At 40.8% G+C, this 40921-nt stretch carries 29 protein-coding genes, 1 tRNA gene, 1 pseudogene and 1 CRISPR repeat array; of the genes and pseudogenes, 13 read left to right on the top strand and 18 right to left on the bottom strand.

Annotated features, from left to right (window positions below; translation table 11 throughout):
* Positions 1-2 precede the first annotated feature (2 nt).
* The 7 genes from ACIY14_RS08510 to ACIY14_RS08480 form a co-directional block, all read right to left on the bottom strand.
* A tRNA-Glu gene (locus ACIY14_RS08510) sits at positions 3-74 on the bottom strand.
* 116 nt (positions 75-190) lie between these two features.
* On the bottom strand, positions 191-625 hold the full coding sequence (locus tag ACIY14_RS08505) for a cytidine deaminase family protein (protein ID WP_409002262.1): 435 nt from the start codon (positions 623-625) through the stop codon (positions 191-193).
* Between the two features lie 12 nt (positions 626-637).
* Positions 638-2098, bottom strand: coding sequence for a glutamate--tRNA ligase (gene gltX, locus ACIY14_RS08500; protein WP_409002261.1), 1461 nt, complete (start codon positions 2096-2098; stop codon positions 638-640).
* A 127-nt stretch (positions 2099-2225) separates the two neighbouring features.
* Positions 2226-3575, bottom strand: coding sequence for a glucose-6-phosphate isomerase (locus ACIY14_RS08495; protein WP_409002260.1), 1350 nt, complete (start codon positions 3573-3575; stop codon positions 2226-2228).
* 170 nt (positions 3576-3745) lie between these two features.
* Positions 3746-4435 carry a gamma-glutamyl-gamma-aminobutyrate hydrolase family protein gene (locus ACIY14_RS08490; protein ID WP_409002259.1) on the bottom strand — a complete coding sequence of 230 codons (690 nt, stop codon included), beginning with the start codon at positions 4433-4435 and terminating at the stop codon, positions 3746-3748.
* Between the two features lie 139 nt (positions 4436-4574).
* Positions 4575-6341 carry an ABC transporter ATP-binding protein gene (locus ACIY14_RS08485; protein ID WP_409002258.1) on the bottom strand — a complete coding sequence of 589 codons (1767 nt, stop codon included), beginning with the start codon at positions 6339-6341 and terminating at the stop codon, positions 4575-4577.
* A gap of 1 nt (position 6342) precedes the next feature.
* Positions 6343-8049 carry an ABC transporter ATP-binding protein gene (locus tag ACIY14_RS08480; RefSeq protein WP_409002257.1) on the bottom strand — a complete coding sequence of 569 codons (1707 nt, stop codon included), beginning with the start codon at positions 8047-8049 and terminating at the stop codon, positions 6343-6345.
* Between the two features lie 206 nt (positions 8050-8255).
* Here ACIY14_RS08480 and ACIY14_RS08475 point away from each other — a divergent pair, with 206 nt between their 5' ends.
* The 6 genes from ACIY14_RS08475 to csn2 all read left to right on the top strand — a co-directional run bounded on the left by ACIY14_RS08475 (position 8256) and on the right by csn2 (position 16687).
* On the top strand, positions 8256-9272 hold the full coding sequence (locus tag ACIY14_RS08475) for an NAD(P)H-dependent glycerol-3-phosphate dehydrogenase (protein WP_409002256.1): 1017 nt from the start codon (positions 8256-8258) through the stop codon (positions 9270-9272).
* Positions 9273-9294: 22 nt separating this feature from the next.
* A complete protein-coding gene (gene galU / locus ACIY14_RS08470; protein ID WP_247917362.1) occupies positions 9295-10194 on the top strand; it encodes a UTP--glucose-1-phosphate uridylyltransferase GalU in 900 nt (299 codons plus the stop codon).
* A gap of 371 nt (positions 10195-10565) precedes the next feature.
* A complete protein-coding gene (gene cas9 / locus ACIY14_RS08465; protein ID WP_409002255.1) occupies positions 10566-14828 on the top strand; it encodes a type II CRISPR RNA-guided endonuclease Cas9 in 4263 nt (1420 codons plus the stop codon).
* A complete protein-coding gene (cas1, locus tag ACIY14_RS08460; protein ID WP_409002254.1) occupies positions 14828-15694 on the top strand; it encodes a type II CRISPR-associated endonuclease Cas1 in 867 nt (288 codons plus the stop codon). Before cas9 ends, cas1 begins: the two co-directional genes overlap by 1 nt.
* Positions 15691-16035: a CRISPR-associated endonuclease Cas2 gene (gene cas2 / locus ACIY14_RS08455; RefSeq protein ID WP_409002253.1), complete on the top strand. Its 345-nt coding sequence runs from the start codon at positions 15691-15693 to the stop codon at positions 16033-16035. The genes cas1 and cas2 overlap by 4 nt, the downstream gene beginning before the upstream one ends.
* Complete coding sequence (gene csn2, locus ACIY14_RS08450; protein ID WP_409002252.1) at positions 16025-16687, top strand: type II-A CRISPR-associated protein Csn2; 663 nt, start codon at positions 16025-16027, stop codon at positions 16685-16687. The genes cas2 and csn2 overlap by 11 nt, the downstream gene beginning before the upstream one ends.
* Before the next feature lie 90 nt (positions 16688-16777).
* Positions 16778-18793: a CRISPR direct-repeat array (repeat unit 36 nt; unit sequence GTTTTAGAGCTGTGTTGTTTCGAATGGTTCCAAAAC).
* Between the two features lie 167 nt (positions 18794-18960).
* Here csn2 and ACIY14_RS08445 read toward each other — a convergent pair.
* The 6 genes from ACIY14_RS08445 to pbp1b all read right to left on the bottom strand — a co-directional run bounded on the left by ACIY14_RS08445 (position 18961) and on the right by pbp1b (position 25659).
* Positions 18961-19638 carry a rhomboid family intramembrane serine protease gene (locus ACIY14_RS08445; RefSeq protein WP_409002251.1) on the bottom strand — a complete coding sequence of 226 codons (678 nt, stop codon included), beginning with the start codon at positions 19636-19638 and terminating at the stop codon, positions 18961-18963.
* A complete protein-coding gene (locus ACIY14_RS08440; protein ID WP_409002250.1) occupies positions 19622-20161 on the bottom strand; it encodes a 5-formyltetrahydrofolate cyclo-ligase in 540 nt (179 codons plus the stop codon). Before ACIY14_RS08440 ends, ACIY14_RS08445 begins: the two co-directional genes overlap by 17 nt.
* 11 nt (positions 20162-20172) lie before the next feature.
* A complete protein-coding gene (locus ACIY14_RS08435) occupies positions 20173-21303 on the bottom strand; it encodes an N-acetyldiaminopimelate deacetylase (RefSeq protein ID WP_409002249.1) in 1131 nt (376 codons plus the stop codon).
* 67 nt (positions 21304-21370) lie between these two features.
* Positions 21371-22069 carry a 2,3,4,5-tetrahydropyridine-2,6-dicarboxylate N-acetyltransferase gene (gene dapD / locus ACIY14_RS08430; protein WP_409002248.1) on the bottom strand — a complete coding sequence of 233 codons (699 nt, stop codon included), beginning with the start codon at positions 22067-22069 and terminating at the stop codon, positions 21371-21373.
* Positions 22070-22147: 78 nt separating this feature from the next.
* Positions 22148-23065 carry a DMT family transporter gene (locus ACIY14_RS08425; protein WP_409002247.1) on the bottom strand — a complete coding sequence of 306 codons (918 nt, stop codon included), beginning with the start codon at positions 23063-23065 and terminating at the stop codon, positions 22148-22150.
* A 77-nt stretch (positions 23066-23142) separates the two neighbouring features.
* Entirely contained in the window at positions 23143-25659 is a 2517-nt protein-coding gene (gene pbp1b, locus ACIY14_RS08420; RefSeq protein WP_409002246.1) for a penicillin-binding protein PBP1B, read from the bottom strand.
* Positions 25660-25799: 140 nt separating this feature from the next.
* On the opposite strand from pbp1b, the gene tyrS reads away from it, so the two are divergent.
* Entirely contained in the window at positions 25800-27056 is a 1257-nt protein-coding gene (gene tyrS / locus ACIY14_RS08415; RefSeq protein ID WP_409002245.1) for a tyrosine--tRNA ligase, read from the top strand.
* A gap of 77 nt (positions 27057-27133) precedes the next feature.
* Here the strand turns inward: tyrS and ACIY14_RS08410 are convergent.
* Positions 27134-29198, bottom strand: a pseudogene (locus tag ACIY14_RS08410) (heavy metal translocating P-type ATPase).
* A gap of 1 nt (position 29199) precedes the next feature.
* A complete protein-coding gene (locus tag ACIY14_RS08405) occupies positions 29200-29478 on the bottom strand; it encodes a DUF6110 family protein (RefSeq protein WP_000910909.1) in 279 nt (92 codons plus the stop codon).
* A 151-nt stretch (positions 29479-29629) separates the two neighbouring features.
* On the opposite strand from ACIY14_RS08405, the gene ACIY14_RS08400 reads away from it, so the two are divergent.
* Positions 29630-30478 carry a putative RNA methyltransferase gene (locus tag ACIY14_RS08400; RefSeq protein ID WP_070534834.1) on the top strand — a complete coding sequence of 283 codons (849 nt, stop codon included), beginning with the start codon at positions 29630-29632 and terminating at the stop codon, positions 30476-30478.
* A gap of 110 nt (positions 30479-30588) precedes the next feature.
* Here the strand turns inward: ACIY14_RS08400 and ACIY14_RS08395 are convergent, their stop codons facing one another.
* From ACIY14_RS08395 to malQ, 3 genes are all read right to left on the bottom strand, one after another.
* Positions 30589-30795 (bottom strand): hypothetical protein, encoded by a 207-nt coding sequence (locus ACIY14_RS08395; RefSeq protein ID WP_009013759.1) that lies wholly within the window; start codon positions 30793-30795, stop codon positions 30589-30591.
* A gap of 253 nt (positions 30796-31048) precedes the next feature.
* Positions 31049-33307, bottom strand: coding sequence for a glycogen/starch/alpha-glucan family phosphorylase (glgP, locus tag ACIY14_RS08390; RefSeq protein WP_409002244.1), 2259 nt, complete (start codon positions 33305-33307; stop codon positions 31049-31051).
* A gap of 24 nt (positions 33308-33331) precedes the next feature.
* Complete coding sequence (gene malQ / locus ACIY14_RS08385) at positions 33332-34849, bottom strand: 4-alpha-glucanotransferase (RefSeq protein ID WP_409002243.1); 1518 nt, start codon at positions 34847-34849, stop codon at positions 33332-33334.
* Between the two features lie 474 nt (positions 34850-35323).
* Between malQ and ACIY14_RS08380 the strand changes: the two genes are divergently transcribed.
* From ACIY14_RS08380 to ACIY14_RS08360, 5 genes are all read left to right on the top strand, one after another.
* Entirely contained in the window at positions 35324-36592 is a 1269-nt protein-coding gene (locus tag ACIY14_RS08380) for an extracellular solute-binding protein (RefSeq protein WP_409002242.1), read from the top strand.
* Between the two features lie 124 nt (positions 36593-36716).
* Positions 36717-38009 carry a sugar ABC transporter permease gene (locus ACIY14_RS08375; RefSeq protein WP_223330432.1) on the top strand — a complete coding sequence of 431 codons (1293 nt, stop codon included), beginning with the start codon at positions 36717-36719 and terminating at the stop codon, positions 38007-38009.
* 1 nt (position 38010) lies between these two features.
* Positions 38011-38853, top strand: a complete 843-nt coding sequence (locus ACIY14_RS08370; protein WP_195217014.1) for a sugar ABC transporter permease — start codon at positions 38011-38013, stop codon at positions 38851-38853.
* A 181-nt stretch (positions 38854-39034) separates the two neighbouring features.
* Positions 39035-39835 (top strand): DUF1189 domain-containing protein, encoded by an 801-nt coding sequence (locus ACIY14_RS08365; protein WP_084874251.1) that lies wholly within the window; start codon positions 39035-39037, stop codon positions 39833-39835.
* Between the two features lie 9 nt (positions 39836-39844).
* Positions 39845-40831 (top strand): LacI family DNA-binding transcriptional regulator, encoded by a 987-nt coding sequence (locus ACIY14_RS08360; protein ID WP_001145418.1) that lies wholly within the window; start codon positions 39845-39847, stop codon positions 40829-40831.
* Positions 40832-40921 lie beyond the last annotated feature (90 nt).

Genomic DNA, 40921 nt, shown 5'->3' with positions numbered 1-40921 from the left:
CATAGTCCGTACGGGATTCGAACCCGTGTTACCGCCGTGAAAAGGCGGTGTCTTAACCCCTTGACCAACGGACCTTGAGCTTTTCAACTCTTTCTATTATACCTACTTTTCCTACTTTGTCAAGAACTTTTTTCCTCTTTATCGAAATTCTGAAAAAATATTGGAAAAGAGCCAGTAAAACTGACTCCTTCTATTTATCTCGCCAATTAGTCGCACGTTCCTCTCCCCACCAGTATGGGATCAACTCGACAGCTTTGATTGTTTTTCTTGTTTTGTAGTCCATCATGAACTCTGCTTCTTTATTTTCAGCATTCAGTTCTAAGAGGAATTCTCTGCATGCACCACAGGGCATACCGGATCCTCCGCCATAGGGTGGCTTATCTCGAAAGGCGAGGATTTTCTTAACTTTAGTTTGTCCTGAAAATTGATACATATTGAAGAGAGCTGCTCGTTCTGCACAGAGATGAAAAACGCCACAAGTGCCCTCCATACAAAATCCTGTGAAGATTTGACCATCTTCTGCTTCTACCGCAGCAACGACATGGTTAGCATAAACAAAGTCAGAAACTTCGTGGGGATTGTATAAGGTCCGTGCTTCTTCATACATCTTTTCCCAGATATCCATCTGCAGTCCTTCTTATTTAGAAATCTCTTTCAGCATGTTTTCAATATGCTGGATTGATTTTTCACGTCCGAGTAAGAAAATGGTATCTGGCAATTCTGGTCCATGCATTTCACCTGATACAGCAATTCGAATAGGCATGAAGAGATTTTTCCCTTTAATACCTGTTTCTTTTTGAACTGCTTTGATTTGTGGGAAGATGTTTTCTGTCACAAATTCTTCATCTGTCATTGCTTCTAGTTTCGCTTTGAAGGCTTCTAGAACAACCGGAACGGTTTCTCCTGCCATAACCTCGCGCTCAGCATTTGTCAACTCTGGGAAATCTGCAAAGAAAAGATCTGTCAACGGAACAATTTCGTCCACTGACTTCATTTGTGGCTTGTAGAGTTCAACCAATTTCTCAGCCTTGTCGGTCAAGCGTCCTGCTTCTTCCAAGAATGGTTTGGCCATAGCAAAGATAGTGGCAAAATCTGCTCTCTTGATGTAGTCGTTGCTCATCCAGTCTAGTTTCTTCTGATCGAAGGCTGCTGGTGACTTGCTGAGACGATTTTCATCAAAGAGCTTAATCAATTCCTCACGTGAGAAAATTTCATCTTCGCCACCTGGGTTCCAACCAAGAAGAGCGATAAAGTTAAAAACTGCTTCTGGCAAATAGCCTTTTTTACGGTAGTCTTCGATAAACTGAAGAGTGTTGGTGTCGCGTTTAGACAATTTTTTACCCGTTTCAGAGTTGATGATCAAAGTCATGTGACCGAACTCTGGAGCTTCCCAACCAAGAGCCTCATAAACCATAAGCTGTTTTGGGGTGTTGGCAATGTGGTCATCTCCACGGATAACATGAGAAATTTGCATATCGTGATCATCAATCACAACAGCAAAATTGTAAGTTGGGTAACCGTCTTTCTTTTGAATAACCCAGTCACCACCGATATTGCCACCTTCAAACTCGATATCACCTTTGACTATATCGTGCCATTTGTAGATACCAGACTCATTGACAGCCAAACGGACAGTTGGGATGATACCAGCTGCTTCACGTTCTGCAATGTAAGCCGCCTTTTCTTCTTCGCTCATGCCAAGATATTCATTGATGTAGCGTGGTGTTTCGCCAGCTGCTTCTTGGCGTTCGCGCTCAGCTGCCAACTCTTCTTCTGTAACGTAAGATTTGTAGGCTTTTCCTTCAGCTAGCAATTGGTCGATGTATTTTTGATAGAGTTCCAAACGCTCTGATTGGCGATAGTTTTCATGAGTTTCTGGACTTTCATCCCAATCCATTCCTAACCAACGAAGATTTTCAAGCTGTGAACGTTCTCCATCCTCAACATGGCGTTTACGGTCAGTATCTTCGATACGAATGATAAAAGTTCCACCATGATGGCGTGCGTAAAGGTAGTTAAACAATGCTGTACGGGCATTTCCGATGTGTAGTAGTCCGGTCGGACTTGGTGCGTAGCGTACGCGGATATCTTTTGACATAGTTTCTCCTATAAAGTCTCTAGGCGTCTGCCTTTGTGCTTTCTATATTATATCACAAGTCTCGCCTGAGTCCAATTTCTACGGATAAAGAGAGTAAAAAGAGTGGTCAGGCCACTCTTTTCTTTTATTATAGACGTGCGTTAAGCTCTTTACTCAATTCTTCAAATCCTGGTTTTCCAAGAAGGGCAAACATGTTGCGTTTGTATGCTTCAACACCTGGTTGGTCAAATGGGTTGATGGCATTCAAGTAACCTGAAAGGGCGATAGCCAATTCGAAGAAGTAGATAGTGTAACCAAGAGTGAAAGCGTCTTGCTCTGGAAGAGTCACGTACATGTTTGGTACATCACCATCTGTGTGGGCAAGAAGAACACCGTCAGTTGCTTTTTTGTTTACAAAGTCAACGTCTTTTCCTTGAAGGTAACCAAGTCCGTCAAGGTCTTCTTCCAAGCTAGGGATAATCACGTTCTTACGAGGTTTGTCAACACGGACAACTGTTTCAAACATGATACGAGTTCCTTCTTGGATAAATTGACCAAGTGAGTGCAAGTCAGTTGAGAAGTTGGCTGAAGTTGGGTAGATACCTTTTTGGTCTTTTCCTTCTGATTCACCAGCCAATTGTTTCCACCATTCTGAGAAGTATTGAAGTGATGGCTCGTAGTTTACCAAGATCTCAGTTGCATAGCCTTTACGGTAAAGAATGTTACGAACTGCTGCGTATTGGTAAGCTTCGTTTTCAGAGATTTTATCTGAAGTGTAGTCTTTGCGAGCTGCGTTAGCACCTTCCATAAGGGCTTTAATGTCAGCTCCTGATGCAGCGATTGGAAGCAAACCAACAGCTGTCAATACTGAGAAGCGTCCACCGATGTCATCTGGAACAACAAATGTTTCCCAACCGTTAGCATCTGCTTCAACCTTAACAGCACCTTTTTGGCGGTCAGTTGTTGCATAGATACGTTTGTTGGCTTCTTCTTGTCCGTATTTCTTAACCAAGAGTTCTTTGAAGACACGGAAAGCGATAGCTGGTTCAGTTGTTGTACCTGATTTAGAAATCACGTTTACTGAGAAGTCTTTGTCAGCTACGTACTCTACCAAGTCAGCAAGGTAAGTAGATGAGATTGAGTTTCCTGCGTAAAGGATTTGTGGAGCTTTGCGTTCTTCTTTTGTTTGCAAGTTTGCAAAGTGGTGGTTCAAGAAGTCGATCGCTGCTTTAGCACCAAGGTAAGATCCACCGATACCGATAACAACCAAAATATCGCTGTCTGATTTGATTTGCTCAGCAGCTTTCAAGATGCGGTCAAATTCTTCGCGGTCGTAGTTTTCAGGAAGGTCCAACCATCCCAAGAAGTCGCTACCAGCACCAGTTCCTTTACGGATCAATTCATCTGCTGCTGTTACTTGTGATTGCATGTACTCCACTTCATGCGGTGCAACAAATTTGTCTAAAACTTTTGAATAATCAAATTTAATATGTGACATGTTATTCCTCCAATATTTCTTCTTTTCTATCATAACGCTTACCTTCGTTTTTTTCAAGTTTTTTTGTCGAATTTCTCCAATTTTTATCAGAATTCAAACGTTTGCGTAAAAACCCCGCATTCCAAAAATTTTGAAATAATAAAAGAAAGAACGACTAGATGTTCCAGTCGTTACAGTTCATTCAATAAATACTCAAATAATTCTAAATTACCGTCTTCTTCATTAACCAGAAACTCTGGATGCCACTGTAAACCGATAATGCGATGTCCGTCAATAGACTCAATCGCTTCGATGGTCTGGTCTCTTGGATCAATAGCTGTCACACGGAAATTAGGCGCCAGGTCTTTGATACTTTGACGATGGACTGAGTTGACCTGGCTTTCTTTGCCGAACAACTTAGCCACCACGCTTCCTTCCACTGTCTCAATAGAATGAGATGTTCCAAAAGGCAAGCCTTGCCAGTGACCCTCAATTTCTTGGTGGAGGGTGCCGCCAAAAGCAACATTGACAAGCTGAACACCACGACAGATTGCCATAATTGGTTTATTCTGACGGAGCGCTTCTTTCAAGAGAGCTAGTTCAAACTCATCGCGTACAAGGTTATAATCATCGCTCTCAATGGTCTTTTTCTCCCCATAAAACTGGGGATGGACGTTTTGCCCACCTGTCAAGATGAGTTTGTCAATCATTTCTACATAATCGCGAACAATGGACTCATCCCCTACAGGAATCACTAAAGGGAGACCGCCGACTTGACGAATGCTCTCTGCAAATTTACAGGATACAGATGAGTGAATGTTTTTCCCTTCTGCATCTACAGGACATAGGTTTGCAGCAACTCCTACAACCGTTCTAGCCATGATGTGTCTCCTTTCGATTTTCTTGCGACAGTCTTATCTTATCACTCCAATCCTTTCCTGTCTAATATGTTTTTTTAAAGACCGTGATAAGTATTTTTTATGGACAAGAAAAAGCTGCCCAACGAGGACAACTTCTTTTTTATTCGAAGACAAATTGATTATGATACAGTTCCGAGTAGAAACCGCCGAGTTTGAGCAACTCGTGATGATTTCCACGTTCAATGACCTCTCCATCTTTGAGGACAATAATCTGATCAGCATTGAGGATGGTCTTCAAACGGTGGGCAATGACAAAACTGGTTCGACCTGCTACAACCGCCTCCATTGCATGTTGAATCTTGCTTTCTGTTACGGTATCGACATTGGAAGTCGCTTCGTCTAAGATTAGGACTTGAGGATCTGTCATCAAGGTCCGAGCGATGGAAATCAATTGTTTCTGCCCAGTCGAGAAGATATTTTGCTCATCATCAATAAGGGTATCATACTTATCAGGCAAGCTTTCGATGTAGTCATGAATATGAGTTGCCTTGGCAGCTGCTTCGACCATTTCCTGACTGGCATCTGGCACACCAAAGCGGATATTGTCCCGAATTGTTCCACTAAACAAGACCGAATCCTGCAAGACAATCCCGACCTTGCTCCGCAGACTGTCCAAGTCGTAGTCACGGATGTCTTTCCCATCAAAGGAAATGCTACCTGCATCCACATCGTAGAAACGATTAATGAGGTTCATGATGGTTGTTTTCCCCGAACCAGTCGGACCGACAACTGCTATCATCTGCCCTTTAGGGGCTGAAATGCTAACATCTTTTAAAATCGGCTTGTCTGGCGCATAAGAGAAATCAATATGGCTGATCTCAACACCTTCTCTCAATTCCGTAAAGGCAGGGGCATTTTGCGGACGGATTTCTTCTTCTGCATCGAACATTTCTTGAATACGATCCGCCCCAGTAAAGGCCAACTGGAGGCTACCCCAACTCGCAGCTACCTGGATAATCGGCTGGTAGTACTGCTGAGAAAATTGGGTAAACATGACAATCAAACCTAGGGCTGTCGTTGTTTCGATACTTGGATCCTTCAGCAAGACAGCCGAACCTGCAAAAATGACGATAGCCGTATTGACTAAACTCATCCCATTCATAACTGGAAAGAGGATGCCTGAGAACATTCTCCCTTTAAAGGTTGCCTTGCGCACGCGCTCATTTTGCTCCACAAAGCCTGCTACGATGTCATCCTGAATCCCTTGTACGATAACAGCTTTCTGCCCAGAAATACTCTCGTCCATGTAGGCGTTGAGTTTCCCAACCTCTTTTTGCTGGAGATTGGTGTACTTGCGGGCCATTTTCACGATGAAGACCAACATGAGAAAGGCTACTGGGGTGCTAGCTACTGTTATCAGGGCTAGTGTCACATTTCTTGAAAACATGACAAAGATCAAACCGATGTAAAGAGCAATATTGCTCATGACCTGAACTAGACTTTCATTGAAGGCTTGAAGAATGTTGTCCAAGTCACTAGTGAAGCGAGAGAGGATATCGCCATCCTGATGGCGGTCAAAGAAAGAAACCGTCAAACGAGAAAGTTTGCCAAAGAGGCCCTTACGCATCTCATTTGTTGACTCAGCAATCACACGGGTCATAAAGGTCATGTAAATCAAACTGGATACTACTAAGGCGAGGACAACCAGAGCTAGATTCAGCATCAGAGCTGATAAACTCTGCCAGGCTAGTTCGGAAGTCCCATTTTGATAAGCCAGAACCAGATTAGCGAGCTCCGTGACTGCTTGGCCTGAAAAAACAGGAAAGAGGGCTTGGGCAATCGTCGCAACTGCAACCATCAGAATCACAATGACAAAGGAGAACTTGTAAACTTTAAAATAATTCCAGAAAAATCGAACGGTTTTCATTTTATTCCTCCTTTCCCTTTTGTGTTTCGTAGATTTCGCGGTAGACGGCATTGTTAGCTACCAAGTCTGCATGCCGTCCTTCTCCAATCAAAAGCCCTTGATCCAAGACCAAAATCTTATCCGCATGGACGACTGAACTGATCTTTTGAGCGATGATAATGGTTGTTGTCCCTTTCAGATCTTTATTCAAAGCTTCCTGCACGAGTCTTTCTGACTTGGCATCCAAGGCTGAAGTCGAATCGTCAAAAATCAGGATACGGGGATTGCTGACAATCCCACGGGCAATCGACATCCGTTGCTTTTGTCCACCAGAAAAGTTGGTGCCACGTTCTTCGACCTGACTCTCAAATTTGTTTTCCATGCGTCCGATAAATTCACTGGCTTGGGCAATCCGTGCTGCACGTTCCATTTCTGACAAGCTGGCATTGCCTTTTCCTTGACGCAGATTGTCTGCAATGGTTCCACTAAAGAGTATAGCACGTTGCAAGACGATGGAAACTGTTTTACGCAAGGTTCCCTCGCTGACGTCTCGAATATCCTTGCCACCAATCTTGATAGATCCCTCCTGTGGATCAAAAAGTCGTGGAATTAACTGAGCTAGAGTGGACTTCCCTGCTCCAGTCGCCCCAACCACACCGACCATCTGACCAGGCGCAATTTCAAAGGTTACATTCTTCAGCATAGGCTCATCATCATTAGGATAGGTGAAGGTCACATTTTCAAAAGAGAGACTTCCTTCTAACTCTTCGTCTGGGAGATCTTTAAAGGTCATCGCTGGCTCAGTATCTAGAATTTCACGGATACGACGCAAGGAAATCATGGCACGGCTGACAGAATTTCCTAAAAATCCAACCATGATGATGGTAAAGATAATCTGGCTGAGATAATTGATAAAGGAAGCAATCGAGCCCACTACAGACGGATCTGACTGAGCCATTCCGGCCACCAGCCAGATAGAGAGAAAGACAGCCCCATAGCCGACTAGCATCATAACAGGTTCTATAACCGAGAAGGCATAACCGATATAAAGGTTTTGACCGAGAAGTTCATCAGAAACCTCGGTAAATTTGGTAAACTGTGCTTTTTCTTGTACAAAGGATTTGACTACACGTACACCACGTAGATTTTCTTTTGCAATAGCATTAATCCGTTCAAGAAGGGTTTGAAACTTGGCAAATCGTGGTCCCATCATTCCCATCATAATGGCAGTTAGTGCAAAGATTAGGAGCACCATGAGGACAATTACCCACCAAAGTGATGGAAGAGTGTGAACCGCCAAGATAAAGGAACCGATAAAGAGAAGAGGGAGACGGAAAAGAATTTGAAAAGCCATCATCACCACGTTCTGAATTTGGTTGATATCATTGGTCATACGGACGACAAGGTTGCCGGCATTAAACTGCTCGATATTAGCATAAGAAAAAGTCTGGATCTTGCGAAAGGCGTCTTCCCGAAGATCCGAAGACACCCCTTGAGCAATATAAGCCGCAAGTGTCACATTGACCCCACCTGCAACCAGACCGACTAGGGCTACTCCTATCAACCAGACACCAATGCTATAGATAGCCTCATGTTGGCCTGCCAACAAAGCCTCTAACACCTCTTGCAAATAGCGCGGTTGCAAGAGAGAACTCGCAACCATCAAGCCTGTCATCACTAGGGATGCCAAGGCCTGCCATTTATAGGTTTTTAATTTTTTAATGAGCATATTTCCTCCTAATAAAATAGATAAAGGGAGCGACATCCTGCGTCAGCTCCTTCTCATTCGTTCATATTGATGCTATTCTAGCAAAAAAGAGGAATCTTGTCAAAGAAGTCTCCTTATTACAAATTAGTGCGCTTTCATATACAGGTGATGCATGAAAAGGCTTTTTATGGTAAAATGAAAGGAAGAACTCTTACAAGGAGGAAAAGATGAAGAAACAAACCATCGCTGTCTTGGGTCCTGGTTCTTGGGGGACCGCCCTTTCGCAGGTCCTAAACGACAATGGACACGAGGTTCGAATTTGGGGAAATATTTCTGACCAGATCGATGAAATCAATAACCAACATACAAACAAACGCTATTTCAAAGATATCCTACTCGACGAAAAGATCAAAGCCTATCATGACTTGGAAGAAACACTAAAGGATGTGGATGCTGTTTTATTTGTGGTCCCAACAAAAGTAACGAGACTGGTTGCCCAACAAGTAGCAAAGGTGCTTGATCACAAGGTTATCATCATGCATGCCTCCAAAGGATTGGAACCAGATAGCCACAAACGTCTATCAACCATTCTTGAAGAGGAAATCCCAGCTGACCTTCGCAGTGATATCGTCGTTGTTTCAGGACCGAGCCATGCTGAGGAAACTATTGTACGGGATATTACCTTGATTACAGCAGCCTCTAAAGACCTCGAAACTGCTCAGTACGTCCAAAATCTCTTTAGCAATCACTACTTCCGCCTCTATACAAATACGGACGTTATCGGGGTTGAAACCGCTGGTGCTCTTAAAAACATCATCGCAGTTGGTGCTGGTGCATTACATGGACTAGGGTTTGGCGACAATGCCAAGGCGGCTATCATTGCACGTGGCTTGGCAGAAATCACCCGTCTAGGTGTTGCTCTCGGAGCTAATCCTCTGACTTATAGCGGTCTTTCTGGAGTTGGGGATTTGATTGTAACGGGAACATCTGTCCACTCTCGTAACTGGAGGGCCGGTAATGCTCTCGGTCGTGGAGAATCCCTCGCAGACATTGAGGCTAATATGGGCATGGTCATTGAAGGCATTTCAACAACTCGAGCAGCTTACGAACTGGCTCAGGAATTGGGTGTCTACATGCCGATCACACAGGCTATTTACCGAGTTATCTACGAAGGTGTCAATATCAAAGAAGCAATCACTGACATCATGAGCAATGAATTTAAAGCAGAAAACGAATGGTCATAGACCTTTATAGAAAGGAACATTTATGAAACAACAAGTCAGAAAAGCAGTCATCCCTGCCGCTGGATTGGGAACTCGTTTCCTCCCAGCAACCAAGGCCTTGGCCAAGGAAATGTTGCCAATCGTAGACAAGCCAACTATCCAGTTTATCGTTGAAGAAGCCCTCAAATCTGGTATCGAAGACATTTTGGTTGTTACTGGTAAGTCAAAACGTTCCATTGAGGACCACTTCGACTCAAACTTCGAATTGGAATACAACCTCAAAGAAAAAGGGAAAACAGATCTTTTAAAGCTAGTTGATGAAACAACTGGCATGCGCCTACATTTTATCCGCCAAACTCATCCACGTGGTCTCGGCGATGCCGTTTTGCAAGCCAAGGCTTTCGTTGGAAATGAACCCTTTATCGTTATGCTTGGTGATGACTTGATGGATATCACCAACGAAAAGGCTGTTCCGCTCACCAAACAACTCATGGATGACTACGAGCGTACCCACGCGTCTACTATCGCTGTTATGCCAGTCCCTCATGACGAAGTATCTGCTTACGGGGTTATTGCTCCGCAAGGCGAAGGAAAAGACGGCCTTTACAGCGTTGAAACCTTCGTTGAAAAACCAGCGCCAGAGGACGCTCCTAGCGACCTTGCTATCATCGGACGCTACCTCCTCACGCCTGAAATTTTCCAAATCCTCGAGAACCAAGCTCCAGGTGCAGGAAATGAAATTCAGCTGACAGATGCAATCGACACCCTCAATAAAACACAACGTGTATTTGCTCGTGAGTTCAAAGGGGCTCGTTACGATGTTGGAGACAAGTTTGGCTTTATGAAAACATCCATCGACTACGCTCTCAAACACCCACAAGTCAAAGACGACTTGAAAGACTACCTCATCCAACTCGGAAAAGAGTTAGCTGAGGGGGAATAGAAGAACAGTTCATATAAAAAAAGAACTAGGATAGTTAATTATCCCAGTTCTTTTTATTTTGTATTTCTATCATCTCAAACATATAAACCAACAAAAGGAAATCGTATTTCTCAGTTAACCTACTTACAAGCCCCATCGAATTGATCTCGAATTTTATGAAAGCGCTACAATATTATTTGTTTTTTTATAAAAATAGGAGTACAATGAGTTAGTATAATAAAATAAAAAGCACCGAATCGGTGCGCATTACTGATTATGGATAACCATATTTTAACTCAAAAGAAAAATCTTTTGGCTGTGTTGTTTCGAATAGTTCCAACACAGATATTATATAAAAAATAAAATCGAAAATCAAGACAAGGAGTAGTTTTATGGCAAAATTTAATAAGAATTATTCAATCGGCTTAGATATAGGTGTATCATCCGTCGGTTATGCCGTTATAACTGAAGATTATCGAGTACCTGCTTTTAGATTTAAAGTTTTAGGTAATACAGAAAAAGAAAAAATAAAGAAGAATTTAATCGGATCTACCACCTTTGTACCCGCTCAATCAGCTCAAGGAACTCGGGTATTTCGTGTCAATCGCCGCAGAATTGATAGAAGAAATCATCGAATTGCCTATTTACGGGATATTTTTCAAAAAGAAATTGAAAAAGTTGATAAAAATTTTTATCGTAGATTAGACGAAAGTTTTAGGGTACTTGGTGATAAAAGTGAGGACCTACAGATAAAACAGCCATTTTTTGGTGATAAAGAACTAGAGACTGCCTATCACAAGAAATACCCTACGATTTACCATTTACGAAAACACTTAGCTGATGCAGATAAAAACTCTCCTGTAGCCGATATTCGCGAAGTTTACATGGCCTTATCACATATTTTAAAGTATAGGGGGCATTTTTTAACGTTAGATAAGATTAATCCTAATAATATCAATATGCAAAACTCTTGGATTGATTTCATTGAATCTTGTCAAGAAGTTTTCGATTTGGAAGTCTCTGAAGAATCTAAAACCATAGCAAATATATTTAAGTCAAGTAATAATAGACAAGATAAAGTTAAAGGTATACTATCCTATTTTCCAAAAGAGCTTGAAAATAAGGATAAAAGTATTTTTAAACAACTATTACAGCTATTATTTGGTTTAAAAACGAAATTCAAAGATTGTTTTGAATTAGAGGAAGAACCGGACCTTAATTTCTCCAAAGAAAACTATGATGAAAATCTAGAAAATCTTCTTGGTACATTAGAAGAAGACTTTTCAGATGTGTTTGCTAAATTAAAAATATTACGTGATACTATCCTTTTATCTGATATGCTAACGTATACTGGAGCAACTCATGCCCGTTTTTCTGCTACTATGATTGAAAGATACGAGGAACACCGTAAAGATTTGCAACGTTTCAAATCTTTTGTTAAACAAAATCTATCTGAGCAAGATTACTTAGATATCTTTGGCAGAAAAACACCAGATGGATTTGATGTAGATAAAGAAACAAAGGGATATGTTGGATACATATCTAATAAGATGGTATTAACTAGTCCACAGAAACAAAAAACAATACAACAAAATTTTTATGACTATATTAGTGGGAAAATCACTGGTATTGAAGGGGCAGAATATTTTCTTAATAAAATATCAGACGGAACCTTTTTAAGAAAACTCCGTACAACTGATAATGGAGCTGTTCCTAATCAAATTCACGCTTATGAACTAGAAAAGATTATAGATAGACAAGGAAGAGATTATCCTTTTCTGCTAGAAAACAAAGATAAATTACTATCTATCTTGACATTTAAAATCCCTTATTATGTTGGTCCTCTGTCAAAAGGAAATAATAGTAGATTTGCTTGGATTAAACGAACGATTAGCCAAGATATTTTAGATAATAACGATGAAGATACTAGAAATGGTAAAATACGTCCTTGGAACTATCATAAACTGATAAATATGGATGAAACTAGAGATGCATTCATCACCAATCTAATAGGAAATGATATTATTCTCTTAAATGAAAAAGTGTTACCAAAACGTAGTTTGATCTATGAAGAAGTCATGCTCCAAAATGAACTAACTCGGGTCAAGTATAAAGACAAATATGGGAAAACTCACTTTTTCGATTCTGAGCTCCGACAAGAAATAATCAATAACTTATTTAAAACGAATAGTAAACGTGTTAGTTCTGCAATGCTCCTTGATTACTTGGAGAATTACACAAATTTACAAGCGGTTGAGATTGTTTCAGGAATTGAAAAAGGCAAATCCCTTAATTCGACTTTAAAAACATATAATGATTTAAAAACTATTTTTTCAGAGGAGCTACTCGATTCTGAAATCTATCAAAAAGAGTTAGAAGAGATTGTCAAAGTTATTACTGTTTTTGATGATAAAAAATCTATTAAAAACTACCTTACAAAATATTTTGGACATCTTGAATTTTTAAATGAGGAGAGAATTAATCAACTCTCAAAATTACGCTATACCGGCTGGGGACGTTATTCCGCTAAGTTATTATTAGACATTCGCGACGAGGATACAGGTTTTAATTTAATGCAGTTCCTTCGAAACGATGATGAAAATCGTAATTTATCTCAGCTCATATCTGACAGCACTTTATCCTTTGATTCTGCTATCAAATCCATTCAATCTAAATCAACTGTTGAAGATGATGTATTTGACGAAATTAAAAAATTGGCTGGTAGTCCAGCTATCAAACGAGGAATTTTAAATAGTATTAAAATTGTTGATGAACTGGTTCAAATTATAGGATATCCACCCCAAAATATCGTTATTGAAATGGCTCGTGAAAATATGACTACTGAAGAGGGGCAAAAAAAGGCAAAAACTCGTAAAACTAAATTAGAATCTGCACTAAAAAATATTGAAAATAGTGTATTAGAAAATGGGAAGGTTCCTCTTTCAGACGAACAACTACAATCTGAGAAATTATATTTATACTATCTTCAAAATGGAAAGGACATGTACTCCCTAGATAAAACCGGAAGTCCTTCTCCCTTATACAGAGACCAGCTCGATCAATACGAAGTCGACCATATTATCCCCTATAGCTTTTTACCAATTGATTCGATTGATAATAAAGTATTAACACATAGGGAAAACAATCAAAGAAAGTTGAATAATATACCAGACAAAGAGACGGTTGCTAATATGAAACCTTTCTGGGAGAAATTATATAATGCCAAGCTAATTTCTCAAACGAAATATCAAAGATTAACTACTAGTGAACGAACTCCTGATGGTGTTCTGACTGAGAGCATGAAAGCTGGCTTTATTGAACGTCAATTAGTCGAAACACGACAAATTATAAAACACGTTGCTCGCATACTAGACAATCGTTTTTCAGACACCAAAATCATTACTTTAAAATCTCAACTAGTTACCAATTTTAGAAATACCTTTCATATTGCCAAAATACGTGAACTGAATGATTATCACCATGCTCACGATGCTTATCTAGCTGTTGTTGTAGGCCAAACTCTTCTTAAAGCCTATCCAAAACTAGCTCCTGAATTGATATATGGCCACCATGCTCACTTTAATCGGCATGAGGAGAATAAAGCAACGATAAGAAAGTATCTCTATTCTAACATCATGAGGTTCTTTAATAATCCAGATTCTAAAGTTAGTAAAGACATTTGGGATTGTAATAGGGACTTGCCAATCATAAAAGATATCATCTACAATTCTCAAGTCAACTTTGTCAAACGTACAATGATTAAAAAAGGAGCGTTTTATAATCAAAATCCTGTTGGAAAATTTAATAAACAAATTGCTGCCAATAATCGCTATCCACTAAAAACAAAAGTTTCATCTTTAGATACTTCCATATATGGAGGTTATGGACCAATGAATTCTGCCTTATCTATTATCATAATTGCAGAGCGATTTAATAAAAAGAAAGGTAAAATAGAAACTGTAAAAGAATTCCATGACATTTTTATTATAGATTATAAAAAATTTAATAATAATCCATTTCAATTCTTAAATGATACTTCAGAAAATGGTTTTCTTAAAAAGAATAATATAAATCGTGTTCTAGCCTTCTATAGAATTCCAAAATATTCACTAATGCAGAAAAATGATGGAACAAGGATGCTATTTGAAAGCAAGTCAAACCTTCATAAAGCTACCCAATTTAAATTAACAAAAACTCAAAATGAACTGTTTTTCCATATGAAACGACTTTTGACTAAATCGAATTTGATGGATTTAAAATCTGAAAGCGCAATAAAGGAAAGTCAAAATTTTATACAGACTCATCAGAATGAGTTTGATAATATTGCGGATCGTTTATCAAATTATTCACAAAAGATGTTAGGTGAAACTAAGTCATTGCAAACTCTCATCAATGGATATAATGAAAGACCGATCAAACAAATTGATAATAACGAGGAGACAATTCGTTATTATTATGATAATTTTATAAAAATGTTTAGTTTTGTAAAGAGTGGTGCTCCAAAAGATATCATTAATTTCTTTAATGATAAATACACAGTACCAAGAATGCGTCCGAAGCCGGATAGAAAAATGCTTGACGCCACCCTCATCCACCAATCCATCACTGGTCTCTACGAGACTCGGATTGACTTAAGCAAACTGGGAGAAGACTGATGGGATGGAGAACCGTTGTTGTCAATACACATTCAAAGCTTTCTTACAAAAATAATCACTTGATTTTTAAAGATGCCTCTCGGACAGAGTTAATTCACCTATCCGAGGTGGACATCCTGCTTTTGGAGACGACGGATATCGTTCTCTCCACTATGCTGATAAAACGTTTGGTGGATGAAAATATCCTGGTCATCTTTTGTGATGATAAACGCTTGCCAACGGCCTACTTAATGCCTTACTATGGTCGACACGATTCCAGTTTGCAACTCTCTCGGCAAATCTCATGGTGCGAGGAGGCTAAAGCACAAGTTTGGACCACCATTATTGCACAAAAAATTCTCAATCAGGCTTTTTATCTGGGGAGTTGTGGTTTTCTGGAAAAGAGCCAGTCCGTCATCGATCTCTATCATGGATTAGATCTATTTGATCCTAGTAACCGTGAGGGACACGCAGCTCGTATTTATTTCAACACCTTGTTTGGAAATGATTTCAGCCGTGAGCAAGATAGTGATATCAATGCTGCCTTGGACTACGGCTACACCTTGATTTTGAGTATGTTTGCGCGTGAGATTGTGTTGTCTGGCTGCATGACTCAGTTTGGATTGAAACATGCTAATCAGTTTAATCAATTCAACCTAGCTAGTGATATTATGGAGCCTTTTCGTCCTATTATTGACAGAATCGTCTATGAAAATCGAAACAGTTCTTTTGTCAAAATCAAACGAGAGCTTTTTACCATTTTCTCAGATACCTTCCACTATAATGGTAAAGATATGTACCTGTCCAATATCATCAGCGACTATACTAAGAAAGTCATCCAAGCTCTCAATCAACCTGAAAAAGGAGTTCCTGAGTTTAGGATATGAGTTATCGATATATGCGTATGATTTTAATGTTTGATATGCCAGTTGATACCGTAGAGGAACGTAAGGCCTATCGAAAATTTCGGAAGTTCCTCATAGACGAGGGATTTATCATGCACCAATTCTCCATCTATAGCAAGCTCTTGCTCAACAACTCTGCTAATAACGCCATGATTGAACGCCTTAAAACTCATAATCCTAAAAAAGGCAATATTACCCTCTTAACCGTTACAGAAAAGCAGTTTTCTCGCATGATTTACTTAAATGGCGAGCGAAATACCAGCGTAGCAAACTCCGACGCACGCTTGGTCTTTCTAGGAGAGGAGCCTCGATATGAAGATTAATTTCCCGCTATTGGATGAACCATTAGCTATTGAAAATGCAACCTTTTTAGTGTTGGAAGACCAGTTTACCTTTTCAACTATCGTCAAGCAATTCTACCAATATACTGATGATGGGGAGTTGAAGTTGTTTGATAGAAATCTAAAAGCACTGAAAGAGTCCGAGTTACTAGTGATAACGGATGTCTTAGGATACAATCTCAACTCACCTGCCATGCTCAAGCTGATACATACTGATTTAGAAAATCAACTCAATGACAAGCCCGAAGTCAAGTCCATGATTGAAAAGTTGGTTGCTACGATTACAGAATTGCTGGCATTTGAGTGTTTGGAAAACGAGTTAGACCTAGAGTATGATGAAATTACTATTCTAGAGTTAATCGATGCACTTGGTGTCAAAGTCGAAACCTTGAGTGATACACCTTTTGAAAAGATGCTAGAAATTGTCCAGGTTTTTAAATATCTTTCGAAAAAGAAACTCCTTGTTTTCATCAATGCATCCGCCTATCTATCAAAGGATGAGTTAGTAAATCTGATAGAGTATATCCAACTCAATCAACTAAGAGTTTTATTTATCGAACCTCGAAAAGTCTATGATTTCCCGCAGTATGTGATGGATCAAGACTATTTCTTGAACCCTGAAAATATGGTATAATAAGGGTAACAATTGGAACCTGACGAGCTGAAGTCTGGCTGGGACGAATGGCGCGATTACGAAATTTCGTGAGAAAAATTTTTCTACGAGGTTTTAGAGCTGTGTTGTTTCGAATGGTTCCAAAACTAAGGGGGCTAAGAAGCAAATCACAGTTGCGTTTTAGAGCTGTGTTGTTTCGAATGGTTCCAAAACTAGGTTGTCACCATCAATTTTCTCATGGGTGTTTTAGAGCTGTGTTGTTTCGAATGGTTCCAAAACTCTTCCTTGACTTGCTTTTTGACAGCTAATGTTTTAGAGCTGTGTTGTTTCGAATGGTTCCAAAACAAATCAACTTGATCATATACAGATACTTTTGTTTTAGAGCTGTGTTGTTTCGAATGGTTCCAAAACTGCTTTTATTAAAGCGAATCCAACTGAGTGGTTTTAGAGCTGTGTTGTTTCGAATGGTTCCAAAACCGTATCTAGCCATAATGGATACGACATTACGTTTTAGAGCTGTGTTGTTTCGAATGGTTCCAAAACGTATGGCGAAACTCATGGCTATAAGTATGAGTTTTAGAGCTGTGTTGTTTCGAATGGTTCCAAAACCCTGACACGCAGCAAACGATCAAACAATGAGTTTTAGAGCTGTGTTGTTTCGAATGGTTCCAAAACTCCTTTTCACCCTTAGTCCAAGGACTGTCTGTTTTAGAGCTGTGTTGTTTCGAATGGTTCCAAAACTTTGATGACTTCAACGAATTTAGTGCCTTCGTTTTAGAGCTGTGTTGTTTCGAATGGTTCCAAAACTAGAAAGGAGTAATCAATGCAGATTACAAGGTTTTAGAGCTGTGTTGTTTCGAATGGTTCCAAAACTATTGGTCGTACATTTTATTTAAGACAACTGTTTTAGAGCTGTGTTGTTTCGAATGGTTCCAAAACCATATTCACTCCCTTTTCCACTTCATCGATGTTTTAGAGCTGTGTTGTTTCGAATGGTTCCAAAACCGAACAATCTTTGAAGGTGTTAAAAAACAAGTTTTAGAGCTGTGTTGTTTCGAATGGTTCCAAAACTCTGTATAAACACCAAATTGTCTGAAAACTGTTTTAGAGCTGTGTTGTTTCGAATGGTTCCAAAACATCAAACAGTAAAGGTATTCAAACTTCTTTGTTTTAGAGCTGTGTTGTTTTGAATGGTTCCAAAACTTAGTCCTCTTATACTCTGCAAATGATTCTGTTTTAGAGCTGTGTTGTTTCGAATGGTTCCAAAACCCTTAACTATGTAAGATTTATCCGGCCCGTGTTTTAGAGCTGTGTTGTTTCGAATGGTTCCAAAACACCTGTTAAATCCGTTGCATTGATACCAATGTTTTAGAGCTGTGTTGTTTCGAATGGTTCCAAAACAAAGTACGAAGACCATATTGAACTAATGCAGTTTTAGAGCTGTGTTGTTTCGAATGGTTCCAAAACTGGAGTGCGCCCGTCTGTTCCTTTTGTACCGTTTTAGAGCTGTGTTGTTTCGAATGGTTCCAAAACCTCCTTTAGTACATCATATGATACCTTTGTGTTTTAGAGCTGTGTTGTTTCGAATGGTTCCAAAACCTTGTGTTTCGAAAGCCTGGTTCCTTCTACGTTTTAGAGCTGTGTTGTTTCGAATGGTTCCAAAACGAAAAGTCAGTTGGTTAGAATGACCCGCATGTTTTAGAGCTGTGTTGTTTCGAATGGTTCCAAAACACGCAAGAAGTGAAGCAGCGAGTACGCGAGGTTTTAGAGCTGTGTTGTTTCGAATGGTTCCAAAACACACATCTTTTGACAAAGATTTATATTCTCGTTTTAGAGCTGTGTTGTTTCGAATGGTTCCAAAACCAAGATGCTGATTGCTGGACCGTCTAAAGCGTTTTAGAGCTGTGTTGTTTCGAATGGTTCCAAAACAGGTTGCTGTAACAGGCAAAATCGAAGGCGGTTTTAGAGCTGTGTTGTTTCGAATGGTTCCAAAACACTCCCTTTGCAGCCCAACCAAGAACAGCTGTTTTAGAGCTGTGTTGTTTCGAATGGTTCCAAAACATTACTAAATTTTTCAGTTCAGTTAAGTTGGTTTTAGAGCTGTGTTGTTTCGAATGGTTCCAAAACACATTAAAAGCTACTCATTTTTTAAGTAGCTTTTTTCTTATTCAAGTTTACATATTATACTCTTCGAAAATCAAATTCAAACCACGTCAGCGTCGCCTTACCGTACTCAAGTACAGCTTGCGGCTAGCTTCCTAGTTTGCTCTTTGATTTTCATTGAGTATTAGTCGTCACAATCCCATTCCCTTGTAGAGAAGTAAGACTGCGAGTCCTACAAATAACACTAACGCTACCAGTCTCTGACTAGCGCTATACATCCGTCTTTCTCCTCTAACTGGAAAGATAACTGCTAGAAATGCTCCACCTACTGCGCCACCAATATGTCCTGCTAGGCTAATTCCTGGAATCATAACACTGCCAATGATATTTATCACGAAAAGCGTCAGATAGGATTGCCCCAACTGCTGGATATAGGGATTGCGAGTTGCATAGCGCAAGACGATAATCGCAGCAAAGAGCCCATAGAGGGAGGTGGATGCTCCTGCCGCTACAACTTTCGGTGTGAAAGCAAAAACAAAGAGATTCCCCATCATTCCTGATAAGAGATAGAGAAAGAAGAACTGCTTAGAGCCGAAAATCTCCTCCACCTGTCGTCCAAGAAAGTAAAGTGAAATCATATTAACAATGAAATGCTCCCAACCAATATGCACAAATATAGCCGAAAAAAGGCGCCATACCTGCTCTGGGAACAGGCGAATGATTGGCCCATACATAGCTCCAAACTGAAACAGAGTTTTTACATGGTCAAAGTTGATACCCGTAGTGACCAACATCAATAGAAATACCAAAGCCGTCACTAGGAGGAAAAAACTAGTCACAGGGTAGCGTTTGTCAAAGATTTCCTTCATAGATTAGCACCTCCTGAACGGGAACATCATGGTCTTCCGAGTTAAACTCCTGAACTTGACAAGAATAGATTGTACTCATGCTATGCCCAGCAAAATTCTCCAAATAACGGTCGTAATAGCCCCCGCCATATCCAATCCGATACCCCTCTCTTGTAAAGGCCAAGCCCGGAACATGAATCAAATCAATCTGAGAAGCATCCACCACTTCCAAGTTCCCTTGGGGCTCCAGTAAGCCAAAGGAAGTTTTTACCAACTGTTGTGGATCGTAAACCACAAACTCCATGCGCCCCTTGGGATAGGTTTTGGGTATCAGAACCTTCTTGCCATCTCTTAACGCCTGCTTGATTAGTTCCTGCGTTTGAAATTCATGCGGAAAAGAGAGGTAGGTTGCGATGACCTTGGCTTCTTGGTAAAAAGGATGATTCAAAAATCGTTTTGTTAAAGCTCGATCCATAGCCTGTTTTTGTTCCTGAGATAGAGCCTTCATTTCTTGCAAGACTTGCTTGCGTAATTTCGATTTCATAGCTAAGCCCTCTACTCCGCCGCTTTCTTTTTGAGAAAACTAGAAACCGCCTCAACGCCAACGGCTAAGGCCTCTTCCTTAGGACTCATCTGAGGGTGATGAAGGGCGTAGGGACTATCGATACCTAGCCAAAACATAACGCCGTCTATCTTAGAAAGGAGGTAGCCAAAGTCCTCACCAGTCATAGCAGGCTCGATATCAATCAACTCAATCCCGTCTTTCTCTTCAAAGAAGTCCATCAGTTCACGCGCCAAGGCTGGATTGTTCTCAACAGGTAGGTAGCCTCCTTGCTTGAGTTCCACTTCGACTTCCATATCAAAGGCTGCTGCAACACCTTCTGCTACTGTCTTGACTCTTTTTTGTACTAGTAGGCTCATGTCCTGGGTCAAGGCGCGAATGGTTCCATGTAAAAAGGCTGTGTCTGTAATGACATTGTTGGTTGTTCCAGCTTGAAAAAGGCCAAAAGTCACCACCGCTCCTTCGATTGGATTGACATTGCGGCTGACAACTGACTGTACTTGGGTTACAAAGTAACTAGCAGCCACCAAGGCGTCATTGGCTTCATGCGGAAAAGCTGCGTGTCCTCCTTTTCCTTTGAAACGAATCTTCACCTCACAAGTCCCTGCAAAGAGTGTATGAGTATTGGTCGCGATCTGTCCGACCTTCAAATCTGGACGAACATGAAGGCCATAAAATTGGTCTGGCAACCAATCTCCAAAAGCACCATCCTCATACATGAGCATACCACCAGCTTCATTTTCTTCAGCAGGCTGAAATAGGAAGAGCAAATTATTCTTGGGTTGCTCCTCAAGGGCGCGTTCGAGACAGCCCAAGGCAATAGTCATATGAAAATCATGGCCACAAGCATGCATGCGACCTTGGTGTTGAGAGGCGAAAGGTAGACCTGTTTGTTCAACGATAGGCAGGCCATCAATATCCGTTCGCCAACCAATGGTACGCTCTGGCTGACTTCCCTGTAGGTAAACCAAAATACCTGTACGCCACGTACGAACTTGAACAAAGTCCTTGTCCGTAGTCAATTTCTCAATCACTTCCAGCAAATAAGCATGAGTCTTGAACTCCTCCAAGCCAATCTCTGGAATCTGGTGTAAATCTCGTCTAGTCTGAATCAAATCTAACATCTATCTGTCCTCCGATATAGCAGAAAGAGGCTGGAAAAAGGGTTCCGCCTCTTTTTTACTTTTGCAATTACAAGGTACGAAGCGCATCCTCTAGCGCTGTTTTTTGTTGGGTTTGGGCATCAATTTCTTTGATGACACGAGCTGGAACACCTGCTACCACTACGTTTTCTGGAACATCTTGGGTAACAATAGCTCCTGCTGCAACAACTGAACCACTGCCGATTTGGACTCCTTCAATAACCACTGCATTGGCACCGATAAGAACATTGTCTCCGACGCGGACTGGTTCAGCACTAGCTGGCTCAATCACACCTGCCAAAACTGCCCCTGCACCAACGTGGCTATTTTTTCCAACGATAGCGCGGCCACCAAGGATGGCACCCATATCAATCATGGTTCCTGCACCGATTTCAGCACCGATATTGATAACTGCTCCCATCATGATAACAGCATTGTCCCCGATTTCAACTTGATCACGGATAATAGCACCTGGCTCGATACGAGCGTTGATAGCACGTTTATCTAGCAAGGGAACTGCAGAATTACGAGCATCTTGCTCAACAACATAGTCTTGATTTTCTACCAAACCTTCAAGAAGCGGAGCGATATCCTTCCAGTCTCCGAATAAAACATTTCCTAGTTTGACAACAGAGCTTAGTACAGCAGTTGCGAGTTCTCCCTCAAAGGTTACTTTGACACTGGTTTTCTTTTCAGCATTGGCGATAAATCGGATAATCTCTTGAGCGTTCATTTTTGTAGCAGTCATAGGCGCCTCCTGGTTCGTTATAATGATACCTATTCTACCAAAAAAGGCTTCAAATTTGAAGCCTCAACTATCAAATAATTATCTTTGCTGGGCTTGTTTTGCTTCCTCTACAGATAAAAAAATCATCGGAACGATAATCAACACCATAGCTAAGGCCAAAAAACTATCCATGACTAATCCCAGAAAAAGAACACTTAATAAAGCTGAAGAGAGCGGTTCGCTGGCACTCACTACAGAGACAACGAGAGGGGAAACAAGAGACACAGCCTTCATAGATAGGAAGAAAGCAAAAGCAGTTCCAAACACGGCAATCGTCAGACAAATCAGCACACTTACCAAATCCACTTGAAAACTTATCCGATAAATGGGGTAAAGGAAATTACTAAAGAGTCCTGCCAGAATCATCCCCCAACCAACAGTCGGAACAAATCCGTAGCGCCGTGCAAAGCGTTGGGGCAGGATAACATTAAACATGACCCCTACTGCACTGAGCAAACCTGTCACTAGAGCCAAAGGTGTCATGGACAACTGGGACAAATCCCCTTTCGTAGCCATCAAAAAAACACCTAGCATGGCAATCAAAACATAGAACACAGCTGTAATCGAAGCCTTCTTCTGGTAAACTAGGCGATTGTAAAATAGGATAAAAACAGGGCTGATAAATTGCAAAATGGTCGCCGTCGTTGCATTGGAATACTCAACGCAGAGATAGAAGAAAAACTGCACAGAAAAAATACCTAGAATAGCATAGGCTAAAAAAGGTAGATAATTTTTCTTATCACGCCAGATGTCCAATAATCGAGTGCGCAACTGAAAGGCCGATAAGCCTAAAACCAAACTCCCCGCCACTAGTAAACGCATAGAAGTAACCCATCCAGAAGACACTGGATAATGAGTGAAAAAATACTCTCCTAAAATCCCACAGATCCCCCAGATTAGGCCTGAGAGTAGCGAGTATAGTGTTCCCTTAACAATCTTTTTCTGATAATGATTCATACTCCTATTGTAACACGAAACCAACAAAGAAAAAAGTAGCAACAAGGAGAAATTGCTAACCTTGCTACTACTCTTTCTTAACGATTAAAGAGACGTGAACGTCCTGAAGAACCACTTTGAGTGTTGTTGTTCGAATTTGCTCCTGAGCTGCTACTTGAACTTGAGCCACTGTTTGAGCTTGGAGGAGTCACTGCAGGAATGCTTCCTAGAATATTCTTCCATGCGTTCAGATAATCTGCATCGCTGCCTCCAATAGCAAAGCGATAGGTAGTTACTGGCGCCCCTTCTTTAGTAGCCCAGTAACTTGTTACGGTAGAACCGGAAACGTTAACTTCTTTGCCATTGATTGAAACCTTGCCCGGTTTCTCCCCTGTCGACTTGAGAACTTGTGACTTGGTCACACTTGAGTCAAGATTAAAGCGCTCATTCCCCCATATTCCAGGTTCAGCTTGTTGGATAGCATTGACCAAGTGGGCCATATAGTTGGCATTGCGGTAGTGGCCTGCTCCTTTGGCTAGTGGTCGGTTGTCATCGTGACCTAACCAGCCACCCAAAGTCAAGCGAGGTGTAGAAAGCATGAGCCACATATTTTCATCTTCATTGGTCGTACCAGTTTTTCCGATCCAGTCAGCACTAGCTAGGGATGGATTGATAGTCGTCAAGTCCGTCTGGAAACTTGAAGTAATCCGAGATGAAATGACATCCCGAAGAAGACTTTGCATGATGGTTGCTGTCGCTTTTGAGTAAACTTGGACAGGTTTATCTTTATGTTCATAAACCACTCGACCATCTGTTGACTCGATCTTCGCGATCATGTGTTTCTTATGGTAAACTCCGTTGTTGGCCAGAGTCTGATATCCGTTAGTATGCTGAGCAACTGTAACGTCAATTCCTCCGCCCATCGGTAGACTTTCAATACCATATTCTGGGATTTCGTAACCCATTTTTTCCATATAGCCTTTAACATCAACACCCTTCTCTCGAAGTGTACGATAAGTCCAGTAGGCTGGGATATTCCATGAGTAGTTGAGGGCCTCCCCTAACGTCATCATCCCTGTACCAGGACTATTGACATACATGATGGGATTGCCGTTTGAAAAGTTGGTTGGATAGTTTGATAAGATACTTGCACTTCCCATCAGACCTTGGTCAATGGCAATACTGTAAGCCAATATCGGCTTAGTAGTCGAGGCAGGGGAACGTTTTGTATCGATAGCGTGGTTATTCTGATTTTTTTGATAATTGCGACCACCGACAAATCCAAGAATAGCCCCCGTTTGGTTGTCCATGAGGACATTCCCCACCTCAGGCTGGCCTGTCGAATCATCTAGCAGATAGCCGTAGGTTGCCACCGCATTTTGCATCGCGGTATGAACATTTTTATTGATAGTCGTCGTAATCTTATATCCACCATTTTCAATCTCCTTAGTCGCTAAATCACGATAAGCTTTCTGGATGGATTCATTCTTTTGCTCTTGTACAGAAACATTATCTCTCTGAATCAGGTAGTCATACATCCGATCAGTAGCTTCTGCCAAGGTTGCGAAGTAGAGATAGTCACGCGAAGTACCGCTGACACTACCAGATGGTAAGAAGTCTTTCTTAAAATCATAATCCTTGTACTTGTCGTAATCTTCCTGACTTAGAGCCCCTGTCCGGTACATATTATAGAGAACATCTCTAGCCCGTTTGATCCCCAGAGCCAAATCCTCCTCACTCTTCATGCTACCATCAGATTCATAAGGAGAGTAACTAATCGGACTCTGTGGCAATCCTGCGATAAAAGCTGCTTGAGGGACCGTTAAATCCGAAGCATTGACCCCAAAGATTCCTTCTGCAGCCTGCTGAGCACCTGCAATATTTTGACCTTTATGATTGCGACCAAAAGGAGCTATGTTAAGGTAGGTTGTCAAAATCTCATCCTTACCCATGGCCCGCTCTAAAGCAAGAGCATCAATAATCTCTTTAGCCTTACGAGCTAGAGTTGGAGCATCCCCCACTACTTGTTGCTTGATAACTTGCTGGGTCAAGGTCGAACCACCACTGGAAGACCCTAGTCCAACAAAAGTTCCCAAGGTAGCACGAATAACGGCCTTAGGCACAACTCCCTTGTGCTCATTGAAATGCTCGTCCTCTGTCGCAACAATAGCTTTCTTAAGGTTGTCTGAGATAGCATCCGAAGCGACTGACGTGCGCAACAAATCTCCCTCGATTGAAGCAATGGTACTACCGTCAGAATAGGTGATTTCTGAGATAGAGGCAATATCCTTCACTTGCTTGACCAACTCTTCTGCTTGAGGTACCTGGGCCTTGTCAAATAGAGCAACCCCATAACCCATAGCTACACCAGCACCAAACAGTCCACCGATAAAGCCTAGGATAAAGAGTGTGTTGAAGACTATTTTAAACCCACTCAAAACCTTAGCAAAAATAGAGCCTGCCCTTCTAACTTTATCAGAAGAGGTCACTTTTTTACCGGTTTTCTTACTAGCTAGTTTTTCTGCTAGGCTTTTCTGCCATTTAGCAATTCGTTGCATTAACTGCTGGAAAACATGCAGCATTTTTGTTTTTAATTCATTAATTTTTTCTTTCATGAATGTCCTCGCTTTCTCTATTATACCATAAAAGGGAAACTTTCAATAAAATAGCCACTTTCTTCCCTATTCCACTAGGCTATTGCCCAAGTTTGTGATACAATAGGTAGAAACAATATTTTAAAAAGGAGAAAAGACACATGCACATTTTTGATGAGCTAAAAGAGCGTGGTTTGATTTTTCAAACGACTGATGAAGAAGCTTTGCGTAAAGCCCTAGAAGAAGGTCAAGTTTCTTATTATAGTGGCTACGATCCAACTGCTGACAGCCTTCACTTAGGTCACCTTGTCGCTATCTTGACAAGTCGTCGTTTGCAGTTAGCAGGTCACAAACCTTATGCGCTCGTTGGCGGTGCTACAGGTCTCATCGGAGATCCGTCCTTCAAAGATGCTGAGCGTAGTCTCCAAACAAAAGACACAGTGGATGGCTGGGTCAAGTCTATCCAAGGACAACTTTCTCGCTTTCTTGACTTTGAAAACGGTGAAAATAAAGCTGTCATGGTCAACAACTACGACTGGTTTGGCAGCATCAGCTTCATTGACTTCCTCCGTGATGTCGGAAAATACTTCACTGTCAACTACATGATGAGCAAGGAGTCTGTGAAGAAACGGATCGAAACAGGGATTTCTTACACAGAGTTTGCTTACCAAATCATGCAAGGGTATGACTTCTATGTCCTTAACCAAGACCACAATGTAACCCTCCAAATCGGCGGTTCTGACCAATGGGGAAATATGACAGCTGGTACCGAATTGCTTCGTCGTAAGGCTGATAAGACAGGACACGTAATCACTGTTCCACTGATTACAGACGCGACTGGTAAGAAATTTGGTAAATCAGAAGGAAACGCAGTCTGGCTCAACCCTGAAAAGACTTCTCCTTACGAAATGTACCAATTCTGGATGAACGTTATGGATGCTGATGCTGTTCGCTTCTTGAAGATTTTTACCTTCTTGTCACTCGATGAGATCGAAGACATCCGCAAGCAGTTTGAAGCGGCTCCACATGAACGCTTGGCTCAAAAAATCCTAGCTCGTGAAGTCGTGACTCTTGTCCACGGAGAAGAAGCCTACAAAGAAGCCCTTAACATCACTGAGCAACTCTTTGCAGGAAACATCAAGAACCTTTCTGTCAAAGAACTCAAACAAGGACTTCGTGGAGTGCCAAACTACCAAGTACAAGCAGACGAAAACCACAATATCGTAGAACTTCTCGTTTCATCTGGTGTGGTCAATTCAAAACGCCAAGCCCGTGAAGATGTTCAAAACGGAGCTATCTATGTCAACGGTGACCGCATCCAAAACCTTGACTATGTCTTGAGTGACGCTGATAAGTTAGAAAACGAACTGACTGTTATCCGTCGTGGTAAGAAAAAATACTTTGTATTGATTTACTAAACTGTTCAACATTTATCTATAAACAAAGGAGTTAACCTCGAGAAAGGTAACTCCTTTTTGCTGTTAATAACTCTCATCTATCTATTTTTAATAGACAGACTACGCAAGACAATGCGCAAGGTTGTTAGATTATGTAAGATAGAGAGATTTGAAGGACTGAGCCAATTAAACAAGCCAAAGCCAATCAAACTACTATTTACGACAACGGTATCTTGAATATTCTTCTTGATGAGTATTTGCAAAGATGATGATAGCGAATCCAACTCTTGGAAGAAATCCAAGCGATTATCTAACAATAAGATATCACTCATCTGCTTAGAAATATCTGCGCTTTCATTCATCACCACACCGATATCTGATAGGGTTAGAGCCGCTGAGTCATTCAATCCATCTCCAACCATCAAAATAGTGTGACCTGCTTTCTGCAGTTCCTCTACTAACTCAAATTTCCCATCAGGTTTCAAGTCTGTATAGACCTGATCAAAGGGCAAATCTTTGACTAATTCCTCTGTTCTAACCAAGGTGTCCCCTGTTGCCAGAATCAATTTTTTTCCCTTGTGCCTTAAGTTTCTCCAAGGCTGCTTTTGCTTCTTTTCTCAAAGGAGTATGAATGCAGAACATTCCAATCAATTCATTCTGGTAGGCTAAGAATAAGAGATTGTAGTGATTCTTGTACTCTTCAATCAAAGCATGTTGTTCCAAACTAATATGAATCTGCTCATCCTGCATCAAGACATAATTTCCAATAACAACTGGTTGGCCATCTATATGGGATTTGATTCCCTTACTTGCGATATATTGGAGTTTCCCATGCATTTCCTCATGTTCAATCCCCTCTATCTCGGCTTGTTTGACAATGGCATTAGCAATAGGATGATAAATGTGTTCCTCAAGACAGGCACTGATTCTGAGAATATCTTCCTCGCTATAGTCCCCAAAAGGTAACACCTTTTCAACTATAGGATAGCTAGTTGTGATTGTTCCTGTCTTATCAAACAAGAAAGTATCAACTTCCAGATATTTCTCTAGAACATCCCCATCCTTAATCACCATTTCACGGTTCAACCCCTCTTTGATAGCTGTCAAATAAGCTACAGGAGTAGAGATTTTCAAAGCGCAGGAGAAATCAACCAATAGGAATGAAATAGCCTTAGAAAAAGAACCTGTTAATAAGTAAGTCAGACCAGCCCCCAAGAAATTATATTTGACGACCTTGTCCGCCATCTTGATGAAATAGCGTTGTTTAGTTTTTTTGTTTTCTTCAGATTTCTTCATCAACTCAATCAGCTGTAAAATACGGCTGTTCATCTGATTATCGGTTACACGAATGCGTAGCTCCCCAGTTTCCAAGACTGTGTTTGCACAAACCGAATCAGACTCTCTTTTTTCAACTGGAAAACTCTCTCCCGTCAAGGAACTTTCGTTGACCATACCTAAACCTGAAACTACTTGTCCATCAAACAGAATTTCATTTCCTTGAGATAGGACCAAGACATCTCCTATTTGAACATCGGAACTCTTGATACTAACGACCGTATCGCCCTGTACTAAGAATACATCGCTCTCTTTTGCAAGAAGACTCTGTTCTAAATCTGTTGCAGTTTTTTTCAAGGACCACTGATCTAAATGATTCCCCAAATCAAGCATAAACATGATGTTGCTGGCAGTCTTGGATTGGTTCATAAACAAAGACAATAAAATAGCCGAACAGTCCAAGACTTCCATCGTTAGTTCCATACGCGCTAGTGTTTGATAGGCTTCTTTAACATATCCAAAAGCCTGATAACAAGTCCATATATAGCGAATAGGAGACGGCACAAGACTACGAAAAAGCACACGCTTAATCGCTGCACCTGAAACGATAGAATAGGCACTCTCTTCTCTACGAACAGGAAGAGTCATCAACTCAGAAACTTTCCCTTTATCAATCCTTTTTAAAAAGGCTTCTGCATTGTCTAATACAGAGAAGCCTTCTTTTATACGTAGGGTAAAGTGCTGTTGATCCATGTAAAACTGGATAGACTCAATTCCCTTCTCATCTCTCGCCAAGGAACGAAGATAGTCTTGAATATCCAAGGTAAGTGAAAAAGAAGATGATAGTCGGATATGTTGATATCCTCTATATAGCACTTTAAAAGACATATTATTCTCCTATAAGGCTATCTAATTGCTCTTCTTTTTTCTCTTGCTCATACAAATATTTAGCATCTTGCAAAACATCGTCTCCATGTTGTTTCACAACAGAAACAGATGCATCTAGCTCGTCTTTCAACTTGTAAGCCTTAGCCAAAGCTTTAGAATAACCTTTTTTAGCTTCCTTACTTGCTAAGATTTTCAAACCAAGGGTACCAAATGCGACACCACCCAAAAATAATGAAGATTTTTTCGCAACTTTTGCAACGGTTAATACTTCTTTTAACATACTTATTTCCTCCTTATCATTATTATATAGCAATTTAGATATAAAAGCAATTTCATTTTATAAATTGGAGAATTAGTTTTATTTCTACTGAATCTCCCATCTACTTGCTCCTAAAGTTGCTTTCACTTGCCTCTTTTGATACACTTAAACTATGAATACAAATCTCAAACCCAAACTTCAGCGCTTCGCTGCTGCGACTGCCTTTGCCTGTCCTATCTGCCAAGAAAATCTAACCTTAGTAGAGAGCAGTCTCAAGTGTAGCAATCGTCATTCTTTTGACTTGGCAAAATTTGGCTATGTCAACTTGGCTCCTCAAATCAAGCAATCTGCCAACTACGACAAGGAAAACTTTCAAAACCGCCAAGAAATCCTAGAGGCTGGCTTTTATCAGGCTATCTTAGAAGGTATCTCCGACTTACTAGCCACTAAACCATCCGCAAAAACAGTCTTGGATATCGGTTGTGGCGAAGGCTTCTACTCTCGCAAGCTCCAAGAAAGTCACTCTGACAAAACCTTTTACGCCTTTGATATTTCAAAAGATTCCGTTCAAATCGCTGCCAAGAGCGAACCAAACTGGGCGGTCAACTGGTTTGTCGGCGACCTGGCTCGTCTTCCTATAAAAGACGCCAGCATGGATATCCTGCTTGATATCTTCTCGCCTGCCAACTATGGGGAATTCCGTCGCGTTTTATCCAAAGACGGTATTTTGATCAAGGTCATCCCAACCGAAAATCACCTCAAAGAAATCCGTCAAATGGTGCAGGACCAGCTGACAAAGAAGGATTATTCCAACCAAGATATCAAAGAACATTTCCAGGAACATTTCAGAATCCAATCTAGTCAGATTGCTTCCTTAACAAAACCTATCTCGGCTGAGCAACGCCAAGCCCTGCTTGCCATGACGCCCTTACTCTTTCACGTTGACCATACCAAGATTGACTGGAGCCAACTGACAGAGATTACCATTGAAGCAGAGATTTTGGTTGGGAAAGCACTGTAATTAAAACTTTCAGATAAGACAAAAACCCGCACCTCTTCTTGAGGCGTGGGTTTAAATTGCGATTTTTCAACTGTCTATCCGAAAAGTGGAAAAAATTTTAACCTCTCCATTTATTTTCGATTCGAAATGACAAATTTATCAATGAATAATAAGTGAAATGAGGCAAGTGTAATCCCCAAATAGCACCCATGATAAGAGATTTCTTGATGGGTAAGTGGAAAAAGAGTACGATTCCCCATCGAGAGTGATGACAAAACCACAAATAGTATCCAAAATAAATCAGTCCATTTATATTTTGAAAAATATTTTTTCCACATAAAAACACCTTCTTTCTTCACCACAATGCTATTATAATACAAATTATAAGCGGATACAAGAAATACGAGGCCATCAACTACGAAGAATCATGAGACTGAAATACAGTAAAAAGCAGTATTTCTAAAACTTCAACGTATCTATGATTTATCTCTTTTTAGACCTGATTGGCTAAAATCCACATCATTCAAAAAAGCGAATTTCAATTGAAATTCGCTTTTTTTTTTACAAAGTGATTAGTATAAATTTTGTATCTTAGTTCAAGTGCCAGATATCTTCGTTATACTGAGCGATTGTACGGTCAGATGAGAAGAATCCTGCTTTGGCAATGTTAACGATGACTTTATCCAACCATGCGTCACGATCTTCGTAGTCAGTAAGCATTTGCTCTTTGACTTTAATGTAGTCTTCCAAGTCAAGGAGAGTCATGAACCAGTCTTTGTTGATCAATTCGTTGTAAAGACGTTCCAAGCGTTCTTTCTTACCTACTGCAAGAACAGCATCGCTCACAATGAAATCAACCAAAGGTTTGATAGCTTCACGAGCATAGAATTCGCTTGACTTGTAAGCTGCTTTTGCGTAAAGGTCGATAACAGTTTCTGAATCTTCACCGAAGATGTAGATGTTTTCATCGCCAACTAATTCAGCGATTTCCACGTTAGCTCCGTCCATAGTACCAAGAGTCAAAGCTCCATTCAACATGAATTTCATGTTACCAGTACCTGAAGCTTCTTTAGAAGCAAGTGAGATTTGTTCTGAGATGTCACATGCTGGGATGAGGAAACTTGCTGCAGTAACGTTGTAGTTTTCAACCATAACCACTTGCAAGTGTGGAGCTACTTCTGGATCATTTGCAATCACTTCTGACAAGCAAAGGATCAAGTGAATGATGTCTTGGGCGATTGTGTAGGCAGGAGCTGCTTTACCACCAAAGAAGACTGTGATTGGACGAGCAGGAATGTTGCCAGCCTTGATATCAAGGTATTTGTGAATCACATACAAAGCGTTCATTTGTTGGCGTTTGTACTCGTGAAGACGTTTGATTTGGATATCAAAGATAGAGTTTGTATTGATTTCCACACCTTGGTGAGCTTTCAAGTGACGAGCCAATTTACGTTTGTTGTGAGCTTTAATATCTTCCAATTTTGCTTTGACAGCAGCCTTGTCTTCGTATGACAAGAGTTTTTCAAGCTCATCAGCTTCATGGTGCCAACCACGGCCAATAATCTCATCCAAGTAGTGAGACAATCTTGGGTTGGCATGCATAAGCCAACGACGGAATGTAATACCGTTTGTTTTATTGTTGAATTTTTCTGGGTAGATGTCGTAGAAAGCTTTCAACTCAGAATTTTTCAAGATCTCAGTGTGGAGTGCTGCCACCCCGTTCACGCTGTATCCATAGTGGATATCCATGTGAGCCATGTGTACACGGTCATTTTCATCAATGATTTGAACAGCTGGATCTTTGTATTCTGCTTTCACACGACGGTCCAATTCTTTGATGATTGGTACCAAGTGAGGAACCACTTCTTCCAAGAATTCAAGAGGCCATTTTTCAAGGGCTTCAGCAAGGATTGTGTGGTTAGTGTAGGCAGTCATGCTACGAACGATAGAGATTGCTTCGTCAAGCTCGATACCACGCGCAGTCAAAAGACGAATCAATTCAGGAATCACCATTGATGGGTGAGTATCGTTGATTTGTACAACTGCGTAGTCCGCAAGGTCATGCAAGTTGCTTCCTTTTTCGATTGCTTCGTCGATGATCAATTGCGCACCGTTTGAAACCATGAAGTATTGTTGGAAGATACGGAGCAATTCACCTTGCTTGTCGCTATCGTCTGGGTAAAGGAAGAGAGTCAGGTTGCGAGCGATATCTGTCTTGTCAAAGTTGATACCATCTTCGATGATAGAAGAATCAACTGAATCCAAGTCAAACAAACGCAAGCGGTTCTTTGTTGCTGTCTTGTAACCAGGTACATCGATATCGTAAAGGGTAGATGTCAATGTGAAATGTGCGAATGGCACTTGGTAGCTACGGCTTGAGCGTACCAACCAGTTTTGCTCAGTCAACCAAGCATTTGGAATTGTTTCTTGTTGGTTATTTTTAAGAACTTGTTGGAAAAGACCGAAGTGGTAGTTCAAACCAACACCGTCACCATTCAAACCAAGTGTAGCGATTGAGTCGATAAAGCAGGCTGCCAAACGTCCCAAACCACCGTTACCAAGTGATGGTTCCAATTCTACTTCTTCGATTTCAATCAACTCTTTACCTGCGGCTGCGAGTTCTTTTTTGACATCGTCATAAAGTCCAAGGTTAATCAAGTTGTTTGACAAGAGTTTACCGATCAAGAACTCAGCTGAGATGTAGTAAACTTTTTTCTTACCAGTGTTGACTGGTTTTTGACTGCTAGCAAGCTTGCTGTAGTTGAGAAGAGCAAGGTAAAGCTCTTCATTGCTACATTCCGCAATAGTTTTATTGCAACGTTTTTGTACAAATTCGTTTAATGGTAACATGTTTATGTGTCTCCTGATATTGTCTTATTTCTTTAATTCTACCAAATTTTCATTGATTCGGCGATAAATTGTAGTCAAGTCAAGCAAAGTTTCTTCAACAGCTGGTGTGAGTTGGTCTGCTGTCATACGCCATGACCAGTTCCCGCCAAGAGTAGATGGGAAGTTCATACGAGCTGACTCATCTAGTTCTAGCAAATCTTGCATAGTTGCAATAGCCATGAAGCTAACTGATGAAAATACTGTGCGAAGCATTGCGTGTGGCACTGTTTCGTACTCTTTACGGTTGGTGTAACGAGCCATGTATTCACGAGTTGGATCGTCGATCTCATTACGGTACCAACCAAGGACTGTATTGTTATCGTGTGTTCCTGTGTACATAACAGAGTTGGCAGGTGCCAAGTGTGGGCTATCGATACTTTCGTCTTCTGGGTTGAAGGCAAATTGAAGAATCTTCATCCCTGGGAAGCCAGTACGTTCGCGCAACTCGATAACCTCATCTGTCATGAAACCAAGGTCTTCTGCGATGATGTTCAGCTCACCAAGCTCTTCCTTAACAGCTGCGAAGAGTTTGTAACCTGGACCTTTCACCCATTTACCAGGTGCTGCTGTATCGGAACCAGCAGGAATTTCCCAGTAAGATTCGAAACCACGGAAGTGGTCGATACGAACGATATCGTAGATTTTGAAACTTTCGCGCAAGCGTTCAATCCACCATTTGTAACCGTCTTTGTCCATTGCTTCCCAGTCATAGATTGGGTTCCCCCAAAGCTGACCAGTGGCAGAAAACTCATCTGGTGGGCAACCTGCGATGCAAGTTGCTTTACCATTGACATCTGTCTTGAAGAGGTGTGGATTTGCCCACATGTCGCTTGAATCTTCTGCTACGTAGATAGGCATATCTCCAACAATCTCGATGTGGTTATCGTTAGCGTAGGCCTTCAATTTCAACCATTGTTGGAAGAAGAAGTATTGAGTCACACGGTGGTAAACCAACTTGTCTGCCAATTTTTCACGGTAGCTTTCAAGTGCTGAAGCTTTACGCGCACGAGCATCTGCATCTGGCCATTCTGTCCAAGCAAGATTGTCAAAATGCTCTTTAATCGCCATATATTCTGCGAAGAGTTCGAGCCATGATTGGTTGTCTTGAGCAAACTTCTCAAAATCTTTGACATCACCCACTTCCAAGAAGCGTCTAACTGCTTTTTCTAAAAGCGGACGACGTGCGTAATAAATCTTTGCATAGTCGACTTCAGATGCATTGCTACCAAAGTCAACACCTTCAAGGTCACTAGCTTCGAGCAAGCCTTGCTCTACCAAGATATCAAGATCGATAAAATGCGTATTTCCAGCAAAGGCTGAAAATGATTGGTATGGAGAATCTCCATAGCTTGTTGTCCCAAGAGGGAGGATTTGCCAGTAACGTTGCTTGGTACGAACCAAGAAATCGACGAAATCATAGGCAGTCTGGCCAAACGATCCAATCCCGTATGCTCCTGGTAGAGAAGAGATGTGCATCAACACACCACTTTGACGTTTTTTCATAATAGCACCTCATGTGTTTGTTATAAAACGTTGCGCAATCAAAGCGCAAACGTTTGCGTTAAATTAAGTATAGCGTATTTCAAAGACAAATGCAAGCGTTTTTAAAAATTTTTTTGAATTATTTTTATCTAACTAAAACTTATTCCCACTGATATTTTACGAAATAAGCGAAAAAATTTTTAAAGATTTTCTGATTTAAGATAATTCAGTCCGAACATCTCCTATATTTTCTGAAAATCTGCCTAAATTAACGCAATCGTTTCCCTTAGTTTTCACAAAATAAGAAAATCAGCGTTTAGGATGTTTTCTTCCTATTAAAGGCAATCATCTCCACTTCCAAACCTTAAAAATTTTTTAAAATTTTTTCAAAAAAACCTTGCAACCGTTTTCTATTTGTGCTATACTAAGCTCATAAAGGAAAACGTTTGCGTTTTCTAAATAAATTATACTGTTATTCTTTAGGAGGAATACACTATGTCATCTAAATTCATGAAGAGCGCTGCTGTGCTCGGAACTGCTACTCTCGCTAGCTTGCTCTTGGTAGCTTGCGGAAGCAAAACTGCTGACAAAGCAGCTGATACTAGCTCTTCAGAAGCACAAGAAATCACTCTCTACGTTGAAGACCAATATAAAGCCTTTGCTGAATCAGCTGCAAAAGCTTACGAAAAAGAATCTGGCGTAAAAGTTAACATCAAAACTGGTGACCAATTAGGTGGACTTGACAACCTTTCACTTGACAACCAATCAGGTAAAGCTGCTGATGTTATGATGGCTCCATACGACCGTGTAGGTAGCCTTGGTACTGACGGACAACTTTCAGAAGTAACTCTTAGCGACGGTGCTAAAACAGATGACACTACTAAATCTCTTGTAACTGTTGGTGGTAAAGTTTACGGTGCTCCTGCTGTTATCGAGTCACTTGTTATGTACTACAATAAAGACTTGATTAAAGAAGCTCCGAAAACATTTGCTGAATTAGAAGAGCTTGCTAAAGATAGCAAATATGCTTTCGCTGGTGAGGATGGCAAAACTACAGCATTCCTAGCTGACTGGACTAACTTCTACTACGCATACGGACTTCTTGCTGGTAACGGAGCTTACGTATTTGGTGATAACGGTACAAATCCTAAAGACATCGGTCTTGCTAACGACGGAGCAATCAAAGGTCTCGAATACGCTAAAACTTGGTACGACAAATGGCCTAAAGGTATGCAAGATACTGAAGGTGCTGGAAACTTGATCCAAACTCAATTCCAAGAAGGTAAAACAGCTGCTATCATCGATGGTCCTTGGAAAGCTCAAGCATTCAAAGATGCTAAAGTAAACTACGGTGTTGCGACTATCCCAACTCTTCCAAACGGTAAAGATTACGCAGCATTCGGTGGTGGTAAAGCTTGGATCATCCCATCAAGCACTAAAAACCTTGAAGGCGCTCAAAAATTTGTAGACTTCCTAGTTTCAACTGAACAACAAAAAGCATTCTACGATGCAACCAACGAAATCCCAGCTAACACTGAGGCTCGTACTTATGCTGAAGGCAAAAACGATGAATTGACTACAGCTGTTATCAAACAGTTCAAGAACGCTCAACCAATGCCAAACATCTCACAAATGTCAACAGTTTGGGATCCAGCGAAAACTATGCTCTTTGATACTGTAAGCGGTAAGAAAGATGCGAAAACAGCTGCTAACGATGCTGTAACATTAATCAAGGAAACAATCCAACAAAAATTTGGTAACTAATTGATTTGTTCAAGGGGGGTGGAAGCAAAATCCCCCTTTGAATTTATAGATATGCTTCTTATCAGATGTACGTATCTTACGATTGAATCCGAGTTTAAACTCGCATCCTATGAAAGGAGTAATCATGGAAAAACAACAGCCTCGCAAAGCAGCCTTGCTGTCAATCATTCCTGGTTTAGGACAAATCTATAACAAACAAAAAGCGAAAGGATTTATTTTCCTTGGCATTACTGTTCTTTTTGTTCTGTATTTTCTAACACTTGCAAGCCCTGAATTGAGCAATTTGGTCACCCTTGGTGACAAGCCTGGCCGTGACAATTCACTTTTCATGCTGATTCGCGGTGCTTTCCATTCTATCTTTGTTGTCGTTTACTTGCTCTTTTATATCTTTAATATCAAGGACGCACATACGACTGCTAAACGTATCAACAACGGTATCCCTGTAGCTCGTACCTTCAAGGATATGATTAAAGGTATTTATGAGAATGGATTCCCATACCTTTTGATCATCCCATCGTATGTAGCGATGACATTTGCGATTATCTTTCCAGTTATCGTAACCTTGATGATTGCCTTTACCAACTATGACTTCCAACACTTACCACCAAATAAATTGTTGGACTGGGTTGGTTTGACGAACTTCACAAACATCTGGAGCTTGAGTACCTTCCGTTCAGCCTTTGGTTCTGTTCTTTCTTGGACCATCATCTGGGCCTTGTCTGCTTCTACTTTGCAGATTGTCATTGGTATCTTTACAGCAATTATTGCCAACCAACCATTTATCAAAGGAAAACGTATCTTTGGTGTTATTTTCCTTCTTCCTTGGGCAGTTCCAGCCTTCATCACTATCTTGACATTCTCAAACATGTTTAATGATAGTGTTGGTGCCATCAACACCCAAGTCTTGCCTCTCTTATCTAAGGTTCTTCCTTTCTTAGATGGAGCTCTTATCCCTTGGAAAACAGATCCGACCTGGACTAAGATTGCCTTGATTATGATGCAAGGTTGGCTAGGATTCCCATACATCTACGTTTTGACCTTGGGTATCTTGCAGTCTATTCCTAACGACCTCTACGAAGCGGCTTACATTGATGGTGCCAATGCTTGGCAAAAATTCCGCAACATCACTTTCCCAATGATTTTGGCTGTTGCAGCTCCAACATTGATTAGCCAATACACCTTCAACTTTAACAACTTCTCTATCATGTACCTCTTCAACGGTGGAGGACCTGGTAGCGTTGGTGGTGGAGCCGGTTCAACTGATATCTTGATTTCATGGATTTACCGTTTGACAACTGGTACCGCCCCACAATACTCTATGGCGGCAGCTGTTACCTTGATTATCTCAATCATTGTCATCTCTATCTCTATGATTGCATTCAAGAAACTACACGCATTTGATATGGAGGACGTCTAAGATGAATAACTCAATTAAACTCAAACGTAGACTGACTCAAACCCTCACTTACCTCTACTTGATTGGCTTATCAATTGTCATTATCTATCCACTTTTGATTACCATTATGTCAGCCTTCAAGTCTGGTAATGTCGCAGCCTTTAAACTCGATACTAACATCGACTTCAATTTTGATAACTTCAAAGGACTCTTTACTGAAACTTTGTACGGTACTTGGTACCTCAATACCTTGATTATCGCCTTGATTACCATGGTTGTTCAAACAAGTATCATCGTACTTGCTGGTTATGCCTACAGCCGATACAACTTCTTGGCTCGTAAACAAAGTTTGGTCTTCTTCTTGATCATCCAAATGGTGCCAACTATGGCCGCTTTGACAGCCTTCTTCGTTATGGCCCTTATGTTGAACGCCCTTAACCATAGCTGGTTCCTCATCTTCCTCTATGTCGGTGGTGGTATCCCTATGAACGCTTGGTTGATGAAAGGTTACTTTGACACCGTACCAATGTCTCTTGATGAATCAGCAAAACTTGATGGTGCAGGACACTTCCGCCGCTTCTGGCAAATCGTTCTCCCTCTTGTTCGCCCAATGGTGGCGGTACAAGCCCTCTGGGCCTTCATGGGACCTTTCGGAGACTATATCCTCTCTAGTTTCTTACTTCGTGAGAAAGAATACTTTACAGTTGCCGTTGGTCTCCAAACCTTCGTCAACAATGCGAAGAACTTGAAGATTGCCTACTTCTCAGCAGGTGCCATCCTCATCGCTCTTCCAATCTGTACACTCTTCTTCTTCTTACAAAAGAACTTTGTTTCAGGACTTACAAGTGGTGGCGACAAGGGATAATCTATCCCTGCCACCCTTTTTTCATTTTGGAGCTTGTTGCTAAAGCTACACGATTGGGCACACGATCGCAAATAGTAGCAAAATCAGCTTTTCAATAAGCAATTTATCTACTAGACTTGAAATAAAGCACATTTCTCTATATAATAATACTCATATAGAAAACACTTTTAGAAAGATGCCTATGCTTCCATATCCATTCTCGTATTTCTCTAGTATCTGGGGATTTCGCAAGCCCCTATCAAAACGTTTCGGTCTCAACTGGTTTCAATTGATTTTTACCAGTATTTTCTTGATCAGCTTGTCTATGGTTCCGATTGCCATTCAAAACAGCTCACAGGAAACGTATCCGCTGGATACCTTTATCGATAATGTCTACACTCCACTGACAGATGAAGCGATCATGGATTTGTCGGAAAATGCACAAATCGTAGATGGAAAGCTGAACTACTCAGGAACTAAGAATCAACAACCTTCTCTTCTGATTGGACCGAGCCAAAGCAAAGAATTGCCAAAGGACCTACAACTTCATTTTGATACTGAAGAACTCGTCATCAGTAAGGAGAGTAAGGAACTGACTCGTATTCGCTACCACGCGATTCAAACAGAGAGTTTCCAGAGTAAGGAAAGTTTGACCCAGGCTATTTCTAAAGACTGGTACCAACAGAACCGTGTCTATATCAGTCTCTTTCTCGTCCTTGGTGCTAGCTTCCTCTTTGGATTGAATTTCTTCATTGTCTCTCTTGGAGCTAGCTTTCTCCTTTATATCACCAAAAAATCACGCCTCTTTTCATTTAGGACTTTTAAAGAGTGCTACCATTTTATCTTGAACTGTTTGGGATTACCCACTCTGATTACGCTTATTTTGGGACTTTTTGGCCAAAATATGGCAACCCTTATCACTGTACAAAATATTCTTTTTGTTCTGTATCTGGTCACTATTTTTTACAAGACACATTTCCGTGATCCAGATTATCATAAATAGGAGATTTTTATGCCCGTGACGATTAAAGACGTGGCCAAGGCAGCAGGTGTCTCACCTTCAACTGTTACCCGCGTCATTCAAAATAAATCAACGATTAGTGATGAAACCAAAAAACGAGTTCGCAAGGCTATGAAGGAGCTCAACTACCATCCCAATCTCAATGCTCGTAGCTTGGTGAGCAGCTATACTCAGGTTATCGGCCTGGTGCTTCCTGACGACTCAGATGCCTTTTATCAAAATCCTTTCTTCCCATCTGTTCTCCGAGGGATTGCCCAAGTCGCATCTGAGAACCACTATGCTATTCAGATTGCAACGGGGAAAGATGCAAAAGAGCGGCTCAAGGCTATTTCCCAGATGGTCTATGGGAAGCGTGTAGATGGTTTGATTTTTCTCTATGCCCAAGAAGAGGATCCTTTGGTTAAGCTAGTAGCAGATGAGCAATTTCCTTTCCTTATCTTAGGTAAATCTCTATCTCCCTTCATTCCGCTCGTCGATAATGACAATGTCCAGGCAGGTTTTGATGCAACAGAATATTTCATCAAAAAAGGATGCAAGCGAATTGCCTTCATCGGAGGAACCAAAAAACTTTTCGTAACACAAGATCGTTTAATGGGTTATGAGTTAGCTCTTAAACAATACCAACTTCCTATTGATCCCAATCTGACCTACTTTGCGACTGAATTTCTTGAAGATAATGGTTATCGCTTTAGTAAACTTCTCTTCGAACATGATCCAAATATTGATGCTATTATTACTATTGATAGCCTTCTTGCTGCAGGGGTCTGTGATTACATCGCAAAACATCAACTGGATGTCCCTGTCCTCAGCTTTGACTCGGTCAACCCTAAACTGAACTTGGCAGCCTATGTGGATATCAATAGCTTGGAACTCGGGCGCGTTTCCTTTGAAACTATTCTCCAGATTATTAACGATGCCAAAAACAATAAACAGATTTGTTACCGCCAGTTGATTGGGCACAAAATTATCGAAAAATAAAGACCAGCTCCAGTGAACTGCACCCCAAAAGTTAGACAGAAAAAATCTAACTTTTGGGGTGTTTTATTATGAAATTGAGTTATGAAGATA

Origin of the sequence: Streptococcus sp. ST16, assembly GCF_046098135.1 — a bacterium.
GTDB lineage: Bacteria > Bacillota > Bacilli > Lactobacillales > Streptococcaceae > Streptococcus.
This window is presented reverse-complemented; position numbering and strand designations above follow the sequence as displayed.

What these genes read in the sequence shown, in the direction of transcription:
- ACIY14_RS08425 (WP_409002247.1), bottom strand. Translation starts at nt 23,065, where the DNA reads ATGAATCATTATCAGAAAAAGATTGTTAAGGGAACACTATACTCGCTA.
- cas2 (WP_409002253.1), top strand. Translation starts at nt 15,691, where the DNA reads ATGAGTTATCGATATATGCGTATGATTTTAATGTTTGATATGCCAGTT.
- pbp1b (WP_409002246.1), bottom strand. Translation starts at nt 25,659, where the DNA reads ATGAAAGAAAAAATTAATGAATTAAAAACAAAAATGCTGCATGTTTTC.
- ACIY14_RS08440 (WP_409002250.1), bottom strand. Translation starts at nt 20,161, where the DNA reads ATGAAATCGAAATTACGCAAGCAAGTCTTGCAAGAAATGAAGGCTCTA.
- ACIY14_RS08395 (WP_009013759.1), bottom strand. Translation starts at nt 30,795, where the DNA reads ATGTGGAAAAAATATTTTTCAAAATATAAATGGACTGATTTATTTTGG.
- galU (WP_247917362.1), top strand. Translation starts at nt 9,295, where the DNA reads ATGAAACAACAAGTCAGAAAAGCAGTCATCCCTGCCGCTGGATTGGGA.
- ACIY14_RS08505 (WP_409002262.1), bottom strand. Translation starts at nt 625, where the DNA reads ATGGATATCTGGGAAAAGATGTATGAAGAAGCACGGACCTTATACAAT.
- ACIY14_RS08435 (WP_409002249.1), bottom strand. Translation starts at nt 21,303, where the DNA reads ATGTTAGATTTGATTCAGACTAGACGAGATTTACACCAGATTCCAGAG.
- ACIY14_RS08480 (WP_409002257.1), bottom strand. Translation starts at nt 8,049, where the DNA reads ATGCTCATTAAAAAATTAAAAACCTATAAATGGCAGGCCTTGGCATCC.
- gltX (WP_409002261.1), bottom strand. Translation starts at nt 2,098, where the DNA reads ATGTCAAAAGATATCCGCGTACGCTACGCACCAAGTCCGACCGGACTA.
- csn2 (WP_409002252.1), top strand. Translation starts at nt 16,025, where the DNA reads ATGAAGATTAATTTCCCGCTATTGGATGAACCATTAGCTATTGAAAAT.
- ACIY14_RS08365 (WP_084874251.1), top strand. Translation starts at nt 39,035, where the DNA reads ATGCTTCCATATCCATTCTCGTATTTCTCTAGTATCTGGGGATTTCGC.
- ACIY14_RS08375 (WP_223330432.1), top strand. Translation starts at nt 36,717, where the DNA reads ATGGAAAAACAACAGCCTCGCAAAGCAGCCTTGCTGTCAATCATTCCT.
- malQ (WP_409002243.1), bottom strand. Translation starts at nt 34,849, where the DNA reads ATGAAAAAACGTCAAAGTGGTGTGTTGATGCACATCTCTTCTCTACCA.
- ACIY14_RS08380 (WP_409002242.1), top strand. Translation starts at nt 35,324, where the DNA reads ATGTCATCTAAATTCATGAAGAGCGCTGCTGTGCTCGGAACTGCTACT.
- ACIY14_RS08400 (WP_070534834.1), top strand. Translation starts at nt 29,630, where the DNA reads ATGAATACAAATCTCAAACCCAAACTTCAGCGCTTCGCTGCTGCGACT.
- ACIY14_RS08475 (WP_409002256.1), top strand. Translation starts at nt 8,256, where the DNA reads ATGAAGAAACAAACCATCGCTGTCTTGGGTCCTGGTTCTTGGGGGACC.
- ACIY14_RS08370 (WP_195217014.1), top strand. Translation starts at nt 38,011, where the DNA reads ATGAATAACTCAATTAAACTCAAACGTAGACTGACTCAAACCCTCACT.
- ACIY14_RS08405 (WP_000910909.1), bottom strand. Translation starts at nt 29,478, where the DNA reads ATGTTAAAAGAAGTATTAACCGTTGCAAAAGTTGCGAAAAAATCTTCA.
- ACIY14_RS08360 (WP_001145418.1), top strand. Translation starts at nt 39,845, where the DNA reads ATGCCCGTGACGATTAAAGACGTGGCCAAGGCAGCAGGTGTCTCACCT.
- ACIY14_RS08495 (WP_409002260.1), bottom strand. Translation starts at nt 3,575, where the DNA reads ATGTCACATATTAAATTTGATTATTCAAAAGTTTTAGACAAATTTGTT.
- tyrS (WP_409002245.1), top strand. Translation starts at nt 25,800, where the DNA reads ATGCACATTTTTGATGAGCTAAAAGAGCGTGGTTTGATTTTTCAAACG.
- ACIY14_RS08485 (WP_409002258.1), bottom strand. Translation starts at nt 6,341, where the DNA reads ATGAAAACCGTTCGATTTTTCTGGAATTATTTTAAAGTTTACAAGTTC.
- ACIY14_RS08445 (WP_409002251.1), bottom strand. Translation starts at nt 19,638, where the DNA reads ATGAAGGAAATCTTTGACAAACGCTACCCTGTGACTAGTTTTTTCCTC.
- cas1 (WP_409002254.1), top strand. Translation starts at nt 14,828, where the DNA reads ATGGGATGGAGAACCGTTGTTGTCAATACACATTCAAAGCTTTCTTAC.
- glgP (WP_409002244.1), bottom strand. Translation starts at nt 33,307, where the DNA reads ATGTTACCATTAAACGAATTTGTACAAAAACGTTGCAATAAAACTATT.
- ACIY14_RS08490 (WP_409002259.1), bottom strand. Translation starts at nt 4,435, where the DNA reads ATGGCTAGAACGGTTGTAGGAGTTGCTGCAAACCTATGTCCTGTAGAT.
- dapD (WP_409002248.1), bottom strand. Translation starts at nt 22,069, where the DNA reads ATGACTGCTACAAAAATGAACGCTCAAGAGATTATCCGATTTATCGCC.
- cas9 (WP_409002255.1), top strand. Translation starts at nt 10,566, where the DNA reads ATGGCAAAATTTAATAAGAATTATTCAATCGGCTTAGATATAGGTGTA.